Raw genomic sequence first — 54725 nt, forward strand, 5'->3', positions numbered from 1 at the left:
CGCCTGGACGAGGCGTTCGAGATCGCCAATCAGGCGCTGCGCCAGGCGCGGTTCACCGGCGACCGGCAGGACTTCGTGCTGTGCCGCATCCGCCGAGCCCAGGTCATGCAGTTTCAGGGCAAACTCGACGAGGCCGCCGCGGAACTGACCCAGTGCGTGCTCGAGTCCGAGACCCACGAATGGAACCTCACCGCCGCGTTCGCGCGGGAGACCCGCGGCAAGGTGCAGTTCGAGCAGGACGAGCTCGACGGCGCCCTGGCCGATTTCACGGCCGCGGTGTTCCTGCGGGACAAGGCCGGGGCATCCCCCGACGAGCTGGAGAGCGCACTGATCGCCGTCGCGGTCGTCGAGTCGTTCATCGGCGAGCGCCACGTCGGACGCTGACCGCTCCCCCAGCGCCCGTCGCGAGTGCGTAACTCCTGCTCGATTCCCCAAATAGCCCGAATCAGGCCGTTTTTGACACTTGTGTGGCATTCTGCAGGAGTTATGCATCGAAGACGGATGTGGAGCGGCCTGGCCGCCGCGGGCATGGTGGTGGTGCTCTGCGCCTGCTCGGCGAGCGCACCCCAGCCGATCGCCAGCACGACCACCCCCGCGCAGCCGACGCCCGAGGCCACGGTGGCTCCCCCGGATGCGGCGCCCACGCCGGTGCATCCGGTGGGTGAGCCCGTGGTGATCGCGTCCGGCCTCGACGTCCCCTGGTCGATCCTGAGGTTGCCCAACGGGTCCACGCTGATCAGCGAACGCGACACGGCCCTGATCCACGAGCTCTTACCGGACGGCAGCCTGCGCGACGCCGCACAGGTCGCCGACGTGCAGCCGAACGGTGAGGGCGGCCTGCTCGGCCTGGCGTACCTGCCGCCGACCGACGCCGGCAGCGGCTGGGTCTACGCGTATTTCACCGCCGCATCCGACAACCGCATCGTGCGGATGCCGCTCACCGGCACCGCGGGCGGCCTCGGCCTCGGCGAGCCGGAGACCGTGCTCACCGGCATCCCCGCGGCCGGCAACCACAACGGCGGACGGATCGCCTTCGGCCCCGACGGCCAGCTCTACGCCACGGCCGGTGATGCCGGCGACTCCGCCAACGCGCAGGACCTCGGCTCGCTGGGGGGCAAGATCTTGCGCATGACATCCGTCGGCGACATTCCGGCGGACAACCCGTTCGGCACTCTCGTCTACTCCTACGGGCACCGCAACCCGCAGGGCATCGCCTGGGATTCCACCGGCCGGCTGTGGGCGAGCGAGTTCGGCCAGAACACCTGGGATGAGTTGAACCTGATCTCCGCCGGCGGCAACTACGGCTGGCCGGAGGTGGAGGGCGCCGGCGGTTCGGCGCCGTTCATCGACCCCGTGCAGCAGTGGCCCACCGACGAGGCCAGCCCGAGCGGTCTCGCCATCGTGGCCGACACCCTGTTCCTGGCGGGTCTGCGCGGCGAGCGGATGTGGCGGGTCGATCCCTCCACAGGCACGGTGGACAACTGGTTTGTCCACAGCTTCGGCCGGCTGCGCGATGTGGTGTCCGGCCCGGATGGCACACTGTGGTTCGTGAGCAATAACACGGATGGCCGCGGCACCCCCGCCCCCGGCGACGACCGCCTCTACCAGGTGCAGGTGGGGCCCTGATGGCCGACCTCGCGCGTGTGCGCCACTGGGCCGACGCCCTCATCACCCTGCACCTCGATGCGACCTGGACCTTCGACTTCGACAACGCCAAAAAGCGGGCCGGGTTGTGCAACTTCACGACGAAGACGATCACGGTGTCCCGGTACCTCGCCGCCCGGTACGGCGACGACGAGATCCACCAGATCCTGCTGCACGAGGTGGCGCACGCCCTCGCCGGCTCGAGGGCAGGCCACGGTCCGGTCTGGCGCGGGGTGGCCGCCGGCCTCGGCTACGACGGCAAGCGCACCCACGACGGCGAGATCGCCGACGACCTCGCCCCCTGGGTGGGCCGGTGCGCGGCCGGGCACACCCACTACCGGTACCGGCAGCCCACCCGGCCGCTGGCCTGCGGACTGTGCGGGCGCGGCTTCACGGCCGCGCACGTCATCACTTGGACCCGGCGCGAGATCACCGCCGCCGCCCGCCGCCGGGCCGCTGCGGCTGCCCGCTGACCCAACTGTTACCGAAGCGGACAATTGTGGCCGGCGCACCGGGCGCATTTGTCCGCATCGGCACCAGTTGCCGGCGGGCTGGGCGGGACGCGGGCCCAGGCTCGGAGAGGGCTACTCGACGACCTGGAGGTCTTTCCAGAACGCGACGTAGCCGCTGTAGTCCTGGCCGACGCGGTCGAAGGAGCTCGGGGTGGGCGCCGGGTAGCTGAACGCGCCGTCGGTGACGCTGGAGGTGCCGTCGTCCACGGTGAAGTACTGGCATTCGCCCTTCCACGAGCACGTGTACGGCGTGTCGGTGGGAGTGAGCAGGCCCGCGGTGATGCTCGCCGGCGGGAAGTACCAGTTGCCCTCGATCTTGATCAGGTCTTCCAGGGGCGCTTCGGCCACAATCGTGCCGTTGAGTACTGCCTTCATAGCGGGCTCCTTCAGTGAGATGGTGCGGGGCCGCGCCGAGACGCACGCGTGCACACTGCAACGCCGGCACCCGACCCGGCATTCCCGCTCACGCCGGTGCCCCGCATCCGCGCGGCATGAACCACTGAGGCGGCTCAGGCGGGGAAGACGAAATCGCTGACGACAGCGAGCCCCGCGTCCAGGGGCGCGGGCGCGACAGACCCGGCCGGGGCCTGTCCGGCGAGCGCCTGGCCGGTTTCGGAAGCCGTGACGAGGTGCTTCACGGCGCGCTTGAGGCCGACGTAGCTCGCGGCAGCGGCGGCGGCCTCCGGCGAGCAGTGGTCGATTCCCCGCTCGGCGAGAGCGTCGATCACGGCGCCGGCGGCGAGCTGGTCTTCCATTGCGAAGCGGATGCTGCCGTCGGCGCGGCGCTCCCCCACCGCGATGACCGCCACGGAGAACCTGTCGCCCTTCTCGGTCTGCCTGGCCAGCGCCCAGTCGGCGATGAGGGCGCTCGTGGCGAGGTTCGCGACGATCACGGTGTGCGCGGCGACCGAGGTGGGCACGCCCTTTGCGGCATCCGGCGCGGGGAGTTCGTCGGCGAGCACGATGACGTCGGCATCGGCGGCGAGGGCCTGGAAGCCGGCGAGACCCCAGTCGAATCGGACCTGGTACTTGATCTGGGGCTGCGCGTCGCTCACCCGTTCAGAATACCCGGCGGCGTACGCCAACGGCCGGGACTGTCGTCACCCGAGGACACACGGGCAGCACCGGAAACCCGACGGGGACCGGTGTCGGGCGGCACTCTCAGGGGGCGTCGTAGTGGGCGAGGGCGTCGGCGTCCGTGGCGTGGGTCATGGCCCGGCGGGCGGCGTCGAGCGCGGTCACCGGGTCGGCCTCGGCCTCGGCGAGGGAGAGTTGGCGTTCGGCCTCGGCCAGGCGGGTGCGGGCGTCGGCGCCGACCCGGCCGCGGTTGGCGGTGATGAAGTCGCGGGTGATGCCGATCTGGCTGCGGGCGGCCAGACGGGCGCCCACGTAGGCCTCGCGGGCGTTGTCCCGGCGCAGCTGCCGATTGCGGGCCTCCGAGCGGGTGACGTCGAGGCCGTCGAGGGCCTCCCGCAGCCGGGCGAGGTCGGCCGCCGGGTCGCTCACCCGGCCGGGGCGGCGCAGCTCCGCCACGACGGCATCCGCGGCGGCGATCACCCGGTTGAGGTCGGCGCTGGCGTCGGACTCCTCGTGCCGGTCGCGCAGGGAGCGCGCCTCGGCGAGTTCGGTCTCGGCCGCGCTCAGGGCCGTGCCGAGGCTGGCGAAACCCACATGCAGTTGGTCCTCGCCGGTTTCGATGGCGTCGAGCAGCGTGGTCGCGGTGAAGAGGGCGTGTTCGGCGGCGCTGATCTGGTCGCCGACGGGGTCGGTGGCGCCGGACGCCAACCGCGCAGCGGCGGCATCCGCAGCCTGCCTGCCGGTGTCGATGGCGGCCCTGGCCCGCTCGACGTTCCCGCTGATGGGTGCGAGCGCGGCGGCCGAGTATGCCGTGGCGAGGCGGTCGAGGGTGGAGGCGCCGCCGGCCAACCTGTCGGTGGCCCGGTCGAGGCGGCGGCGCAGCTGGTCGAGCTGGATCGGGGCGTTCTGCTCGACCACCCGTTTGGTGTCGAAGTCGCGGGTCTGCGCGTCGAGCCTGGCGGTGGCCTCGTCGGCGAGCCGGGTGATCTGCTCCGTCCACTGCCGGATCTGGCTGTCGGTGTCCGGCACGCCGTCGTCGAGCTTCTGTTGCAGCGAGAACGCCTCCCGCAGCTGGCGCTTGGACACCTCGAGCGCGGCGGCGAAGTCGGCCGTGGCTCGCTCGCCGAACTGGGCCTCTGCGAAGCCGAGCTCGTCGGTCGCGGCCTCGATGAGGTCATCCGCCCGCACCAGGCTGATCGCCGCGGTGCGCGCCCGCTCGGTCACCTCCGCGCTCTCGGCCGCCCGGATGCCGCGCGCCTTGCGCCGGGACAGCGACACCAACAGCGCGATCACGCCGACAACGATGCCGAGGACCACGACGGAAGGAAGCCACCACAAAGCATCGGTCATGCCGCCATCCTATAAACCGAAGCTGGCGAAACCCCCGGTGGCAAGCCGGTACTCAGGACACAATCCCGCGCACGCCCCCGGAGGACAGTCCCGCCGAGACTGGCCCGGTTTTGCTAGTGTGCGGGCGCCCCGAACTAGCAGAAATGGGCCACCCATAGGAGGGCCCGGCCGTAGACGGCGGGACGGCGTGTCACCGACGGCGGCGGTCGTCGGCGCTGGGCCGGCGCATCTGCGCGCGGATGAGCTCGAAGTCGTGCCGGCTGATCTCCAGCAGGCCGCGGCGCAGTTGCAGGCCCCAGTCGGGGTTGTCCCGGGTGAGGTCGAGCACCTTGAGCAGTGGCCGGATCGACGCGGCCTCGGCATCCGGGTCGTACTGCACCCGGCGCCGCCAGGGCCGGTACTCGCTGCCGGAGACGCCCACCTGCACCACCGAGTTGTCGCTCACGTACCCGATCGCGGTGAACTGGCGCAACCGCTCGCCCTCGAACTCGGTCTTGGGCGAGTAGTAGACCAGACCGTCGGACTCGTTCATGCTCTCGAGCAGCTCGCGGGCGGCGAAGTTCACCTGCGCCAGGCCCATGGCGACGCTCCGCAGCACATACTCCTGCTGCACCACCCCGAGCCAGTACCGAATCGCCACGTTCTAGTTGTAGTGCATCGCCCCGACAGCACAGACTGGGTGAATGCGCGTACTTCTGAAAGAGATCCTCGACTGCACCCCGGATGCCGCCTGGCGTGCCCTGGCCAGCCCGGCCGTTTTCCGTGAGGTGAGCGGTCCGCTGATGAGCGTCGAGTCGCTCGAAGCGGAGGGGTTCCCCACCACCTGGTCGCCCGGCGAGCACCCGGTGAGCATGAGCGGGCTGGGGCTGGTGCCGCTGGGCGAGCAGATGATCCGACTGAGTATGCGCACCACCACAAACGGTGTGCGCATCGTGCACGACACCGGCAACGGCGTCTCCGGCGCCATGAAAGCCGTCACGCACTGGGACCACAGCATGGCCATCGCCCCCGACCCGGCCGGCACCGGCAAGACCCTGTACCGCGACCAGCTGATCTTCTCGGCCGGTCCGGCGACCCTGGCCGTCTGGCCGGGCCTGTGGGCGTTCTGGCAGCTGCGGATGCTGCGCCTCAAGGCCCTGGCGCCCACCTGGCGGTACGACCTCGGCGCCGACGACCCCGCCTTCGTGGCCGCCGGTGCGGCCGAGCCGTCCGGCGAGGGCGACGGGTTAGCCTGAGCACATGAGTTCAACCATCGGAGCCCTGCAGATCGCCGACTGGCGCCGCCGCGTGTTCGGGCTCTACGGCGGGGTGCGCCAGCTGAGCGCGCGCACGCCGTCCGCCGGCCACGAGCTGTGGCGCTCCGGGCGCGACGAGCTGTTCGCCGGGCATCCGGCCTCGCCGTTGCTGCCGGATGACCGGGCCGCGTTCACCGGCCTCACCATCGCCGCGTACGACCCGGACTGGCGCTTCGAGGTGGAGGTGCACCGCACCCCCGAGCCCCACCGCATCACGGTGGAGACCGGCACCGACGGCGTCGTGCCGTTCGACCTGATCGGCACCGTGCGACTGCCCTACATCGGCTCGCTCGACGTCTGGCGGCTCGCCAGCTACGGCGGCGGCCTGTTCCTGCCCCTCAAAGACGGTCTCGCCGGCAAGTCCGGCGGCACCTACGGCGGCGGCCGCTACCTGCTGGACACCATCAAGGGCGCCGACCTCGGCCCGGGCGTCGGCGATGACAGCCTGATCCTCGACTTCAACTTCGCCTACAACCCGTCCTGCGCGTACGACCCGATGTGGGCCTGCCCGCTGCCGCAAGCCGGCAACATCGTCACGGTCGAGATTCCGGTCGGCGAGTTCTACACTCCACACGACTGAGGCGAAAGAGCCGGTCAAAGTCGTTTTACCCGGCGACACTTTCGGGCTGCTTGACAGCATCCGCTAGAGTAGGACTACTTGTGAGTTCGTAGTTGCGCTCACTGCGTCGTAGAACGCCCTCTTCTTATCGATGGCCGCACCAGCACGAGTACGACTCGTTGCCGGCGACCCGCTCGATTTCCGAATGAAACTTTCTTACGGCGAACGGATGTGCCCATCGGCACCTTCGCCATGTGAATCCTCCTGGCTCCGGCCGTCGCTTCCGCGATACCGGTTCGAGCGAGGAGACTGATGCCCGAAAGGCACCACTTTGTCTGAAACCTCCTTTGGCGCGCTTGGCGTGCCCGCTCCCCTCGTTGCCGTGCTCACCCAGCAGGGCATCGACAGCCCGTTCCCGATCCAGGTCGACACGCTGCCCGACACGCTCAAGGGCCGCGACGTCCTCGGCCGCGGTAAGACCGGCTCCGGCAAGACCCTCGCGTTCTCGCTGCCCATGGTCGCTCGCCTCGGCGGCAAGCTCGCCGGCGGCAAGCGTCGCCCGGGCCGCCCGCTCGGCCTGATCCTTGCGCCGACCCGCGAGCTGGCCACCCAGATCACCGCGGCGCTCACCCCGCTCGCCGAGGCCTACGGCCTGAACACCACCACCATCTTCGGCGGCGTCTCGCAGAACCGTCAAGTCTCCGCCCTCAAGGCCGGCGTCGACATCGTCGTGGCCTGCCCCGGCCGCCTCGAAGACCTCATGAAGCAGGGCTTCGTCAACCTCGACTCCGTCGAGATCACCGTGCTCGACGAGGCCGACCACATGGCCGACCTGGGCTTCCTGCCCGTCGTCACGCGCATCCTGGACAAGACCCCGTCCAGCGGCCAGCGCCTGCTGTTCTCGGCCACGCTCGACAACGGCGTGGACAAGATCGTGCGCCGGTTCCTGCACAACGAGGTTCTGCACTCGGTCGACGAGGCCACCAGCCACGTCTCCGCCATGACCCACCACGTGTTCGAGGTCGACACCGCCGAGTCGAAGAAGGAGCTCATCGAGAAGCTCGCTTCGGGCAGCGGCCGCCGCATCCTCTTCATGCGCACCAAGCACCACGCCAAGAAGCTGGCCAAGGCGCTCACCGACGCGGGCATCCCCTCCGTCGACCTGCACGGCAACCTGTCGCAGGTGGCCCGTGACCGCAACCTCGCCGCGTTCAGCGCCGGCGACGTGAAGGTGCTCGTCGCCACCGACGTCGCCGCCCGCGGCGTGCACGTGGACGACATCGAACTCGTCATCCACGTCGACCCGCCCGCAGAGCACAAGGCGTACCTGCACCGCTCGGGCCGCACCGCCCGCGCCGGCAGCGCCGGTGACGTCGTCACCATCGTGCTGCCCGCACAGAAGCGCGACACCGACCAGCTGCTGCGCAAGGCCGCCATCTCGGTGACCCCGCAGCGCGTGAACGCCAACTCGCCGGCCGTGATCGCCCTCACCGGCGACGTGGCCGCGTACGTCAAGCCGGTTCCCCGCGTCGAGCAGCCGCAGGGCCAGTCGCAGGGTGGCCGCTCGCAGGGCGCCAACGCCCAGCGCAAGCGCGTCAACCGTGACGACCGCGACAACGGCGGCCGCGGTTCGCGCGACTCCGGTGGCCGCGGTGGCCGCAGCGGCGATGCCGTTGCTGCCGGCGGTGGCGCCCGTCGCGACCGCACCGAGCGTCCGGCCACCTCCGGCCGCAGCCACGCACCCCGTAACTCGGGTTCGGGTTCGGGCACCGGCGGCTCCGGCCGTTCCGGCGGCCTCCAGGTCGGCGGCCTCGTTCGCGGCTCCGGCTCCACCGGCGGCGGCGCCCGCCGTTCGGCTCCCCGCCGCGCGCAGGGCTAACCGCTCCGCGGCATCCGCTCTGTAACACCAGCACCACCGCACGGGCCGGTTCCTCCAGGAGCCGGCCCGTTTCGGTGTCTTGAGGGCGCCGAGCGGCCAATGCGCGGGTCAGGCCCGACAGTGGTCGGGCAAGGTCGGCGGGCGGGCTTAGGGTCGAAGTATGAACACCACCGTTGTTGTTCGGCCCGTCACCGAGACGGATGCCGACAGCCTGGGCCGCGTCCACGCGGCTTGCTGGCACGAAACCTATGACCACCTCCTCAGCCGGGCCGCGCTCGCCCAGCTGCACCCCGAACGCTTCACCGCCATGTGGCGCCGGTTCACCGTGCAGGGTCCCGACTTCCGCCAGGTGGTCGCCGAGGTCGACGGTGAGATCGTCGGCTTCGCCGGCAGCGGTCCCGGCCGCGACGAGGGCAAGCCCACGCCGCATCAGCTGTACTTCATCTACCTGCTCGACGCCTTCCACGGCACCGGCATCGGCCAGCAGCTCTTCGACGCGGTCGTCGATCCCGGACCCACCTACCTGTGGGTCGCCGCCGACAACCCCCGCGCCCACCGCTTCTACACCCGCAACGGCTACCTGCCCGACGGCGTGGAGAAGACCGAGGAGATCCTCGGCGAGCCGGTGCACGAGGTGCGCCTGGTCCGCGAGTAGCAGGCCACACTCCGGCCCATAAAATGGGCGGATGCCTACGATTCCTGTCATTCTCGACGTCGACACCGGCGTTGATGACGCCCTCGCCATCCTGTTCGCCATCGCCCACCCCGACATCGAGGTGCTCGGCATCAGCTGCGTGGCCGGGAACGCGTCACTGGAGCGCGTGGTGGAGAACACCCTGCGCATCCTCGACGTCGCCGGCGCGCCCGACATCCCCGTGGCCGCCGGCGCCCGCCGCCCGCTGATCTCCCCGGCCCGCAGCGCATCACACGTGCACGGCGAGGGCGGCCTGGGCACCGTGCACCTGCCGCTCGGCGACCGCACTCCGGAGCCGGTGAACGCCATCGAGCTGATGCGCCGGCTCATCACCGACAGCCCGCGCCCGGTCACTCTCGTGGCCCTGGCGCCGCAGACCAACCTGGCGCTGTTGCTGCGCCAGTACCCCGACCTGGCCGACAACATCGAGCGCATCGTGTTCATGGGCGGCTCGGCGAGCGTGGGCAACGCCACCGCCGTGGCCGAGTTCAACGTGTGGCACGATCCAGAGGCGGCGGCGATCGTGCTGGATGCGGGCATCCCCGCCTTCATGTACGGGCTGGACGTCTTCAACCAGGTGGCCGTCGACCGCGAGGTGGCCACAGCGCTCGAACAGGGCGAGTCGCACTACGCCCGGGTGGTGGGCGCGCTGCTGGCCAATCGCGTGGCCCGCAGCGAGAACAGCGTGGCGGAGTACACCGGGCTGATCGGCGACGCCGGGGCGCTCTGCGCGCTGGTGGACCCCGACGCACTCCAGACCCGGCTGCTGCCCGTGCGGGTCGAGCTCACCGGGTACGGTCGCGGCCAGACCATAGTGGACCAGCGCCGCCGAGTGGGCGAGGACATCGTGCACGGCACGGCCGGCAGCTGGGAGGTCGTCGAGGTGGCCCTGGACGTGGACGCGCCGCGCTACGCCCGCCTGTTCCTCAACACCCTGGGCCTCTAACCGCCCGCGAGCCGTGAGTTAAGCACGCAAATCGGGCCCCGGAAGGGTCCCAACTCACGGCTCGTGGATGTCGGCTAGCGCAGGGCGCCGACCGAGGCCAGGGCCATGCGCAGCAGGCCGCCGCGGCCGCCTTCCATCTCCGCGGAGACGGCGTCGGTTGCGGCCTCCTCCGGGGTCATCCAGGTGAGTTCGAGGGCGTCCTGGCGCGGGTCGCAGGTGCCGGTGACGGGCACGACGTAGGCCAGCGACACGGCGTGCTGGCGGTCATCCGTGAACGCGGTGATGCCGGGCATCGGAAAGTACTCTGCGACCGAGTACGGCACCGGGCTCGGCGGCAGCTGCGGGAACGCCATCGGGCCGAGGTCCTTCTCGAGGTGCCGGAACAGGGCGTCGCGCAGGGTTTCGCCGTAGAGCACCCGGCCGGAGACGAGGGTGCGGGTCATCTTGCCCTCCGGGGTGGCGCGGAGCAGCACTCCGACCTCGACCACCTGACCCAGCCCGTCGACCCGGACGGGCACCGCTTCGACGTACAGCAACGGCAGTCGCTGGCGGATCTCGGCCAGCTCGACATCGGTCAGCCAGCCCGGATTGGTGCTGGGCGGCGGCGCGTCATCCCCGCCGTTCGTCCAGTCCGGATCGGGGTCGGGGGTGCGCACGCTCATACGTTCATTCTCACTCACGCGGCCCCCAGATGCATCCCCACGGCCCGCCCGCGCCCCGCGAGCCGTGAGAAAGGCCCCAATTCTGGCGCGTTTTTGGGGCTTAAGTCACGGTTCGCGGGAGACTGGACGGGTACCCGAAGCGTGAGGACCACCATGGAGCAGAGCATCACCCCCGAACCGATCGACCCCGCAGCGGTGCTGTGGTCGGCGGCCGCCGCCGACAGGGTGGGACGGCCGCTCCTGTTGGTGCTGCACGGCTACGGCTCGAGCGAGGGCGACCTGTTCTCGCTCGCCCCGCACCTGCCGTTGGAGCCGACCATCGCGGCACTCCGGGCCCCGTTGCCGGTGGGTCAGGGCTGGTCCTGGTTTCCCATCGGCGTGCCGGGCGACCCGGTCGGCGACGCGCTCGACGCGGCAGCGCTGGGCATCCTGGACTGGCTCGACGCCCTGCCGGAGCAGCCGACGTCGATCGGCCTGCTCGGGTTCTCGCAGGGCGGCGCCATGACCCTGCAGCTGATGCGGCACGCGCCGGAGCGGTTCGCCTTCGCGGTACAGCTGTCTGGATTCATCGCCAGCAGCACGCATCCGGGCGACGCCCGACTGGCCTCGCGCCGGCCGCCGGTGTTCTGGGGCCGCGGCACGCTCGACCCGGTGATCCCCGAGGCGGCGGTCGCCCGCACCCAGGCCTGGCTGCCCGGCCACTCCACGCTCACCGAGGGCATCTACGAGGGCCTCGGCCACTCGATCTCGCAGGCCGAACTGGGTGAGGTCGTCACGTTCCTGCGCGCGCAGTACCCGGCACCGGCGGTGCGCACGGCCTGATCCGGGTGCGCCAGGGCCCGGGCTCAGCGCCGAGTTGCCCCCGAACGCACGAGTTGCCCCGCTGAACCGGAGCAACTCGTCCGGGGCGGGGCAACTCGATGAAGAAACGGCGAGCTAGGAGCGCTTGCGCGCGGCCTGCTCGTTCTGGGCGGCGAAGCGTTCGGCGTGCGCCTTCTTGCGGGCACGCTCGGCGTCGCGGTCCTTCACGCGGATCTGCTCCTCGCGCACCTCGAACTGGGTGGCGCGCTCGGTGACCAGCCAGGCCGGCGGCTGCTGCAGCAGCGCGAGGATCTCGGCGCTGGTGAGCGGCTCGGTCACCTCGCCCCGGGCCAGGCCCGAGATCGAGACGCCGAGCTTGGCGGCGACAACCTGCTTGGGGTGCGGACCGTTGGCGCGCAGCTCGGTGAGCCATTCCGGCGGGGTAGCCTCGAGGGCGGCCAGCTCGGTGCGGGACACCGGGGTGGACTGGAACTCCTCGGGTGCTGCTTCGAGCAGAATCCCGAGCTTCTGGGCAGCCGTGGCCGGCTTCATGGTCTGGGGCTTCTTCTCGCTCATAGTTCCAGCGTATAGCCTGAGAGCACTAAGGTTTCGGGCCCTTCGCCCTGACGCCACCGAAACGGCCCGGCGCCTGCCCAGTGCACGCAGCCGCGCGGCCATCACCACACACTGACACACGCACTACGAGAGGATGCCGGTGACCTTTTCCATTGCCTTCGTCGCCGGGGTCACCCCCACCAAGTGGACCCGCATCTGGGCCGAGCGCCGCCCGGAGGTGGACCTCGAGGTCTTCCGCACCGACGCGTCCGAGCAGGAGGCCGTGCTGCGTGACGGCCGTGCCGACGTGAGCCTGGTGCGCATGCCGATCGACGAAGAGGGCCTGAGCCTGATCAACCTGTACAACGAGATCCCCGTGGTGGTCGTGGCCAAGGATCACTTCCTGGCCGACGCCGACAGCGTGGTGGTGGCCGACCTGGTCGAGGAGCACCTGCTGCAGGACCCCGCCGAGGTGCCGGAGTGGCGCGCCGTGGCCCTGGAGGTGCGCGACGGCAGCCGCCGTGCCCTGCCGCCGATGCGCGACATGGACGAGACCATGGAACTGGTCGCCGCCGGGGTGGGCATCGTCATCGTGCCGCATTCGGTGGCCCGGCTGCACAGCCGCAAGGATGTCGTCTCCCGCCCGGTGGAGGACACCGCGGAGAGCCGCATCGCGCTGGCCTGGCGCACCGTGGACACCACGCCGGACGTGGAGGAGTTCATCGGCATCGTGCGCGGCCGCACCAGGGACAGCTCACGCACCAACGCCGTCGCGGCTGGCGACGAGCCGGTGAAGAAGGAAAAGAAGACCGCGAAGGCCAAGGCCGCCGCGAAGGCCGTGCGTGCCGCCGCTGCCGCCGCCAAGCCGGCCACCCCGCGCAAAACGCAGAGCGCCGGGCGCACCCGTAACTCCCCCAGCCCGCAGGCCGGCAAGCGCCGCGGCGGTCGCTGACCCGAGTACCGCGGAGTCAGGCCGGCGAGACCGGTTGGCGCAGCACGGTCTTGAGTTTCTCCGGCGCGGCCCGGCGGGGGTCGCCGAGGTACACCTCGTGGTGCCGGCCTCGTTCGTGCAGTCCCGCAGCGGGCAGCACCTCGCCGTGCAACCTGGCGAGCGCCGGCGCCTCGTCGTCGTAGGAGCCCACGTGCAGCAGCTGCGCGCAGAGGCCCTCGTCGAGCCGCTCGATGCGCACCCTCTCAAGTGCCGGCAGCGGCTTCTGGGTGGTGGCGGCCTTGGCACCCGCCGCCGCGATCGCCTCCTGGATCTCTGCATCATTCACCCAATCCGGCTGGCCGATCAGCATGGTCCAGCTCCAGGCATCCTTGTCGCGGGCGCTGAACACGGCCGCGTCGTCGGCGTACCAGAGCCCCTCCAACGGGGCCACCACCAGGTCGCGGCCGGCGTGCTTTTTCGCGAACTTCACGGTGTACGCCACGACGTAGAGCGCCTCGACCGCCTGAGTGTGGGCCGGGGCGGTGTTCGGGTCGCCGTGCCCGTCGACGGCGAGGAATCGTTGCGGCGGCACCACCAGCGTCTGCCAGTCCCGGTTCGTGGGGCCGTACAGAGCCCGCAACTCGCGCTTCACGTCGTAGGGAAGACCCACCACCGCGACCACGGCCGGCTCAGTTCTGCAGCACGGAGAGAATATTGCCTGCCGGGTCGGTGAACCAGGCGATCCTCGGGTCGCCGTTGGCGATACCGCGATCGTCCTGCTCGAAGCCGTCGACGTCGTAGTGCAGGAACTCCACACCGCGTTCGGCGAGAACGTCGACGGTCTGGTTGATGTCGGCCACCGCCAGGTTGAGGATCGTGAACCCCGCCGGCACGTGGTCGGGCTTGGGGTAGATGATCACGTCGGCCCCGCCGGGCAGGATCAGCCGCAACAGGCCCATGCCGCCGTCGGTCACCTCGAGCCCGAGAACGTCGCGGTAGAAGGCGCGGGCGGCCTCGATGTCGGGCACGGCGAAGCCGCTGAAGCCGTGCAGGTAGTCCAGATCGATCGTCGGCATGAGGGTCCCCTCGTCGTGGTGCGCGAGCCCGGTCAGCGGGAGCTGATCAAGGCGAACTTGCGGATACAGAGTGGCACGAATACCACCAGCAGCACAGCGACACCGATCAGCACTGTGGCCACCGGGTTCTGCAGCGTCCAGACATCCGGTACCGGCGCACTGCCCTCGTTGCCGAACAGCTCCCTGGCGGCCTGCACGAGCGCGGACACCGGGTTGAGCTCGGCGAAGATCCGCAGCGGCGTTGGCAGGGTCTCGATCGGCACGAACGCGTTGGAGATGAACGTGATCGGGAACAGGATGATGAACGACGCGTTGTTGATCACCTCAGGCGAGCGCACGCTCATGCCCAGCAGTGCCATCACCCAACTGAACGCGTAGCTGAACAGCAGCAGCAGGCCCAGGCCGGCGAAGAACTCACCCACCGACGAGTTGACCCGCCAGCCCACCAGGAAACCGGTGGCCATCATGATGATCATCGAGATCGTGTTGAGCACCAGGTCGCCGTTGGTGCGGCCGACGAGCACGGCGGATGAACTCATCGGCAGGCTGCGGAACCTGTCGATGATGCCGTCCTTGAGGTCTTGCGCCATGGCCGACCCCGAGAAGGTGGAACCGAACACCACGGTCTGGGCGAAGATGCCGGCCATCAGGAACTGCACGTAATCGGTGCCCTGCACCGCGATGGCGCCGGCATACACCTGGCTGAACAGGAGCACGAACATGATCGGCTGGATGACGGCGAAGACGAGCATGTCCGGCGTGCGCTTGATCTTGATGAGGTTGCGCTTGGTCGTCGTCCACCCGTCAGAGGACCACAGGGACAGCGGGTTCCAGGTGGGTGTCGGGGCGGGCCGGGTGGCGGTGGCGGTCATTTCACCAACTCCTGCTTCTCGTCTTCGTTCTCGCCGGCCGCCAGTTCGGCCTTGTGCCCGGTGAGCTTGAGGAAGACGTCGTCGAGGGTGGGCCGGCGCATCCCGGCGTCGTGCAGTTGGATGCCGGCGGCGCGCAGGTCGGCGAGCACGTGTTGCAGCGCCGGCGGCCCATCGGTGACGGCCACGTCGACGCCGCGGCCGTCGCTGGACACCTGCGGTTCGTCGGCGCCGTACCGCGCGAGGACCTGGCGAGCGGCGTCGGCATCGGCCGCGTCGACGAGCGCGATCACCACCCGATGGCCGCCGATCTGCGCCTTGAGCTCGTCTGAGGTGCCCTCGGCGATGACCCGGCCGTCGTCGATGACCGCGATGCTGTCCGCCAGCTGATCGGCCTCCTCGAGGTACTGGGTGGTGAGCAGCACCGTGGTGCCGTCGTCGACGAGCTTGTTGATCACACCCCACAGCGCCATCCGGCTGCGCGGGTCGAGCCCCGTGGTCGGTTCGTCGAGGAAGAGGATCTTGGGGTTGAAGACCAGGGCGCCGGCCAGGTCGATGCGTCGGCGCATGCCGCCGGAGAAGCCCTTCACCGGCCGGTTGCCCGCCGCGGTGAGTTCGAACAGGTCGATCAGCTCCTGCGCGCGACGCCGGGAGGCGGCACCACCGAGGTGATAGAGCCGGCCGACCATCTCGAGGTTCTCGAAGCCGGTGAGGTTTTCGTCGACGGCGGCATATTGGCCGGACACCCCGATGATGCTGCGCACCGCTTTCGGGTCGTCCAGCACATTGATGCCGTCCACGATCGCGGTGCCGGCATCCGGCCGGATGAGGGTGGTGAGGATCTTGACCACAGTGGTCTTGCCGGCGCCGTTCGGGCCGAGAATCGCCTTCACCGTGCCACGCGGCACGACCAGGTCGAGCCCGGCGAGCGCGTGCACCGGCCCGGTCTTGGATTTGTAGGTCTTGGTGAGCCCGGAGGCTTCGATGATTGCCATGTCATGCCCCTGCCGATTCGGTGGGTATGCTGCTATGTGGACGTTGTAAACATGTGAGCTTTTATCGTAACGAAACGGATGCGTCATGACAACGGGTTTCGGCGAATCCCCGGTGCGATCTTCGTACCGGCACGGCGATCTGCGTCGCGCCCTCATCGAGGCCGGCGTCGACCTCGCCGGAGAGGGTGGCCCTGCCGCGGTGGTGTTGCGTGAGGCGACCCGGCGTGCCGGCGTCACGCCCAACGCCGCGTACCGGCATTTCGCCGACCGTCAGGCCCTGTTGGAGGCGGTCTGCTCGAGCTGCCAGGCCCTGGTCGCTCGGGCCATCGAGGCCGACCAGGCCGCCGTCACGGCGCCGGATGCCGGCGAGCGCGCCCGGCTGCGGTTCCGCGCCGTGGGAACCGGCTACCTGCGTTTCGCCCTCGAGCAGCCCGGCCAGTTCCAGACCGCCTTCTCGGCCTCCTCCGACCTGGACAGCGCCACCAGCTCCGCCCGTGCGGGCGAGCAGGGCCTCACGCCGTTCCAACTGCTCACCGTCGCGCTCGACGACCTCGTGACCGCAGGGCTGCTCCCGGCCCAGCGCCGGCCGGCGGCCGAGTTCCTGGCCTGGTCGGCCGTGCACGGCCTCGCCGAACTGTTCATCGACGGGCCGCTGCGCGCCCTGCCCGACGCGGTGAAGCAGGCTCTCATCACCCGGGTGATCGACATGGTGGAGCAGGGCCTGTAGCACCGCGGATGCACCGCCCCCTGCTCCCCGGCGCGGTCGCGCCCGCTCAGGGGATGCTCACCGGGCGTCCGGCGCCCCGCGTCTCGACCGTGGAATCACTCCGCCAGGCGACCGTGACGTCGAGCACTATGCCCGCGGTTCCGTCGGGCACGCCAGGGTGCAGGTCGGTGCTCTGCCAGGACAGGCGCAGCCCGGCGGAGGGGTAGGCCGATTCGGGAGCGCAAGTGGACAGGTAGCCGCTGCCCTCCGGCACCACCACGAGACAGATCATGTCGGAGTTGCTCCTCGCCGCGTAGTACGGCGAATCGGTCACCCCGTCGCCGTCGGCGTCCGTCCACCCGGCCGACCCCAGGTAGCGGAAGGATGTGGCTGCGAAGGCCTCCGGCATCGCCACGAGCGGCACGTCCTTGGCGGTCTGCAGCCGGGTGAAGACCTGTGCGGCCGGCACGGGCTCGCCGGCTGCCGCGGTGGCGGCGTCGGTGGGCGCGGGCGGCGTGGGACGGATGGCCATGCTGACGGTGCCGCCCAGCAAGGCCCCGAGCGCCACTGCCCCGGCCAGACCCGCGCCCAGCAGCACCCGTCGGCGCGGGGGCGGGCCGGGCTCCCCTGCGGCTGACTCCGTGGCAGGGTCGGTGGAGGAATCGGGAGCGAGACCGACGGCAGGATCGGCGGGATCGGCGGCGCGGCCCGGCTCGGGGCCAACCGCGTCGCTCACGGCCGGCTGTTCCGCCGCGAGCTCGGCCTGCAGCTCGAGCATCGCCCTCACCACGGCCGCGTCGCCGGCGGCGTCACCATCCGCGGCGTAGACCCGGCGCTGCAGGGCGCGCAGCCGCTCGTGCGGATCACCGTCACGCCCGTCCTGTGTCACGACTCTCCCGTCGTTGCTGCGCACATCCTGCCACGGAGACGATCAGCCAGGGGCGTGCCGTGGTGGCCATTGGCTGGGCGGCGTGCCGGTGGCAGGATGCCCGCATGACGGCGACCGACGGCCAGACGGATCCGTGGGGTGGAACGCGCCAAGCCCGCTGGCAGCAGGCCGTGGACTGGCCGCTGACGGGCGCGGCCATCCTCTTCCTGCTGGCCTACTCGATCACCGTGATCGCCGACGTCGACGTCGCGACCGCCGGAGTCCTGCGGGTCGTGATCGTGGTCAGCTGGGCGGTCTTCCCGGTGAGTTACGTCGTGGAGATCATGCTCGCCCGGCACCCGTGGCAGTGGGCGGTACGCCATCCGTTGAGCCTGGTGTTTGTGCTGCTGCCGCTGCTTCGCCCGCTTCGGCTGCTGCGGGTCGTCGCGCACAGCACCGTGTTCCAGCATTCCGCGGGCACGGCCTTCCGCGCCAGGGTCCTGGTCTACCTCACTGGTGCGGCAACCCTGGTCACCTATATCGCCGCTCTCGCGGTTTTCGAAGCGGAACGAACGGCGCCGAACGCCAACATCGTCTCGTTCGGCGACTCGTTCTGGTGGGCCGCGGTGACCATCACCACCGTGGGCTACGGCGATTTCACGCCGGTCACCCTGCGCGGGCGCGGAATCGCCACCGCCCTGATGCTCGGCGGGGTGGGGGTCGTGGGCGTTCTCACGGCCACGCTGTCGTCCTGGATCGTGCAGCGAGTATCGGAGCTCGAGGAGCGCAACGAGGTGCCGAAGACGGTCAAGCGACCCGAATAGGGCCAGCGAGGCGGAAATGATACACTCTCCGAATACCCTTAACGAACCGCTGTGCCATTTTCAGTCGCGTGTTGTACCCAGTGACCTGCCCTGGGTATCTCGAATCGGCTGTCACAGCACCGCGGAGGAGCACGTCTGCGCGCAGCGCCGGCGTCCGGGTGATACGTCAACCACGCTCAACGAATTATGAGGCTGCATCAGATGATTTTCGAAGTCGGCGAGACCGTCGTCTATCCCCACCACGGCGCAGCAACGATCACCGCGGTCGAGACCCGCACGATCAAGGGTGTCGAAAAGCGTTACATCACGCTCACCGTGCACCAGAGTGACCTGGCCATCAACCTGCCCATCGACAACGCCGAGCTCGTCGGCGTGCGCGATGTCATCGACGCCGCGGGTGTCGAGGCTGTCTTCGACGTGCTCCGCAGCGATGTCGAAGAAGAACCCAGCAACTGGTCGCGCCGTTACAAGGCCAACACCGAGAAGATGGGCAGCGGCAGCGTCTACCGCGTCAGCGAGGTCGTTCGCGACCTGTGGCGCCGCGACCGCATCTCCGGCGTCTCCGCCGGCGAGAAGCGGATGCTCATCAAGGCCCGCCAGGTTCTCGTCTCCGAGCTCGCGCTCGCGCAGAAGTCCACCGAAGAAGAGGCCTTCGTGACCCTCGACGACGTGCTGAATGCCAGCGTCGCCGAAGTCGCCTAGTCCCCACCTCTCACCCCGTCGCCGGATGAGCAACCGCCTGGTTGCCGTCCGGCGACGCGTGTATGCGGGCACCGTGCTGCTGACCATCGGGCTCGGCGGCTGCGCGGTTTCCGCGCCCGAGACATCCGGGCCGGCCATCGAGCTGCCGCCAGTGGGCGGAGGCCTGGACTACCAGCTCGGCGGCGCCTATGACCCGCCGGCCGGCGTGGCCATCGTCGCGCGCGACAGCACGGAGACCCCGGCCGCCGGCCTGTATTCGATCTGCTACGTCAACGGTTTCCAGACCCAGCCGGCCGACACCGAGCGCCTGCTCGCCGACTCCCCCGAGCTGATCCTCACCGCGGACGGCGCCCCGGTCCGGGACGCGAACTGGCCGGACGAGCTACTCTTCGACACCGGCAGCGCCGAGACGCGCGCCGGCATCGCCGCGCTGCTGCTGCCCCAGATCAGCGGATGCGCCGATGACGGCTTCGACGCCGTGGAGATCGACAACCTCGACTCCTACACCCGCTCCGCCGGCCTGCTCACCGCCGCCGACAACATCGCGCTGGCACGCCTGCTCGTGGCCGGCGCCCACTCCGCGGAGCTGGCCATCGGCCAGAAGAACGCCGCCGACCTGGCCGGCAGCCTGTCCGGCCTGTTCGACTTCGCGGTCGCCGAGGAGTGCGACCGGTGGGAGGAGTGCGGGCTGTACACCGCCGCATACGGCGATCAGGTGCTGGCGATCGAGTATGCCGACGACCTGCGCGACGACTTCGCGGCGGCCTGCGCGGTGCCGGGCCGGCCGCTGTCGATGATCCTGCGCGACCGGGACCTCGTGACGCCGGCCTCGGCCGAGTACGTCTACGAGCGCTGCTGACCCGGACCGATCGGGCCAGACCAATCCGTCTGCACGAGGGTGGCGAACCAGTGTCGTGAGGCGATCCGGCCTCCGGTCAACCACCAGGAGCTCCCCATGCGATTCATCCCCACCAAGGTCCACGCCGTTCTCGACTATGTCGTCGCGATCGCGCTCATCCTCGCCCCCACCATCTTCATGTTCGAGGAGGTCGGCGGCGCCGCCGTCATCATCCCGCGCATCCTCGGCATCGGCCTGATCCTCTACAGCCTGTTCACGCGCTACGAACTGGGCCTGGTCAAGGTCATCGGCATGCCGATCCACCTCATCTTCGACGTGGTCGCGTCGGTCTTCCTGATCGCGTCGCCGTTCCTGTTCGGCTTCGTCAACGAGGCCCCGAACGCCTGGCTGCCGCACATCGCGGTCGGCGTTGCCGTGATCCTCGTCGTGCTCTGCTCGAAGAGCCAGCCCGGCGCGAGCGTCACCGGCACCAAGGCCCACGCCACCAGCGTCGCCTGATTCACCCGCGCTGCCACACTGCGGCAAGCGTCCCCGGCACTGGGGGCGCTTGCCGCTTTTGTGTGCCCGCGGTTCAGCCCCCGCGACTTCGGGCAAAGTGCCCCTTCAACGCATCCGAAGGGGCACTTTGGCAGAAGTCGACGGCGGGTGCGCTCGCGACTTCGGGCGAAGTGCCCCTTCAACGCATCCGAAGGGGCGCTTTGCGGCAAGTCGGGGGGGGATGGCGCTACCGGGTGGCCGGGCGCAGCATCCGCCAGAGGACGGCGCGCTCGGTGACGCCCCACACCGCGCTCACCGTGAGGTAGATCGCCGCGGCCAACGGCACGAAGGCCGCGAACACCACGCTGATCAGGGGCAGCCAGCTGAGCACACCGGTCATGGTCGCCTGGGCGGCCGGCGAGAGCGCACCTGGGAGCGTCGGGGCGGCCGGTGCGGCGAGGCCCGCGGATGCCGCGCCCTGGGCGAGCAGCAACCGCCGGCTGAGCAGCTGCGCCACGAGCAGCACCCCGAGCAGCACGCCGCCTACCACGAGCCCTGCCGGAGTGGGCTGCGCGCCCCAGCCGGCGAGGATGCTGCTGCCCAGCGGGCTGCCGAACAGTCCACCGGCCAGGAGAGCATTGTCGTGCCCGTTGATCGTGTGGAGCACGAACAGGCCGTAGACGACGGACAGGATCGGCGCCTGCACCAGCAGCGGCAGGCATCCGGCCAGTGGAGAGGCATTCTCGGCGGCATACAGCGCGGCCGTTTCCCGCTGCAGGCGTTCGGGGTTGCCGCCGTGCAGGCGGCGCAACTCGGCCAGGCGCGGGGCGAGGCGTTGGCGCACCCGCTGGGCTCGCGCCTGCGAGACCCCGACGGGGATGAGCGCCAGGCGCAGCACGAGGGTGAGCACGATCACGGCGAGCGCCGCCGCGTTCGCCGCGGTGAGTGGGGTGAGGAACAGGGTGAGGGTGTGCAGAACGGCGTAGGCCGCGTCGAGAACGGCCGCGATGGGGCCGAAGGCATAGAGGTTCATTGGATGACTCCCGGTCGGAATACGGAAAATGGGGAACCGTATGGTCGCGACGGGAGCGCCGGCACCCGGTGGGGTGTGGCGCGAGAAAAGCTCCCTAGGCGACCGGGAGGGAGCGTCCGGGGGCGCGGGGTTGGGGCTTGCCGGGCGCGTCAGGAACGCTCTGGCCGACCTGCGAGGCCAGTTCTGGATAGGGCCGGGCGACCGGAGTGGGCGCACCGGTGAGCACCATGACGAGCATGGCGAGCACCTGTTGGGCAGCTCCGGTGACGGCCACGGCCGAGGCGCACAGGGTGAAGAGGGCCGCAAGGGCGAGTACCTCGCCGAAGCCACGGCCGCCGATGTTGAGGGCGCCGACGAACAGCGCACCCAGACCGGTGCCCAGGCCCAGACCGAGGGCGGCCGACCAGCGAGCGGTCACGGGCGCGGGCGCGGACGTCAGCGGCAGCATCCGTGCAGACATCCGGTCACCTCCTGGTCGGTCGATCCGGCCAGCCTAGTCGTGCTCGGTGCGTTGTGTTCTGGCGGCCGGTCAGAGCGCACGCATGGAGTTGTTTCGCTTGTCGTGCGTGAGTTCGGCCAGGCCGAGGTGCTCGAGCAGCGGCGGCAGGTACATGCCGAACCGACCACGGTAGCCCTTGCGCAGGCCGTACCAGCCGCCGACGGGATTGTCGTCGGCCCGGCCCCACCCCTCGACGCTGCCCTCTGCGGCGGGCTTCTGCTCGTCGCTGGCGCCCAGCGGCACCCAGTCTCCCTGCCCGACCAGCCAAGCGTGCAGATCGTCGATGGCCCTGGCCTGGTATTTCAGGGTGGTGGACCCGACCTGGCAGACCAGTTCGTCGCCGTCGCGGTACATCGAATACGTCGACGTGCCCGGCGCAGTGGTGAGCTGCCAGGGCTCGGCTGCCGTTCCTTCGGTCATGGTGTCTCCAGTTCCTGAGCCGGCCGGGAGCCGGCGGGCATCCGTTGTCGCCAGCCTAGGCACCGGGGGTGCAAAACTCTACGGCGGCTGGGCCGTCACCGAGTACGCTGAGCGCACCTGAATACCCGGGAAGGACCGTCATGGCGAAGAAGGCCTCAGCCGCCGCACCCCGCATGAACAAGAAGCTCTACGAGAACGAGTTGCGCCGGTTGCAGGCCGACCTCGTCACCATGCAGGAGTGGGTGCGGGAGTCCGGCGCCCGCATCGTGGTGATCTTCGAGGGCCGCGACGCCGCGGGCAAGGGGTCGGCGATCAAGCGGGTCACCGAGTACCTCAACCCGCGCATCGCCCGGATCGTGGCACTGCCGGTGCCCACCGATCGCCAGCGCGGCCAGTGGTACTTCCAGCGCTACATCGAGCACTTGCCCACGAGCGGCGAGATCGTGCTGATGGACCGGTCCTGGTACAACCGCGCCGGCGTCGAGAAGGTGATGGGCTACTGCACCCCCGACGAGTACCGCCGGTTCCTGCACCAGGCTCCCCTGTTCGAGCGGATGCTGGTGGAGGACGGCATCATCCTGCTCAAGTACTGGTTCTCGGTGTCGGACACCGAGCAGGAACTGCGCTTCCGGTCGAGGCTGAAAGACCCGATGCGGCGGTGGAAGCTCTCGGAGACCGATGTGCTCTCGATCACCAAGTGGGTGGACTACTCCAAGGCCAAGGATGAGATGTTCGTGCACACCGATATCGCCGAGGCGCCCTGGTGGGTGGTCGAGAGCGAGGACAAGCGGGCCGCGCGCCTCAACATGATCAGCCACTTCCTGTCGATGGTGCCGTACGAGCACATGGAGCCGCCGCTCGTGCGCATCCCGCATCGGCCGCCGGCGTCGGACTACGAACGCCCGCCGCGCGAACTCAACCGCCCGGTGCCCGACCACGCGGCGCGCGTGGCGGAGCTGGCCGCCGAGGCGAAGGGGAAGGCCAAGAAGGGCTGAGCCGTCAGTGCGGCTGGATGTGCGCGGGGCCGTGACCGGTGGATTGCCGCAGTCGCGCCTTCGCACCGTGTTCGATCAGCACCGGCACGTAGTCGCGGATCGGCTTGCCCTCGAGCTGATGGCGTTCGTCGAGCACGACGTCCTCGATGAACGAACGCGGGCGGTCGGGAAACCTCTCGGCGAGGCGGTCGATGACCTGGGAAACTGCCTGGTCCTCATGGTGTTGACGTTCTTCGGTGTCCACGGAATCAGTCTGCGACCCCGGGCCGACACGGTCAACTCCGGCGTCACGCCGGGTCGCCGAATCCTGCACGGACGTGCAGCCCGCCGCCGGTCGCGGGGAACAGGTCAGGGCTGGATGCGGGGGGCCGTGCCGAGCATCAGCTCGAGGGCGGCGTCGAAGATACCGCTCATGTCCACCGTTTTGTCGTGCAGCCACTGCAGTTGCAGGCCGTCGCTGAGGGCCGTCGCGGCGCGCGCCACCACCATCGGGTCCAGGTCGGCGCGCACCGAGCCATCCCGCTGGCGTGCCCGCACGCTGTCCGCCAGGCTGTTCACGATCAGGTCGTAGCGTTCGCGCACGTAGTCGTGCGCCGGATGTTCGGGGGCCTCCGCCTCGGCCACGAGCCTGGAGTACAGCTGAACGAGCCCCGGCACCGTGCCGTTGTGCTCGATGGTGCGGCTGAGCAGCCCGAGCAGGTCCGGCTCGAGTCCGGCGAAGCTGTCCCGGTCGTGCGCGTCCCGCTCGCTGACCACCTCGGCCATGAGCTCCTCACGCGAGGTGAAGTAGTGCAGCACGCCGGCCTTGGTGAGGCCAACGGCATCCGCGATCTCCTGCAGCGAGGAGTTGCGGTAACCCTGCGTCGCCACGACAGCGAGGGCAGCGTCGAGGATCTCGCGACGCTTGGCCGCGCCTTTGGCATACCGTCGTGCCGGGGCGTCGATGCTCATGCCGTCACCCTACCGCCGGCACCCCTCCCCGGAAACCTACCGATGGTCGGTTTTAACTGCTAGGCTCCCTGCATCGTCGCCGCCACCGGGCGACACCGCTGGCGCGCACCGATGCTCGCCGAAAGGACAGGCACCATGACGTACACCTCCGCGGCCGACACGGCCCGCTTCGCCGCCCTGATCGACCAGCTCACCCTCGAGGAGAAGGTGCAGCTGCTGACCGGCCGCGATTTCTGGACCACCTGGCCGATCGAGAAGATCGGGCTGCGGCGCCTGCTCGTCTCCGACGGCCCCAGCGGCGTGCGCGGCGAGGTGTGGGACGAACGCTCCCCCTCGCTCAACCTGCCCTCCGGCACCGCCCTGGCCTCCAGCTGGGACGGCGAGATGGCCGCCAGGTACGGCGCCATGTCGGCCGTCGAGGCCCGCCGCAAGGGCGTGGACGTGGTGCTCGGCCCGACCATCAACCTGCACCGCTCGCCGCTCGGCGGCCGGCACTTCGAGGCGTTCAGCGAAGACCCCGTGCTCACCGCCGAGATGGCCGCCGCCTACGTGGCCGGCGTACAGGACAACGGTGTCGGCGCCACTCCCAAGCACTACATCGCCAACGACTATGAGACCGAGCGCTTCACCGCCAGCACCGAGGTGAGCGACCGGGCCCTGCGCGAGCTCTACCTGCTCGCCTTCGAGAAGGCCGTCACCGAATCGCACGCCTGGCTCGTGATGAGCTCCTACAACTCCATCAACGGCGTCACAGCCACCGAGAACGACCTGCTCGAGACCCCGCTCAACTCCGAGTGGGGCTTCGACGGCGTGGTGGTCAGCGACTGGACCGGCGTGCGCAGCGCGGCAGCGGCCCGCGCCTCTCAGGACCTCGAGATGCCCGGCCCGGACGGCTTCTGGGGCGCCGCCCTGGTGACCGCGGTCGAGGCCGGCGAGGTGGCCGTGGCCGACATCGACCGCAAGGTGCTGCGCATCCTGCGCCTGGCCGCCCGGGTGGGCGCCCTCGACGGTTTCGACGCCGTGCAGCCCGTGCCCGTGACCGTCGAAGACGGCATCGAGTTCGCCCGCGAGGCCGCATCGGCCGGCAGCGTGCTGCTGCAGAATCAGAGCCGCACCCTGCCGCTGGCGGCGGACACACTCAACAGCGTCGCTGTGATCGGCCATAACGCCCTGCACGCCCGCACGCAGGGCGGCGGAAGCGCCACCGTGCTGCCGGAGAAGATCGTCACCCCGCTGGACGGCATCCGCGCCGCCCTGCCGCACGCCGAGGTGAGCTACTCGGTGGGCGCCGTGGTGCAGAAGGGCATCGCCGAGCTGCCGCTGCAGAGCATCGTCAACCCGGCCACCGGCACTCCCGGCATGCTCGTGCGGTTCCTGGCCGCGGATGGCTCGGTTCTGTTCACCGAGGACCGGCTCGCCACCGCGCTCACCTACTTCGGCGGTGACGCCCCGATCGAGTCCGCGGATCGGATCGAGCTGTCGATGGCGTGGACCCCGGCCGAGTCCGCCACAGTGCCGTTCGGCTTCGCCGCCGTGGGCCGCGGCCGCATCTCCGTCGGCGGAACCGTGGCACACGAGGGCGAGGGGTTGTCGGTGGGCGGCACCCTCGGCGCAAACATGATGGCGCCGCCGTCGGTGGTGACAACGATCACCGTGACGGCCGGTGAGCCGGTCGACCTCATCGTCGAGTTCGACCTGACCACCCGCGACATGGACCTGCCCGGGGTCTTCGGCATCACGGCCGGCCTCGAGGCCGACGACTCCGACCCCGCCGGGCTGCTCGCCGAGGCCGTGGCCGCGGCCGGCGCCGCCGATGTCGCCATCGTGGTGGTCGGCACGAACGCGCAGGTGGAATCCGAAGGATTCGACCGCAGCGACCTCGACCTGCCCGGCCGCCAGGACGAACTCGTGCGCGCCGTGGTCGCCGCGAACCCACGCACCATCGTGGTGGTCAACTCCGGGTCGCCGGTGCTGCTGCCGTGGCGGGACGAGGTGCAGGCCATCCTGCTCACCTACTTCGGCGGCCAGGAATATGGCAACGCCCTGGCCGACATGCTCTTCGGCCACGCCGAGCCGGGCGGCCGCCTGCCCACGACCTGGCCGAAGGAACTGACCGACGTTCCGGTGCTCGATGTCACCCCGGAGGACGGGATCTTGCGGTACGACGAGGGCATCCACATCGGCTACCGCGCCTGGCTGAAGGCCGGCACCGAGCCGGCCTACGAGTTCGGCTTCGGCCTCGGCTACACCGACTGGGAGCTCGGTGATCTCGCGGTCTCGCCGAGCGTGTCGGCCGACACCGACGGATGGCTGAGCCTGACGGTCTCGAACACCGGCGACCGGGCCGGCAAGCAGGTGGTGCAGGTGTACCTGAGCCGCGCCGACAGCGCGATCGACCGGCCGGTGCGCTGGCTGGCCGGTTTCGCCGCCGTCTCGCTCGAGGCCGGCGCAACGGCGCTGGTCGAGCTGGCCCTGCCCGCCCGCGCGTTCGCCGACTGGAACAACGGCTGGCAGTACGAAACCGGCGCCTTCGCCGTGCACGTGGGTACCTCGGTGACCGACACCCCGCTCGCCGGCACCGTGGAGCTCGTCGCCGCCACGTAACCGCAACCCCGCTCTCGCGAGCGAATCACCTCGCGAGAGCGGCCGTGTGGTCGCTTCAGAGCGCTGAGGTGACCGCTTTCCCGCTCTCGCGAGTTTCCTCGGGGGCGGCAGCCGGGGTGGGCGGGGCGGCCTCGGCGAGCAGGCTGCGGGCGGCAAGGCCGATGATGGCGCTGTAGGTGGGGTAGGCGAACCGCACGTGGGCGAGGGTGGCCACGTCGACGCCGGCGGCGATGGCGGTGGTCACCGACTGCACCACTTCGATCGCGTTCTCGCCCACGGCGTGCGCGCCGAGGATCAGTTCCCGGCGCCGGTCGGAGATGAGCATCAGGAACCCCCGCTCGCGGTCGTCGATCACGGCCCGGTCCAGGTTCGCGTACGGCACCGTCGCGACCACGCAGAGGGGGTCCCTGGCGCGCGCCTCGGCCTCGGTGAGCCCGACGCCGGCGTAGTCGGGGTCGGTGAACCCACCGGCCGGCAACAGGTGGTGCGGCGTGCGGCGGTTGGTGCCGAGCACGGCGTTCTCGGCAGCCGCCTCGCCCTCGAACTGAGCGGCCTGCACGAGCATGTCGCGGCCGTTGGCGTCGCCGACGGCGAAGATGTGCGACACCTCGCTGCGGAAGTACTCGTCGACGGGGATGGCCGAGCGCACCGTGGCGACGCCGGCGGCAGCAAGGCCGAGGTCATCGACATCCGCCGGCCAGCCGGTGGCCATGATGACGGCGTCGAAGACGTCGGACACGGCGTCGCCGGCCAGGCGCCAGGTGAGCACGATGGAGCCGTCCGGCTGCCGCACCAGCGATTCGACGGTGTCGATGCCGGTCTGCACCCGGGTACCCTGCTCACGGAACGCCGTGGCCACGGCATCGGACACGGCGGCGTCGGAGGCCATCAGGATGCGCGGCGCCACGTCGAGTAGCGTCACCCGCGAGCCGAACGAGCTGAAGATGGTGACTAGCTGGGCGCCCGTGTTGCCGCCGCCGATCACCGCGAGGCGTTCGGGCAGGGCGGGCAGCGTGAGCACGTGCTCCGGCACCGTGGCGAGTTCGGCGCCGGGGATGGGCAGACGACGTGAGTGCCCGCCGACGCAGACCAGGATGTTGTCGGCGCCGATGCGGCGGCCGCTCTCCAGCACAACGGTGTGCGAGTCGACGAACCTGGCCCGCCCCTCGAGGACCAGGTCGATGCCGGCGTCGCTGAAGCGTTCGGCTTCCCGCTTGATCGCCCGCACCCGGTCCACGGATTCGGTGACCCTGGCGGCCGCGGTGTTCCAGTCGAAGGTCAGGCTCGCGGCCTCGATGCCGTAGACGCGGGCCGTGCGCACCTCGCGCATGAGCCTGGCGGCCTTGGCGAGCGCCCGGGTGGGCACGCAGCCGGTGTTCACGCAGGTGCCGCCGGTGCGGCCGGACTCGACGACGACGACACTCGCGCCCAATTCGGCCGCGCGCAGGGCCGCGGCGGTGCCGGCCGGGCCGGCGCCGATCACGAGAACGTCGTAGTGCGCGCGTGCGGCGGCGGAGGCCGGAGCACTGCTCTCGGTGGGGACGGTGGGGGCAGCGGGCATGGAAACCTCCTGGCAGCGAACGGAGAATCGACTGTGCCACGGTGTGCTGGGAAATGCCCCTGACCGGGCGACTCGGCAGAGTCAGGGCTCGGTCGGGGCGGCCTTCGACCCCTTGGCCGCCCGGCCGGCCTTGCGCAGGGCGCGGTTGCGGGCATCCTCGGTCTTCATCAACGTGCGGGTCTCGTCGAGGTCGCCGATCAGGGGCCGCCACCACGCCGCGGCGGGGTCGGCATCCACCAGGATCGTGCGGATCAACAGGGTGAGCGGGATGGCCAGGATCGCCCCGATGGCGCCGAGCACGATCGCCCAGAACAGCACAGACGCGAAGGTGAGCGACTGGCTGAGCGCCACGGCATTGCCCACCACCCTGGGCTGCACGATGGACTGCACGACGGCGTTGATGATGGCGTAGATCACGATCACGGGAAGGGCGAGTTCCCAGCCGCCGACGAGGAACGCGAAAACCGTGGGCGGGATGATGGCGATGAAGTAGCCGACGTTGGGGATGAAGCTGCACAGGAACGACAGCAGCCCCCAGAGGAATGCTCCAGGCACGCCGAGCAGGATCAGGGCGAGGGCGTTGAGCACCCCCTGGGCGATGCCGAGGAGCGTGGTCGCCACCATGTATCGGCGCACGCTGGAGGCGAAGTTCGTCAGTGCCTCCACCAGGGTCGGCCGGGACGGCCGCAGCTGGGTGAGCAGGGTGGGCAGGTAGCCGGCATCCGCGGCCATCAGGATCAGCATGGTGAGCACGATCACGAGCGCCACCGTGATGTTCGTGATGCTGCCGAAGAGTCCGGAGACCACCGGCACGAGATTGCTCGGATCGAAGCTCGACTCGATGGCCTGCACCTGCGTCGTGCCGAAGCCGATGCTCGCCAGCCACCCCGACACCGTGCTGCCGATGTCGCTGAGCTGGCTGGCGAACTGCGGCAACAGGGCGGCGAACTGGCCCAGGGCCAAGCCGAGCGCGGCCACGAAGGCGGCCAGGACCACGAAGACCGTTGCGACGACCGACCCGGTGGCCAGACCCCGCGGCACACCGCGCCGCTCGAGACCCCGTCGCACCGGATGGGCGCAGATGGTGAGCACCAGCGCGAGCAGGATCGGTGCCGCGATGCCCGCGATGGCGGCCAGGCCGAACACCGTGACCGTGGCACCGCCCAGCCCGATGAGGATCGAGGCGTTGCGGTGCGAGACCACAGGTGGAACGGCCATCGCCGCGGCGTTCCCCGTGCTCGTGCCGGACGCGGCCGGCTGCGCGCCGTCCGTACCGTGCCGGGTCCTGGATCGGCGTCGCCACATGGGGTCCCTCCGCATCAGTCAGCGTCAGGCACAGTGTCCTCCCCCGGGCCTTGCCGCGGCTTCACCCGTTCCGGGTGAGCCGGGCGGTGGGGTGACCTCAGAGTCCGGGCAAGTGCCGGATGTTGGAGCGCGCCATCTGCACGGCCTCGCCGACCCCGCCGTTCAGCACGGTCTTGGACAGCGCCAGGGCGAACCCCTTCACCTGCTTGGCGGTCACGGTCGGCGGCAGGGAGAGGGCGAGGGGGTCGGTGACGATATCGACGAGGGCGGGGCCGTCGTGCGCGAAAGCATCCGTGAGCGCGGCCCGCAGCTCTCCCGGGTCTTCGACCCGCACCGCGAAGAAGCCCAGGGCACTCGCGACGGCGGCGTAGTCCACGGCGGGCACGTCCACACCGAAGTCGGGATAGCCGTCGACGAACATCTCCAGCTTCACCAGGCCCAGGGTGGAATTGTTGAACACCACGACCTTCACGGGTAGTTTCTGCGCGGCGATGGTGATGAGCTCCCCGAGCAGCATGGCCAGCCCGCCGTCGCCGCTGATGGTGACGACCTGGCGATCGGGGTAGGCGCTCTGGGCACCGATGGCCTGTGGCACCGCATTGGCCATCGACCCGTGCAGGTACGACCCGATCAGCCGACGCCGCCCGTTGGGGGTGAGATACCGGGCCTGCCAGACGTTCCCCATGCCGGTGTCCGCGGTCACGATCGCATCGTCGGCCACGAGTTCGTCGAGCATCGCGGCGGCGAACTCCGGGTGGATCGGCCGGCCGTGGTCGACATCCGTGTAGGTGCCGACGACGGAGCTGAGCAGTTTGTCGTGCTTCGCCAGCGTGCGTTCGAGAAAGCGCCGGTCGGGTTTCGGTCGCACCAGGGCGGCGAGCGCGGCGAGCGTGGCCGTCACGTCACCGTGCACCGGATGCGTGACGCTGGCTCGCCGGCCCAGGTGCGAGGGGTCGGTGTCGACCTGCGCGATGACCACGGTGTTGCCGTCGGGCATGAACTGTTCGTAGGGGAAGTCGGTGCCGAGCAGGAGAACCAGGTCGGCGTCGTGGATGCCGGCGTGCGCGGCCCCGTAGCCGAGCAGCCCGGTCATGCCCACGTCGAACGGGTTGTCGTACTGGATCCATTGTTTGCCGCGCAGGCTGTGCCCGACCGGCGCCGCGACGAGGTCGGCGAACGCGATGACAGCATCGTGGGCGCCCTCGACGCCCGCTCCCGCGAAGATCGCGACGGTCTTCGCCGCGTTGATGGCGTCGGCCAGGGCGAGCACGTCGGCGGCGGCCGGCACCACGGCGGGGCGTCCCGGCAGCACGAGCCGGGGGACGACGCCGGCGGCGTCGAGTTCGGCGACATCACCGGGCAGCGTGACCACCGAGACGCCGCCCAGAGCGATCGCGTGCCGCATGGCCGCGTTGACGACCTTCGGGGACTGTTCGGCGGAGGAGATCAGTTCGCGGTAGTGCGAGCACTCCACGAACAGGCGGTCGGGATGCGTCTCCTGGAAGAAGCTGCTCCCGATCTGCCCGGTCGGAATGTGGCTGGCGATGGCCAGCACCGGCGCGCCGCTGCGGTGCGCGTCGTAGAGCCCGTTGATCAGGTGCAGGTTCCCTGGTCCGCAACTGCCGGCGCACACCGCGAGGCGCCCGGTGAGCTGGGCCTCCGCTCCGGCGGCGAAGGCCGCGGCCTCCTCGTTGCGCACGTGCACCCAGTCGATGCCGCCCTTCGCGGCTCCTCCCGTGCGGCGAACGGCGTCGACGACGGGATTGAGGCTGTCCCCGACGATGCCGTAGATGCGGCGCACCCCAGCGTCGATGAGTTGGGCGATGAGCTGGTCTGCGACAGTCTGAGCCATCGGTCCAGTTAACCCCCGCCGCCGGCCACACCAGAGCGTGCCAGCGCGAAGTCAGCGAACTCCCAGGCGCTTGTAACCCGGTGTTCGCCTGGCGCCCGCGCGCATCCCTACACTCGGAGGATGAGCCTTCGCGACATCCCCCTGACCACCGCCGCCGGGCACACCGTGACCCTCGCGGATTACGCCGACCAGGTTGTGCTCGTCGTCAACGTGGCCTCCAAGTGCGGGTTGACCGTTCAGTACGGGGCGCTCGAAGAACTGCAGAAGACCTACGGCGACCGCGGCTTCACCGTGCTCGGGTTCCCATGCAACCAGTTCAAGGGCCAGGAACCGGGCAGCATGGAGGCCATCCTGGAATTCTGCTCGACGACCTACGGCGTCACCTTCCCCCTGTTCGACAAGGTGGAGGTCAACGGACCGGACCGCCACCCGCTCTACGCCGAGCTGACCCGGACCGCGGATGCCGACGGGGTCGCGGGCGACGTCGGCTGGAACTTCGAGAAGTTCCTGGTCACTCCCACTGGTGCCGTGCACAGGTTCCGCCCGGCCACGGTTCCGGATGCGCCGGAGATCATTAGCGCCATCGAGTCCGGGCTGCCCGTTCCGGCCTGACCCCCGCCAGGTCGAGGCCGAAGCGCGGGAGCGCAAGACCCGCGTCAGTCGCCCTGGTACACCACGCGGTCGCGGCCGTCCCTCTTGGCCACATACATCCGCACGTCTGCGGCGCGCACGAGCGCCGAGCTGGTGTCGGCATCCGCAGGGGCGAAGGCGACGCCGAGGCTCGCGGTGACGTGCAGGCCGTCGGTGATCGCCGACCAGTCGTGTCCGGAGACGGCGGCCCGCACCTCCTCGCAGAGCACACACATCAGCTCAGCGGCGACACCGGGGATGACCAACAGGAACTCCTCACCGCCCAGTCTGGCCACGATGCCGCCCGGCACGCGGGTCACGGCGTCGGAGAGGATGCGCGCGAGAACCCGCAACACCTGATCGCCCACGTCATGGGTGAGGTCGTCGTTGATGCGCTTGAAGTGGTCGACGTCGAGCATCGCGATCGCCAGCGGCGTGCCGCCCTCCCGCACCTCCGTGAGCAGGGTGGTGAGGTGTTCGTCGGCGAAGCGGCGATTGTGCAGCCCGGTGAGCGGGTCGCGCTCCGCCATCTCCCGGTACCGCTCGCTCTCCCGCCGGGATTCGGCGGTCTGGAACATGGCCTCGAGGATGCTGCCGCGTGACTCGTTCTCGCCGGCGCTCAGGGCGACGGACTGTGCGTGGTAGCTGCGGTAGGCCTCGAACGCCGCCTTGAAGTCATCCCGCGCGGCGAAGATCTCGGCCTGTTCCCTGGTGACCTCCGTGGCCCAGCGGGCCAACCCGTGCTCGGTGGTGAGCGTGAGGCACTGGTCGACGACGGCCTGCGCCTTGTCGAGGCAACCCTGCCTGCGGTAGGTCTCGACGAGGGTGACCTGTGCCATGGCGATGCTGTCGGGGAGGAAGTCGACGGGCTTGGCCTCCATGGCGGCCAGCAGGGTGGCCTCGGCGTCGTCCAGCCGGCCGGCCGTGAGGTAGACCCTGGCGATGGTGTCGCGGGCGTACATCCCGATCGGGCGGTCGTGCAGCGACGAGAGCGCGATGAGATTCTCGACCGCCGCGAGGGCGGCCTCCTGGTTGTCCGCGAGGTATTCGGTGTAGGCGAGATTGTTCAGGATCGTGTAGCGGATGCCGGTCTCGGGGTCGTCGATCACCAGGCGCAACGCCTCGCCATAGCGCCGCCGGGCCTCGTCGAACGAACCGGCCGAGCCCAGGGCATCGGCGAGCGTCAGCCGGGCCGCGGCGCGCATCAGCGGACTTTCCGCCTCGTCGAGCAGGTCGTTGGTGGCCACGGCGTGCTCGAGGGCCAGGGCACGGTCGCCGACCAGCTCGAAGATCGAGCCGAGCACCTCGTGACAGCGGGACTGCAGGGTGCGGTCGCCGTGCCGCTCCGCCCAGTCGAGGATGCGCTGCACCGTGACGGCGCCCTGGCGGGGGTCGCCCCTGCGGGTCATGATCGACGCCCTCTGCACCTCGAGGCGCCGGCGCAGGGCACGATCCTCCCCCGGGTTCAGGGTCGCCAACCAGGCTTCGGCCGCAACGAGCGCGGCGTCCTGGTCGATCCAGAATTGGCGCTCCACCCAGGCCAGACGCTCTTCGTCCGACCCGTGTTCGACCGCCACCACCATCAGAACCCGCTCCCCCACAGCCTGCATGTCGACGATCGAGCTTTCAGGAGGGGCATCTCCGAGGGAACTGACGCACTGTTTCGATCAGCCTAGTCGCCCGGCCGGCCGGCCGGCTCAGAGCGCGGCGGCCGGCGAACTGACGCAGCCGGGTGATCCGGATGATGATGGTCGAAGGGCATGATGACCCGGTTCGGCAACTCGAGGGTGCCGATGAGCGAAGGAGCTGTGTGGTGACCACGCTGTCGTTCGGCACCCTGGCTCTGATCGGCCTCGTCGCCCTGCTCGGTCCGCTGCTGGCCGCGCCCCGCCGCTGGCGCCTGCCGGTCGTGCTCGGCGAGATCCTCGGCGGCATCCTGCTCGGCTCCTCCGGCCTGGGCCTGCTCCAGGCCGACGACCCTGCATTCGCCTTCCTCGCGTCGATGGGCTTCGCCCTCACGATGTTCGTGGCCGGCAGCCACATCCCGATCCGGAACGCCAGCCTGCGCCCCGCGCTCATCCGGGGTGTCCTGCGGGCGATCCTGGTGGGCGCCGTCGCCGCCCTTCTCGGTGTCGGCATCGCCGCCCTCGCCGGCACGGACAACGCGGCGCTCTATGCGGTGCTGATGGCGTCGTCCTCGGCCGCGCTCGTCGTGCCGACGTTCGCCGAGCTGGGACTCGACGGACCGATGGTGCTCACCACACTCGCCCAGGTGGCCATCGCCGACACCGCCTGCATCGTGGCGCTTCCTCTCGTGCTCCGGCCCAAAGATGCGCCCGGCGCGATGCTCGGCGCCGTCGTGATCATCGGGTGCGCCGGTGTCATCTACCTCGGTCTGCTGATCCTCGACCGGCGCGGCCTGTGGCAACGCTTCCGCCGACTGAGCCACGACAGGTACCTGGCGCTGGAGCTGCGGATCAGCCTCATCGTGCTGTTCAGCCTGGCCGCCGTCGCCGTGGGGTCGCGCGGCTCGGTCATGCTCGCGGGTTTCGCGTTCGGAGTTGCCGTCGCGGCCGTCGGCGAGCCCCGCCGTCTCGCCCGTCAGCTTTTCGCCCTCAACGACGGCTTCCTCGGTCCGCTGTTCTTCGTCTGGCTGGGGGCGTCACTCACCCTGGGTGATCTGGCCGGCCACCCGCAATTCCTGCTGCTCGGGCCACTGCTCGGGGCGGGGGCCGTGCTCGCCCACCTGAGCATGCGACTCACCGGCCAGCCGCCCTCCCTCGGTGTGATGTCGGCCGCGCAGCTGGGCGTCCCGGTCGCCGCGGTCGCGATCGGGGGCGGCGTCCTCGCGCCCGGAGAGTCCACGGCGCTGCTCATCGGGGCCCTGGTCACCGTCGTGGCGCTGGCCGTGGCTGCCGCCGGAGCGGCCAGGCGGGCCGCCGCGGCACCGGGTGGAGCCCCCTGAGCGGCTCGTTTCTCACCCGTTCTCACCCGGTCCGGGTGATCCAGAACGGGAGGGTGTGATTAGCGTGAATGTCAGCCAAGGACTGTGACACGCTGCCCCACTGCGGCGGCAGGGCCTCGGCCAGAACGTTACAGAGAAAGGTGCCATCATGAGTTTCTGGTCCAGTTTCTGGGATTTCATCGGATTCTTCTTTTGGACATTCGTCTTCGTGTCCTACCTGTTCGCACTCTTCGCTGTAATCATCGACATCTTCCGGGATCGCACACTGAACGGCTGGCTGAAGGCCGTGTGGTTGCTCTTCCTGGTCTTCGTGCCGATCGTGACGGTCCTCGTCTACGTGATCGCGCGTGGTCGCAGTATGGCCGAGCGCCAGGCGAACGCCGGTATGCAGGAGAAGCGGAGCACCGATGAGTACATCCGCACTGTCGCCGGTAGCAATCCGGCGCAGGACATCGCCCAGGCCAAGCAACTCCTGGACTCCGGCGCGATCTCGCAGGGTGAATACGCGGTCCTGAAGGATCGCGCTCTGGGCAACACCCAGGCCCGCTCCGACGTCGTCTAGCGTCGGGCCTCATCCTCCGCCACTCGACGAGCGTCGAGCCAGACGTCGAGTTCGGCGGCGGGGATGGGGCGCGACATGAAGAACCCTTGGGCGTGGTCGCGTACTTGGCGAGTTCGTCGTAGGCGGCACCCGTCTCCACGCCTTCCGCCACCATCCGCAGGCCGAGGCTGTGCGCGAGGTCGATGGTGGAGGCCACGAGGGAAGCCGCCCTGGCGTCGTCGTTCATCGGCAGCACGAAGGAGCGGTCCAGTTTGAGTTCGTCGATGGGCAGGTCGCGCAGGTAGGAGAGCGAGCTGTAGCCGGTGCCGAAATCGTCGACGGCGATCTGGATGCCGGCGTCCCGCAGCCGGGTCAGCACCGCGCGGGCGCGCTCCCTGTCGCTCATCAGGAAATCCTCGGTGATTTCCAGCATCAGCGCTGAGGCCGGCAGCCCGCGGTCTGCGACCATACGCACGATCTGTTCGGGCAGCTCGACGTTGACGAGCGAGCTGGCCGACATGTTGACGGCGATCGTGAGGGCGTGGCCGCTGGCCTGCCACACCGCGGCCTGGTCGAGGGCTTTGGCCAGCACGATCCGGGTGAGCTCGTGGATGAGGCCGGACTCCTCGACGAGGTCGAGGAAGTGCTCGGGCAGCAGGAGTCCCCTGTCGGGGTGGGACCACCGCACCAGCGCTTCGACACCGGTCACCGCGCCGGTGTCGAGACTCACCTTGGGCTGGTAGTAGACGAGGAGTTGGTCGTCGGCGAGGGCCAGGCGCAGTTCCTGCAGGGTGCGCAGCCGGGTGTCGCCGTGGCTGTCGTCCTCCGACCGGTAGATGTGCGCTCCGACCCGGGTGGCCTTGGCCCGGTACATCGCCATGTCGGCGCGCCGCAGCAGGTCGCTCAGATCGTGGCCCTGCTCGGGGAAGAGCGCGATGCCGATGCTGGCTCGGGTTTCGACGGCGAGCCCCTCGAGCTCGAAGGGTCGGGACAGGCAGTCCCGCAAGGCGAGCGCGAAGGTCATGGCCTCCGGTTCGCCGGCCTCGCCGACGAGGACGGCGAATTCGTCGCCGCCCAGGCGGGCGAGCATGGCGTCAGCGGGCAGGGCGGCGGACAACCGCGCGCTCACCTGCATGAGCAGCTGGTCTCCCACGTCGTGTCCGAGGCTGTCGTTGACCTCCTTGAACCTGTCGAGGTCGAGCAGGAGCAACGCACTGTGCCGCTGGCGGGCGGCGACCCGGCTGAGCGAGAGCCGCGCCGGCGCATCCGCGTACAACGCCCGCCGGTTGGGCAGGCCGGTGAGGTCGTCGGTGCGGGCCTGCCGGCGCAGCATCCGTTGCCGGAACACGAGCGGGATGGCGGCCAGCGACACCGTCAGGCTGGCCAGGACCACCGCGACGACGGGCTGGGCGATCTGCGTGCCGAGCACGAGCACAACCAGGCCGGCCGCGACGGCCACAGCGGGAACGAAGAGGGCCGGGGTCTTCCTGTCGCCGAACCGCGGGCCGCGGTGCGGGCGCCCGGCGGCATCGACCCACACGGCCATGAGCGCCAGGCCGAGCGCCCAGGCGGCGTCGAGGGGGACGCCGACGATGTACGTGCCGCTGACCTCCAGGAGGGCGTAGACGACATCGGCGGCGGCGAAGACGATCAGGCCCCCGACCAGGTAGGCCCAGCGCGCGCCAATGCGCAGGCCGGGTGCGGCCGCGATACCGGCGATCGCGGCGACCAGGAGCAGGTCGAAGACCGGGTAGGCCACCGCGACGACGGTGGCGAGGATCGCGGACTCGTCGACGGCCGAGGCGAGCACGGGGTCGAGGAGGACGGCGAGGACGGCGGCGGCGCCGAGCGCCCCGACGGCGCTGTCCAGCAGCACCGACCAGGCCAGGCCGCGCATCTGTCGGCGCACGAGGGCGATCAGGGCCGCGAGCATCAGCGGATAGAACAGCAGGTAGCCAATGTCGGCCGGCGACGGGAACGGCAGTTCGCCCGCCGCATCCATGGCCGTCACGTAGTAGGTGTCGGCGGCGGCGTTGAACGTCACCGCGAGGGTGGCGAACAGCACGTCGCCGCGGGCGAAGCCGGTGCGCACGGTGGCGAGCCAGAAGACCGCAACCGGAACCCACTGGGTCAGCTCGCCCAGCCCGATGTCGACGAGCGGGTTCGGGCCGTCGCCGTGCAGCAGCAAGCCGGCCGTGTACACGGCCACGAGCGCCAGGACGGCCCAGATCAGCCAGCGGTCGCCGAGGCGGCCAGGGCTGCTGTCACGCCAGTTCTGCCACACGTGACTCCCCCTCAACTCTCGGCTCAGCCTACCAATCGGCGAACGGTGACTATGGTCCTGAACCAGGGAACGGGCCCCGCTCGACCGGGTGGTCGAGCGGGGCCCGTGTCGAGCCTGGGGCCTAGCGGGCGCCGGCGATCAGTGCGCGCACCAGGTCGAGCTGGGCGTCGTCGGCGAAGGCGCCGGACAGGCCGACTACGCTCGTGCCGGCGGCCAGGAACTCGGGGGCGTTGAGGGCGGTGACGCCACCGGTGGCGATGAAGTTCGTCTCCGGGTACGGACCCTTCTGGGCCTTGACCCAGGCCGCGCCGAGCAACGACGCGGGGAACGCCTTGACCCAGGTGAGGCCGAGCGCACGGGCCTGCAGGATCTCGGTAGCCGTGGCGATGCCCGGCAGGTGCGGGATGCCGCGGCGCACGCTCTCGGCCACGATGGCCGGGTCGAGGCCGGGTGAGACCGTGAACGCGACGCCGACGTTGGTCGCGGCGTCGAGCTGTTCCATCGTGGTGACGGTGCCGGCACCGATGACGAGGCCGCGCTCTGCGGCGGCGTCGGCGACGGCCTGCAGCACGGGGACGGCGTCGATGGTCTGGATCGGGATCTCGACGTGCTCGACGCCGGCGTCCCAGGCGCGCACCGACAGGCGCACGGCCTCGGCGGCCGAGAGGCCGCGGAAGACGGCGATCACGGGAACCCTGAAGAAGACCCCGGGGAACCACTGTGCGGCGCCGAGCGGCTGGATGGTGCTGGTGGGTGTGGTCATGCGGGTTAGCTCCTGAGTTCGAAAGCACGCTCGTGTTCACGAGCGGGGTCGGTGGGTTCGTCGGCCGACATGCGCTGGCCGAGTCCTGGACGGAAGTCCTCGCGGCTGCCCAGCGCCCACGCGGCGCGGGAGTGGCCGCGTTCGAGGCGTTCGGCGGAGGAGGCGTCGACGATGAGGCTGGACAGGTACCCGGCGGCGAAGGCGTCTCCGGCGCCGACGGGTTCGACGACGACGACCTTGCGGGCCGGCACGGTCGTGACGGTCTCGGTCCCGTCGACCGCGCGCATGAACTCCGTCGCGTCGATCGATGAGTCCTTGACCACCAGGTACGGCAGGTCGGGCAGCAGCGCGCGCACGTCGGCCGCGGTGACGCAGCCCCAGAGCACGGCGGCTTCGTCGAGGCCGACGAGCACGACGGTGGCCTTGCGGGCCAGGGCGAGCAGCCGCGGTGCGGCTTCCTGCACTGTCCAGATGCCCGGCCGGAAGTTGATGTCGAAGGACACCGAGGCGCCCCACTCCGCGGCGTGGTCGAGCACGTGCTCCACCAGGGCGGAACACGTCGCCGACAGCGCGGGAGTGATCCCGGTGGTGTGGATCCACCGGGCGCCGGCCAGCGGCCAGCCGGCGGCATCCGCGATCTTCAGCGTGGATGCCGCCGAGCCGTTGCGGTAGTAGAACACGTGTGCTCCGCTGCCGGTGTCGGGCTCCTTGAGGTAGAGCCCTGTCGGTGCGTCGGTCGTGCGGCCGACCCACCGGGTGTCGACGCCGGCGTTGCCGAGGGCGTCGATGATCTTGGTGCCGACGGGGTCGGCTCCCACGGCGCTGGCCCAGGCCACCTGGTGGCCGAGTTCGGCGAGGTGCATCGCCACGTTCGACTCCGCCCCTCCCGTTCCCAGGGTGAAGGCCTGAGCAGAGTCCAGCGGCACAGAGCTGGTGGGCGTGAACATGCCCATCGTCTCGCCGAAGCACACCACGGTGGGCTGGTCGGTGGTGGTGGTGGTGGCTGTCATCAGGTCACGGCCCCGATGTGCCACGGCACGAATTCTTCCTGGCCCACGTTGAATTCTTCGCTCACGGTCTGCTTGCCGCTGGCGACGGCGATGATCATGTCGAGGATCTCGGCGCCGATCTCGTCGACGGTGGCTTTGCCGTCGGCGATCCGGCCGGCATCGATGTCGATGTCGTCGCCCTGACGCACGAAGAGCTCGGTGTTGGTGCCGACCTTGATGCTCGGGGTGGGCTTGCAGCCGAAGACCGAGCCGCGGCCGGTGGTGAAGACCACCACGGTGGCGCCGCCGGCGACGAGGCCGGTGACCGAGACCGGGTCGTAGCCGGGGGTGTCCATGAAGCCCAGGCCCCGGGTGTCGATCGGTTCCGCGTACTCGTACACGGCGGCGAGGTCGGCGTGGCCGGCCTTGGCCACTGCACCCAGCGACTTCTCCAGGATGGTGCTGATGCCGCCGGCCTTGTTTCCAGGGGAGGGGTTGTTGTCCATGGTTCCGCCGTTGGCGTGAATGTAGGTTTCCCACCAGTCGATGCGTTCGATCAGCTTGTGGCCGACGGCAGGGGTGGTGGCGCGGGCGGTGAGCAGGTGCTCGGCGCCGTAGATCTCGGGGGTCTCGGCGAGGACGGATGTTCCGCCGTGTGCCACGAGCACATCCGAGGCCCAGCCCAGGGCCGGGTTGGCCGTGATGCCGGAGTAGCCGTCTGAGCCGCCGCAGTTCAGGCCGAGAACGAGCTCGGAGATGTCGATGGGCTCGCGGTGGCGGGTGTTGATCTGTTCGGCCAGTGCGAGGATCTTCTCGACTCCGGCGGCGACGGTGTTGCGCATGCCGCCGGTCTCCTGAATGGACAGGCTCTCCACGACGGTGTCGCTGGGCAGGGTGCCCTCGGCCAGCACCAGGCTGGTCGGGGTCATCTCGCAGCCGAGGCTGAGCATCAGCACGCCGGCGATGTTGGGGTGGCGGGCGTAGCCGTTGAGGGTGCGCAACAGCACCTGGGCGCCTTCGCTCTCCAGCACCAGGCCGCAGCCGCTCTGGTGGGTGAGGGCGATCACGCCGTCGACGTTCTCGAACTTGTCGAGCGCGTCGCCGCGGAACCTGTCGGCGATGAGCTTCGCGGTAGTGCCGGAGCAGTTCACGGTGGTGAGGATCGCGATGTAGTTGCGCGTGCCGGCCCGGCCGTCGGCCCGGCGGAAGCCGTCGAAGAATCGACGCTCCGCCGGTGCCGGCAGCTCGGTGTGCACGGTGCCGAACTCGTGGGTACGAGCGGCGAGGTCCATGCCGATGTTCTGGCTGTGCACCTGCTCTCCGCGGTGGATCGGCGCCGTGGCGACGCCGATCGACTGGCCGTACTTGTGCACGGTCGCGCCGACGCTCATATCGGTGAGGGCGATCTTGTGGCCGCTGGGGACCAGCGTGGTGACGGTGAGGATCCCGTCGCCGACCGGGAGGGACTCCCCCGGCTGGAGGTCCCGGAGGGCGACGGCTACGTCGTCGCCCTCGGCCATGACCAGCACGGAGGTGCCGGTGGCGATGCTTTCTATGTGTGACATGAGAATCGTTTCGTTAGGTGCTGCTCGTACTCGTATGGGCGGCCGGGCTTACGCCTGGCCGATGACGCCGTTCTTCCAGCGACCGGCTTCGAGGTCGCCCACGATGCTCAGGTACTTGTCGTCGGACAGGTTGTAGAGGAAGTAGACGATGACGGCGGCCAGGGCCAGGGCAATGGCCGGGTACAGGGTCATCACGGCCTTGATGCCGAAGAGCGTCTCCTCGGACTGGCTGGCGCCCTGGGCGACGTAGCCGGTGACGGCGAGCATCCCGGCGCCCACGAGGGCGGCGATGGACTGGGCGATCTTGCGGGAGAAGTTGAAGGCGGCGTAGGTCATGGTCTCCTTGCGCACCCCGCTGTTCCATTCGCCGTAGTCGATGGTGTCGGAGACGAAGGCCCAGGTGACGGCGTTCGGGATGGCCAGGGCCATGTAGCCGATGGTCACCAGGAGCATGAACGTCCACAGGTTGGTGGGGATGATGAAGTTGAGGCCGTTGGCGATGACGCCGATGACGAATCCGCCCATGGCGGTGCGCTTCTTGCCGAACCGGCCGACCAGGCGGGGCACGAACATGATGCCCACGATGGAGGCGCCGATCATGACGAGGTTGAGGATCGGCTGCAGGGCGATATTGCCGAGGTTGTACTCGGCGAAGAAGATCATCATCATGTTGTTCACGTTCATGGCGGAGATCGTGAAGAGGGTCATCAGCACCAGGCCGAGCAGGGGACGGTTGGTGAAGATCGCCCTGGCATAGTCCTTCATGCTGTTCTGGGCGAAGCCGACCTCGCGGTTGACGTAGACGCGTTCCTTGGTGCCGCGGTAGCAGACGTAGAACGAGGCGACGCCGATGATGGCGAACACGGCGGATGCCCACATGTAGTTGGTGCCGGTCATGCCGCCGAACATCATCATGATCGGGATGAAGGCGAAACCGCAGATCCACTGTGCACCGAGCGAGCCGGTCTGGCGGGAGGTGGCCAGTTGGGCGCGGTCCTTGATGTTGCGGGTCATCACCGAGGCGAGCGACCCGTACGGGTCGTTGGTGAAGGAGTAGATGAGGCCCCAGATGGCGTAGCTGCCGGCCGCGAAGGCGATCTTCCAGCCCATGGTGACATCGGGCATGGTGAAGGTCACCACGGTCATCACGCCGAGGAGGATCGAGGAGATCATCATCACGGGGCGGAACTTTCCGCGCTTGCCGAACTTGCGGCTGTCGATGTAGGCGGCGGCGATCGGATCCATGAACGCGTCGAAGATCTTGGCGAGGGAGAAAATCAGGGCGACGACGCCGGCGGCGATGCCGCAGGTGTCGATCCAGAACTTGGTCAGGTAGGACTGGCCGAGGTCGAACATGAAGCCGTTACCGAAGTCACCGAACCCGTACGAGACCTTTTCCTTGGTGGAAATTCGCTCGATGGCGGGGGTGGCGGTAGTAGCACCGGGCTGGCCGGCAGGCGCGGCGACTGCGCCGACGTCAACACCATTATCAATAGCCATGACTCACATACACTCTTTCAATTCTCGATATTCAGGCGGAACGACCGCATCCGTGCGTGTCGTCGTCGTGCAGATAGTGCGGGGTGGTGCGAGGGTGGTGCGGGACGCGGCCGGGTTTAGAGGCCGAAGTAGTTGTGCGCGTTGTTGTAGCAAATGTCTTCGACCATGCGGCCGAGAATGGCCTCATCGTCGGGAACCTCGCCGAGTTCGACCCATTCGCCGATGAGCTCGCAGAGGATGCGGCGGAAGTACTCGTGCCGCGGGTAGGAGAGGAAGCTGCGGGAGTCGGTGAGCATGCCCACGAAGTTGGAGAGCAGGCTCTCGTCGGCGAAGGTCTGCAGCTGCAGGCGCATGCCGGTGCGGGTGTCGTTGTGCCACCAGGCGCTGCCGAGCTGCATCTTCTGGACGGTGTCCTTCTGGTAGGAGCCCATCAGGGTCGCCAGCGGCATGTAGTCGTTCGCGTTCAGCGAGTAGAGCATGGTGCGGGGAACGGAGTCTTCGAGTTCCATCGAGTCGAAGAGCGCGGCGAGCGGTTCGGCAACCGGGCGGTCGTTCATACCGTCGTAACCGGTGTCAGGGCCGAGGATGTCGAGCATGCGCCGGTTGGTGTTGCGCAAGGCGTGCAGGTGAAGCTGCATGGTCCAGTTCTTGACCGTGTACATGCGCATGAGCGCCTTGAGGATCGCGGTGCGGTACTGGGCGATCTGGGTGCTGCTCAGGCTGTCGCCGGCGAGGGCCGCGCTGACGATGGTGTTGAGCTCGGCCTCGGTGGACTCCGCGTAGACCACCGTGTCGAGGGCGTGGTCGGAGAGCCGGCCGCCCATCGAGTGGAAGAAGTCGACCCGAGCACTCAAAGCGGCGACGATGTCGGCGAAGGCGCCGATCTTGACGCCGGCGGAGGTGCCGAGGGTGACCAGGTAGTCGGCGAAGCCGGCGGCGTGGATGTTGATGGCCTTGTCGGGGCGGAACGCCGGGACGACGGTGAAGGCCTTCTCGCTCTTGAGCAGTTCGTGGAAGTGCAGGTCGTCCGCCGGGTCATCCGTGGTGCAGATGGCGGTGACGTTGCTGGAGCGGATCAGGCTGCGGCGGGAGAACCCGGCGGTGGCCAGCAGGGCGTTGGCGCGGTCGTAGACCTCGCGGGCGGTCTCGCGACTGAGCACCAGGTCGATATTGAAGAAGCGCTTGAGTTCGAGGTGCGTCCAGACGTAGAGCGGGTTGCCGAGCGCCTTCTCGACGGTGCCTGCCCAGGCGTAGAACTTGTCGAAGTCGTCGCCGTCGCCGGTGATGAGGTTCTCCGGCACGCCGTTGGCGCGCATCAGGCGCCACTTGTAGTGGTCGCCCTTGAGCCACACCTCGGTGATGCTGGCGAAGTTCAAGTCTTCGTAGATCTCCTGGGGGTTCAGGTGACAGTGGAAGTCGATGATGGGCATGTTCTTGGCGTGGTTGTGAAACAGCTTCTTCGCCATGTCGGTGCCGAGCAGGAAGTCGTCGTTCAGGAGCATGATCTGCGGTCCTTTTATCGAGGGTGGGAGTCTGCGTTACGCGAGGATGGTGAGGTCGGCGAGGGTGGCGCGCACGCCACGGTCACGCAGGCTGTTCAGGCCGGCGGTCACCTGCTCGACCAGACCGTCGATCGCGCTGAGGTCGGTGCCCCAGAGGGTGGTGTCGGAGAGGATCGCGGCGACGTAGCCATCCGCTGCATAGGCCGCGTGGAAGGCCGCGATGGTCTCCGCGCTGTCGACCGGGGTGACGGTGACGGCCGGGTCGCCGCTGTAGGTGAGCAGGATCGCGGAGAGCGCGAGGGTGATGCGGGTGGGGAATGAGCCGTTCTTGGCGTGGAAGTTCAGCAGGATCGGCAGCAGCCGGCTCTTGAACTTGGAGGCGCTGTTGAGGGCGATCGCGGCGAGTTCGTGGTGCATGAACGGGTTCTCGAAGCGTTCCTTGACCGACTCCGCGTATGCGGCGAGTTCGTCGTGGGAGAGGTCGAGCACGGGCATGATCTCCTCGTACATGACCTTGTCCACGAGCGGGCCGAAGTCGGCGTCGAGCATGACGTCGCGCACGGTCTCGACGCCGGCGAGGCGGGCGAGGGAGGCCATGGTGGTGTGCGGGGCGTTGAGCAGGAAGACCTTGCGTTCGCGGTAGGGGGTCATGTCGTCGGTGACGGTGACATTGAGGCCGGCCTTGGCCAGCGGCAGGGTCTCGGTGAGTGTCTGGGGGCCCTCGATGACCCAGAGCAGGAACGGCTCGGCCTTGACGATGAGGCGGTCTTCGAAGCCGAACTCTGCGCACAGTTCCTCTGCGCGGTCCTTCGGGTAGCCGGGGACGATCCGGTCGACGAGGCTGGAGTAGAAGGTGTTGTCGGTGTTGACCCAGGCCACGAAGGCGTCGCCGAGCTCCCAGTTGGCGGCGGTGGCGAGCACGGTTTCCTTGAGCTTGTCGCCGTTGTGCTCGATGAGTTCACACGGGATGAGCTGGAAGCCTTTCTTGCCGAGTTCGAAGCGCCGGTAGAGCAGCGCGGTGAGCTTGCCGGGGAAGCTGGCGTGCGGGGCGTCGGCGCGCAGGTCGTCGGCGCTGTAGACGATGCCGGACTCCGTGGTGTTGGAGAAGATGAACTCGATGTCGTCGTCGTTCGCGAGGTCGAGGTAGGCCTGGTAGTCGGTGTACGGGTTGATGGTGCCGTTGACCAGGGTGATGACCTCATGGGTCTGCACCTCTTCGCCGTCCTGCTTACCTTCCAGAAGCACCGTGTACAGGCCGTCCTGCTCGTCGAGCATGGCCGCGAGGCCGCCGGCGAGGGGCTGCACGATCTTCACTCCGCCGTTGAACAGACCCTGCGTGTTCATCTGCTGAAGCTGCCAGTCGACGAACGCACGGAGGAAGTTGCCCTCGCCGAACTGGATGGCCCGGGTGGGCAGGGCCGTGCGCGGGTGGGTGGCGTTGCTGAGTCGTTCCATGACGGTCGGTTCCTCTGTCTTCTGGTCGTGCTGGGCCTTGTCGTGCTGGCTGCGCTCGGTGAGCGGCGTGTTCGTGGTGGGCGGGGCGATCGTGATCGTGACGCCCATGTGGTGGCTGCCGGCCGGGACGAGCACGATGGCCTGGTCCCGCACGTTGCACGCCTCGACGCAGACGGTCTCGGTCCACTCGTCGTCGCCGTAGTCAGCCATGGCGGCCGCCTTGGCGCTGCCCGGGTTCCACACCACGGTCTGGGCCGCATCCGTGTGGCCGACCTGGATGGTGCGACGGTTCTGCACGTCGTCGATGGTGACGATGCGGGGCATCGGGTAGACCCTGTCGATCTCGGCACCGATGATGGCGACGGGCAGGGCCGAACTGGCCGTGGCCGGCGGGGTGAGGGTGCGGTCGAGGTACGGCAGGTCCGCGAGGCCCAGGAGCTGGGTGTCGCGCGCGTCGCCCACCGCGAAGTAGGTGTGGAAGGCCGTTTCCACCGAGAGGGGGCTGTCGCCGTCGTTCTGCGCGATCAGGTCGAGCGTGAGGGTTGCGCCGATGGTGACCGTGTAACGCAGCGAGACGGGCTGGGCAGTGCCGGCCGCGTCGCGGTGGGCGCCGGCCAGTTCGAAGGTGAGAACGGCGTCCGGGCCGACGAGCGCGGCGGCGGTGAGGCTCCACGGCGAGATGCGCGCCCACCCGTGGTTGGGGGCGGTGGCGTCGGTGAGGTTCGGTCCGAACCAGGGGAAGCAGACCGGGATGCCGCCGCGGAGTGCGGCGGTCGGGCTGAAGGCGCCGTGTTCGCTCATCCACAGCACGGGCTTCTGCCCGGTGGGGGTCCACTGGGCGACGTGTGCGCCGTGCAGGTAGACCAGGGCTGTCGCACTGGCGATCGCCACCTCGACGGCCGGAAGCGCGCCCTCTCCAGTCACCAAACGGATGCCGGTCGGCAGGGTGAGGGTGCCCGCTGGCACCGCACCTACTTCGTCCGCAGTTTTCTGCATTACTTCCTCCTCGTTGAGAATCAGCTCGATGTTTCTTCTGCTGTTCCGCCTGGCAGAACACAAGTCCGCCACATAGACTCACCATAACCTCGCGTAGAAGACTTTGGCAACTTGTCGTGCTATGGATTTAGCCCTGAGCCCCGCACTGGGGGCGTTCTCCGGACGATTCGCGGTTTGTCAAGAGTCCGACGACATTGAATGCCGGGACCGCGGTCCCGTCGCGGTATAGAAATTCCACAATCATGGTTAACTGTCCATAAGACAGAACTTCGTTCACAGGTGGGATTCATGGCACAAACGGCAGTAGACGAGATGGAGAGCACCGGCACGCGGGAGGCTTCGGCCAAGGACAACGCGGCCCAGAAGCTACTGCGGGTGCTCGAGGCGGTGTCGAATCCGGGGGATGCCCACAGGCTCAGCGATCTCGTCAAGGAGACCGGCCTGGCGAAGACCAGCGTGTTCAGGCTGCTGTCCGAACTCATCGACAGCGGCTACGTCAGCCGCAGGGACGACGGCACCTACGCACCGGGACGGGCACTTCGGCTGCTCGCTCTCAAGCTCACCGCGGCGCACAACGAGGCCGACCCCGTCGGCGATCGGCTGCGCCGGCTGCAGGTCGACGTGCACAGCACCATCCACTTCGCCCTACGCACCGGGGACACGGCAACCTACGTGGAGAAGATCGAGGACACCGCTCAGCCGATCCAAATCGCATCCAGGGTGGGCGGGCAGATCCCGCTGCACTCCACCGCGATCGGCAAGTCGATCCTCGCCCACCTCAGCGAGAGCGAGGTGCGCAGCTACGCCGCGCGCACCGGGCTGCATACCCGCACCGAATACACCATCACCGACGTCGCGAGCCTGCTCGCCGACGGGGCCCTGGTGCGCAACCGTGGTTTCTCCATCGACGATCAGGAGAACGAGGAGCACATCCGTTGCATGGCCGTTCCCGTGTTCGATGCCCAGCAGCACCTCATCGGCGGCATCGGGATCACGACCATCGCCCCGCTGGTGCCCAGGGAGAAGCTCGAGTCCTACGCTCCGCTGCTGATGACCGCGGCCCGCGACGTGATGACCCTGCTCTAGTCGCGCTGCTCTGACCGGTTAACGAGGAATGACCCCGGCACATGCCGGGGTCATTCTCTTTGGGCTGGAAATGCCAGCTTGGCTCGCGGGGGACTAACCCTGGCGAGCCTTGAATCGGGGGTTCGTCTTATTGATGACGAACGTGCGCCCGTGGCGCCGTACCGTCTGCGAACCCTGCATCTTCTTCATCGAACCCAGTGAGTTGCGTACTTTCATCCTGGCTCCCTTCCCTGTGTTGATCGGGTCAACACCGGGCGGCCGGAATTATTCCGGACCGGCGGACTTCGGCCGCATCTCTACTCGCATGCGACCCTGTCGTGGTCGCGGTCGAGCCCCGCAATGTCGCCGTAGGTCGGGTACCAGTAGTTGAACCATTCCTGGGCTGCGGCATGCGAGCCGAAATCGCCGCAATCAACGTCAGCCGGGCGCTCAGGCGCCGCGGGGCTCGGCGCGCCCGTATTCGCACTCGGTCGCACGGTCGGGGCGGGGTAGCCGGCGGCTGCCCACTCTGCGTAGCTGACGGCCCGGTTCACGAGTGGTCCCGCGTAGTACACCGTGGAGTTCCCCGCGTACGTGTAGAACTGGTCGCCGGGGAACCGGCGCACTTGCTGGGGCGAGGGCAGCTGCTCGGCGCGCCAGCCGGCGTAGGTGAGCGCAGCTCCCTTGCCGCCGGCGATGTCGCTCATCTTGCCGATTTCGGCCGACCAGGTCAGCTTCTGGAATCCGGTGTTCGTGCGCACCGAGGGAGAGCGGAAGCCCGATGCGGCCCATTCGCCATAGCTGAGCTTGTGAACTATTCCGTCGCTGCCCTTCACGTACAACTCGCTCGACGTCGCCCACCGGTAGTAACTGCTGCCGACGATCCAGCCGGCGTTACGCACACCCGGGTAGCCGGCTGTCTTGTACTGGGCGAAGGTGAGCTTGTCCCACTGCCAGCTGGCCTCGTTCTTCTGCCAGAAGGTGACTCCATACACCGTCGACGACCACGGGTACTTGACGTACGACGTGGCGGCCACGCGCACCCTTGCGAAGTGGTACACGTCTCGGTACCGGTCGAAACTGATTCGCGTGGGGGTCACGCCGTCGACGAGTTCGTAGATCGTGTCGAGGTAGGCGATCTTGTAGAGCGGCCAGGTCTGCGGCGCGGTGGGGGTGGGCGTCGGTGTCGGTGTGAGTGTCGGTGTCGGGGTCGGGGTGGGTGTTGCTGTCGGTGTCGGGGTGGGAGTCGGAGTCGCCACCTTCGTCGGCGCAGGAGTCGCCACCTTCGTCGGCGCAGGAGTCGCCACCTTCGTCGGCGCAGGGGTCGCCACCTTCGTGGGCGCCGGAGTCGACACCGTGGCGGGCACCGGGACCGGTGTGGGTGTGAGAGTCGCTATCGGGGTAGCGACAGCGGGCAGTGTGCCGCCAGCGGACGCGAGCGCCGGCTGCGGGGCCATGAGACAGACCAAGGTGATGAAGGCGACGGCGACAGTGCCGCGTATGGTTCGTGTGTGCACGAGTGGTTCCCCCCTAGAGATATCTCAGGGTATCGCCGGCCACATCGGGGAATTGTCGCTTCGTGCCCCCACTTGTGGGTCTCCAGAGCTAGGGCTCGAGCACCCGGCGCGGGCCGGCACCATCGGTGCGCAGGCGGTCCTCGGAGTTCACCACGGCACAGCGGGTCTGGGACAGGCAGCCACAGCCGATGCAGCCGGTGAGCTCGGCCTGCATCCGCTCGAGCACGGCTTGCTGGCGCGCGAGGTGCTCGCCCCAGGTGGCGGAAATGGTGCTCCACTCGGCCCGGCTGGGCGGACGGTTGTCTGGCAGGTCCTTGAGCATCTCGGCGACCTCGGCGAGCGAGATGCCGTATCGCACGGACACCTGGATCAGGGCGATGCGCCGCAGCACATGACGAGGGAAGAGGCGCGCGTTGCCATCGGACCGCAGAGCGGGAATCAGGCCGAGCGTCTCGTAGTACCGCACCGTCGAGACCGGCACGCCGGCACGGGCGGCCACCTGGCCGATGGGCAGGAGATCGTTGCTGGACAAGTGCTCTGACACTGGGCCTTCTCCTTGATCTCAAGTGCACTTGAGACGATATCGTAAACAAATGACCGCATACACGCTGCCCCCGCTGACCTATGACTACGCCGCCCTCGAGCCCGCCATCAGCGGGCGCATTATGGAACTGCACCACAGCAAGCACCACCAGGCCTACGTGACCGGCGCCAACGCCGCACTCGACCAGCTCGCTGACGCCCGCGAGTCCGGCAACCTCACCTTCGTCAACAAGCTGCAGAAGGACCTCGCGTTCAACCTCGGCGGCCACGTCAACCACTCCATCTTCTGGACGAACATGTCCCCGAACGGTGGCGACAAGCCCACCGGCGAGCTCGCCGCCGCGATCGACGACACCTTCGGCTCGTTCGAGAAGTTCCAGGCGCACTTCACCGCCGTGGCGATGGGCGTTCAGGGCTCCGGCTGGTCAATCCTCGCCTGGGACACACTGGGCCAGCAGCCCATCATCGTGCAGCTGTACGACCAGCAGGGCAACCTCCCCGCCGGCATCGTTCCGCTGCTCATGCTCGACGTCTGGGAGCACGCCTACTACCTCGACTACCAGAACGTGCGCGCCGACTACGTGAAGGCGTTCTGGACGGTCACTGACTGGGAGAACGTCTCGGCACGCTTCGAGAAGGCACGCACCACGACCTCCGGTCTGATCACGCTCTAACGTCGCCTGTAGCCCCGCGCGCCATGCGCAGGACTGCCCCAGGTGCCCCGGTTTCGGCCGGGGCACTTTTTTTGCGTCTGAGCCGGGTGAAGGGCGTGCGTTGTTGGATCGGGCAGCCCTGGAGCTCAGAAAGGCGGCGATTCGTCGGCCGGTTGAGCGGGGTGCGCGGGGAGTGGGCCGATCGGTGGTTTCGGCGGGGCTCCGATGCGGGTGTCGGGTGTGTTGCTGTATTTCTTGCCGCCGGGGCTGGTCCAGGTCAGGGCACCGCCCGGCCCTTGCCGGGTGCTGAAGCTGGATTGGTGTTTGAGTCGGTGGCAGGCTTTGCAGAGGCAGATGAGGTTGTCGACGTGGGTCTTGCCGCCGGCGTTCCACGCCTGGGTGTGGTCGATCTCGCTGAGCGTGGCCCGGCGGTTACAGCCGACGCCCTGGCAGGTTTCGTCGCGGATCTGCACGTATCGGCGCATGTCCGCCGGCGGTGCGTACTGCTCGTGGCTGACACTGAGCCGGGCCCCGGTCTCGGGGTGGGTGAGGATGCGAGTCCAACTCGTCGCCGTGCTGGCGATCCGGCCGGCCGTCTCCGGGTCGATCGGCCCGTACCCTTCCAGGATCGCGGGTTCGTCGCTGCGGCCCAGCAACGTCAACGCCGGGACGGTGATGTGGACGGTGCCGCGGATGCCGTGCCCGAGGCCGCCCGGTCCGACCCCGTCCAGCAGCAGGTCCCGGTATGCGTCGGCTCGACGCTGGTCCTTGGTCCGGTGCTGCTCCGGCTCGGCCGCCCCGCCCTCGACCGCAGCGGGTGCAGCGTTGGCCGCGTTGTCGTCCTTGTCGAGGTCGGCGGCGATGCGGCTGAGCCGGTCATACGCCGCCTGCGCCTCGTCGGCCTTCAGGTAGGCGTTGAGCCACGCCATCCCGTCAGCGTCGGGCCGGAACACCACCCGTCGGGCCGCGAAGCCCGCGTCGGCGCGTTCCTGCAGCGTGGTCGGGTGCATCCGCTCCCGCACCGTGACGGCGACCTTCGCGAACTGGGTCGAGGTGCGGGTCTCCGCCGCTCCCAGCACCGCCGCTTCGAACCGGGGCAGGACGTCCTCGGGCAGGTTCACCGTGAGTTCCAGCATCTTCAGTGCGTGCCCCCAGGTGATCCGTCCCGCCGTCAACGACTCGTGGAAGGCGGGCAGGTCGCCGGCCAGCCGGGTGGCGTCGAAGATCATGCTCCCGGCGGTGTTCGCCCGCACCCGCAACACCATTGCCGCCTCGGCGGCCATCGTGCGGCGGGCGAGCTCCTCGTCGTCCCAGGCCGGACCATGCGCGGCCGTGTCGGGGTCGTTGTGGCCGGACTCGATCGGGTCACCCCGCAGCCCGGCCAGGATGCGCGGCTCGTGGCCGAGCCGGTCCAGTTCGGCGAGCAGGCGGATCCGTTCGGCGTAGCAGCCGGCGAGGGCCTTTTCGTTTTGGATCAGCGGGTCGATGACCGCGCTGATCGCTTGCGCGACCGGATCCCCGGCGGCATCGGGGGCGTCGTTGGGGGTGTCGTTGGGGGTGTATTCGGGTGTGGCATCTGAGGTGGCCATACGCCTATAGAACCATCGACCACTGACACTCCCGATCCCAATGAATCACTGGTGGAGAACCCGAAAAGCACCCACCTGTGGAGGAACGGCAATCCACCCAAAAGGCTCGATCACGGCGCCAGAGGACCTATCCGGGCAGGTTGTCGTAGCGGTGGCGAATGTGGTGCCGGTCGGCGCTGGCCTGCCAGAATTCGACCTCGGTCGGGCGCACCGCGTAGAGCTGCCAGGCCGGGTTGGCGGCGTCGTCGGCGGCCGGACGCTCGGCCCAGTCCCTGGCCGATGCCTCCGCCGAGAGTTCCACGACGGAGCCGACGACTCGCACCTGCCGCCCGAGTTCAGACCAGTAGAAGTTCAGTGCCGCGCGCGGATTCTCGGCCAGCTCCCGGCCCTTCCGTGACGTACGGGCGGTGGCGAACTGCCAGCCATCCGCGTCGAGGTCCTTGAGAATCAGCATCCGCGATGACGGCACGCCGCCAGTGTTGACCGTGGCGAGGCTGAAGGCGTGCGGCTGCCGCACCCCCGCGGCGAGCGCCTCCTCAAGCCAGGCCAGGAAGAGCTCAGCGGGATCGGCGGGCGCGGAGGCCGGGTCGAAGCCGGGCAGGTCATTAGGAAAATCGGCCAGTGCCCGCAGCCGGCTTCTCAAGGTACTCACGTTTTCGAGCCTACCCATGACTCGCGAGCCGTGAGTTGAGCCCCGAAAACCCGAGGTTTTTGGGGCTCAACTCACGGCTCGCGGATCCAGGTGCCTTGCTGCAGGACACCCTGCACGTGCAGGGTGGGGGTAAGGATCACCAGGTCGGCACGTTGGCCAGGGTGGATGCGGCCACGGTCTGTGATCGACAGCAGGTCGGCGGGGTTCTGGCTGGCGGCGCGCACGGCGTGGGCCAGCGGCACCCCGGCAGTGAGCACGGCGTAGCGCACCGCATCGCTGAGGGTGAGCAGGCTGCCTGCGATCGTGCCGTCACTGAGCCGGGCCTGACCGTCGGCCACGCGAACATCGAGGGCGCCCAGTTTGTACTCGCCCTCCCCCGCTCCCGCTGCGGCCATGGCATCAGTCACGAAAACCGGGCGCGCGCGGCTCTCGGTGATGAGGCGCACGACGGCCGGATGCAGGTGCACGCCGTCCGCGATCAGTTCGGCGAACACTGCCGGGTCTTCGAGCAGCGCGAGGGCCGCACCCGGTTCGCGGTGGTGCACCGGCCGCATGGCGTTGAATACGTGGGTGCCCACCGTCGCCCCGGCCGCGATCGCCGCCCGGGTGAGCTCGTAGTCGGCGTCGGTGTGGCCGACGGCGGCCACGGCGCCGTATCCGACGATGCGGGCCACGGCGGCGAGCCCGCCCTCCAGCTCGGGCGCGATGGTCACCATCCGGACCGCACCGGCACCGGCCCGCATCAACCGGTCGACACTGTCCGCATCCGGCAGCCGCAACAGCTCCTCGCCATGGGCGCCGCGGTGCGACGGGCTCAGCCAGGGGCCTTCCAGGTGGATGCCGGCCAGCAGGCCGGCCCGCACCAGCTCGGCGAGCGCGCCCACCAGCCGCTCCATCTCGTCGAGGGGCGCAGTGACCAGGCTGGCCATCATGGTGGTGGTGCCGTGGACGCGATGCAGCCGCACGATACGCTCGGCCGCGGCCCGAGTGTCGACGTCGTTGAAGCTGGCCCCACCGCCGCCGTGGTTGTGGGCATCCACGAAGCCCGGCGCCAGCACGGCGTCGGGGAAGTGGGCATCCGCGGCTCCCGGCGGCTCACCCTCTCCGGCGGCGGTGATCAGGCCATCGCGCAGCTCGACCCACCCGGGCGCGAGTTCCCGGTCGGGCAGGATCACCGTTCCGGCCGCGATGAGCAACGGTGTGCCGGTGCCCGGCCCGGCGTCACGCGGCAGCGCTGGTGCGCTCTGGTGCTGCCGGGCGACGGAGGGGGTGAGGGGCGGTGTCATGGCAGGTCTCCTGGCGAGTCAAGGATGCGGATGCTCGAACGAGCGCGGGCACCGTCAGCGGTTCACGGTGAGGAAGGCGTCCCCCGGCGCAAGCTGAAGACCGGCCGCGACGGCATCGGACAGGCTGATGTCCTCACCCTGGCGCTCGAGGACGATGACCGGCACGATCGGGTCGCGCCCTCCCGCCACGATGGCCGGCACGTCGTAGCTCACGATGGGGTCGCCCGCGGTGACGGTGTCACCCTGCTGGGCGAGCAGGGTGAAGCCCTCGCCCTTGAGTTGCACCGTGTCGATTCCGAGATGCACGAGCACCCCGCGGCCGTCCGCCGCCACGACCACAAAGGCGTGCGGGAAGACCTTGAGCAGTTTTCCGCTGATCGGCGCGACCACGTCGAGAACAGCCCGCAGCGGTTCGATTGCGGCGCCGGGCCCCACGATCGCCTGGGCGAAAGTGGGGTCTGACACAGTGTCGAGGCCGACGGCCCGGCCGGGCAGGGGCGCGAGCACCAGGAGGCCGGCTGCCATCAGCGCAGATCTTCGATGTCGTCGGCCAGGTTGTCTGCCTCAGGGCCGACCACAACCTGCACGATGGTGCCGGAGCGGAGCACACCATGCGCGCCGGCCGCCTTGAGGATGCCCTCGTCGACCAGCGACGGGTCCGCCACCTCGGTGCGCAGGCGGGTGATGCATGCCTCGATGTCCACGATGTTGGCCGAGCCACCGAGGCCC

At 69.3% G+C, this 54725-nt stretch carries 56 protein-coding genes and 1 pseudogene (2 of these 57 cut by a window edge); 22 read left to right on the top strand and 35 right to left on the bottom strand.

The window, feature by feature from the left end; genetic code table 11:
- The 3 genes from BJQ94_RS15785 to BJQ94_RS15795 form a co-directional block, all read left to right on the top strand.
- Window positions 1-384 carry the 3' portion of a hypothetical protein gene (locus BJQ94_RS15785; protein WP_265400097.1) on the top strand. The gene continues 333 nt to the left of window position 1, outside the view, so the window shows 384 of its 717 coding nt (coding positions 334-717); its start codon lies beyond the left edge, outside the window; it ends in the stop codon at window positions 382-384.
- Between the two features lie 102 nt (window positions 385-486).
- Window positions 487-1626, top strand: a complete 1140-nt coding sequence (locus BJQ94_RS15790) for a PQQ-dependent sugar dehydrogenase (protein ID WP_265400096.1) — start codon at window positions 487-489, stop codon at window positions 1624-1626.
- A complete protein-coding gene (locus tag BJQ94_RS15795; RefSeq protein ID WP_265400095.1) occupies window positions 1626-2117 on the top strand; it encodes a SprT-like domain-containing protein in 492 nt (163 codons plus the stop codon). The genes BJQ94_RS15790 and BJQ94_RS15795 overlap by 1 nt, the downstream gene beginning before the upstream one ends.
- A 111-nt stretch (window positions 2118-2228) precedes the next feature.
- On the opposite strand, the gene BJQ94_RS15800 is transcribed toward BJQ94_RS15795, so the two are convergent.
- From BJQ94_RS15800 to BJQ94_RS15815, 4 genes are all read right to left on the bottom strand, one after another.
- Window positions 2229-2531 (bottom strand): DUF427 domain-containing protein, encoded by a 303-nt coding sequence (locus BJQ94_RS15800; RefSeq protein ID WP_265400094.1) that lies wholly within the window; start codon window positions 2529-2531, stop codon window positions 2229-2231.
- 134 nt (window positions 2532-2665) lie between these two features.
- Window positions 2666-3211: a hypothetical protein gene (locus tag BJQ94_RS15805; RefSeq protein ID WP_265400093.1), complete on the bottom strand. Its 546-nt coding sequence runs from the start codon at window positions 3209-3211 to the stop codon at window positions 2666-2668.
- A 106-nt stretch (window positions 3212-3317) separates the two neighbouring features.
- Window positions 3318-4583: a hypothetical protein gene (locus tag BJQ94_RS15810; RefSeq protein WP_265400092.1), complete on the bottom strand. Its 1266-nt coding sequence runs from the start codon at window positions 4581-4583 to the stop codon at window positions 3318-3320.
- A gap of 190 nt (window positions 4584-4773) precedes the next feature.
- Window positions 4774-5223 carry an EVE domain-containing protein gene (locus tag BJQ94_RS15815; RefSeq protein WP_265400091.1) on the bottom strand — a complete coding sequence of 150 codons (450 nt, stop codon included), beginning with the start codon at window positions 5221-5223 and terminating at the stop codon, window positions 4774-4776.
- A gap of 43 nt (window positions 5224-5266) precedes the next feature.
- Between BJQ94_RS15815 and BJQ94_RS15820 the strand changes: the two genes are divergently transcribed.
- The 5 genes from BJQ94_RS15820 (at window position 5267) to BJQ94_RS15840 (ending at window position 9956) form a co-directional block, all read left to right on the top strand.
- Window positions 5267-5818: a hypothetical protein gene (locus BJQ94_RS15820; RefSeq protein WP_265400090.1), complete on the top strand. Its 552-nt coding sequence runs from the start codon at window positions 5267-5269 to the stop codon at window positions 5816-5818.
- Window positions 5819-5822: 4 nt separating this feature from the next.
- Window positions 5823-6458 carry a DUF1684 domain-containing protein gene (locus tag BJQ94_RS15825; protein WP_265400089.1) on the top strand — a complete coding sequence of 212 codons (636 nt, stop codon included), beginning with the start codon at window positions 5823-5825 and terminating at the stop codon, window positions 6456-6458.
- A 310-nt stretch (window positions 6459-6768) separates the two neighbouring features.
- Entirely contained in the window at window positions 6769-8316 is a 1548-nt protein-coding gene (locus BJQ94_RS15830; protein WP_265400088.1) for a DEAD/DEAH box helicase, read from the top strand.
- Window positions 8317-8476: 160 nt separating this feature from the next.
- Window positions 8477-8971, top strand: a complete 495-nt coding sequence (locus tag BJQ94_RS15835) for a GNAT family N-acetyltransferase (RefSeq protein WP_265400087.1) — start codon at window positions 8477-8479, stop codon at window positions 8969-8971.
- Between the two features lie 31 nt (window positions 8972-9002).
- A complete protein-coding gene (locus BJQ94_RS15840) occupies window positions 9003-9956 on the top strand; it encodes a nucleoside hydrolase (RefSeq protein ID WP_265400086.1) in 954 nt (317 codons plus the stop codon).
- A 74-nt stretch (window positions 9957-10030) separates the two neighbouring features.
- On the opposite strand, the gene BJQ94_RS15845 is transcribed toward BJQ94_RS15840, so the two are convergent.
- Window positions 10031-10618: an NUDIX hydrolase family protein gene (locus BJQ94_RS15845; protein WP_265400085.1), complete on the bottom strand. Its 588-nt coding sequence runs from the start codon at window positions 10616-10618 to the stop codon at window positions 10031-10033.
- Window positions 10619-10771: 153 nt separating this feature from the next.
- On the opposite strand from BJQ94_RS15845, the gene BJQ94_RS15850 reads away from it, so the two are divergent.
- Window positions 10772-11440, top strand: coding sequence for an alpha/beta hydrolase-fold protein (locus BJQ94_RS15850; protein WP_265400084.1), 669 nt, complete (start codon window positions 10772-10774; stop codon window positions 11438-11440).
- A gap of 114 nt (window positions 11441-11554) precedes the next feature.
- On the opposite strand, the gene BJQ94_RS15855 is transcribed toward BJQ94_RS15850, so the two are convergent.
- Window positions 11555-11995 carry a DUF5997 family protein gene (locus BJQ94_RS15855; RefSeq protein ID WP_265400083.1) on the bottom strand — a complete coding sequence of 147 codons (441 nt, stop codon included), beginning with the start codon at window positions 11993-11995 and terminating at the stop codon, window positions 11555-11557.
- Window positions 11996-12134: 139 nt separating this feature from the next.
- On the opposite strand from BJQ94_RS15855, the gene BJQ94_RS15860 reads away from it, so the two are divergent.
- Complete coding sequence (locus BJQ94_RS15860) at window positions 12135-12926, top strand: LysR family substrate-binding domain-containing protein (RefSeq protein ID WP_265400082.1); 792 nt, start codon at window positions 12135-12137, stop codon at window positions 12924-12926.
- Window positions 12927-12942: 16 nt separating this feature from the next.
- Here the strand turns inward: BJQ94_RS15860 and BJQ94_RS15865 are convergent, their stop codons facing one another.
- The 4 genes from BJQ94_RS15865 to BJQ94_RS15880 are packed head-to-tail and all read right to left on the bottom strand — an operon-like array spanning window position 12943 to window position 15845.
- Complete coding sequence (locus BJQ94_RS15865; protein WP_265400081.1) at window positions 12943-13587, bottom strand: GyrI-like domain-containing protein; 645 nt, start codon at window positions 13585-13587, stop codon at window positions 12943-12945.
- 7 nt (window positions 13588-13594) lie between these two features.
- A complete protein-coding gene (locus BJQ94_RS15870) occupies window positions 13595-13981 on the bottom strand; it encodes a VOC family protein (protein WP_265400080.1) in 387 nt (128 codons plus the stop codon).
- Window positions 13982-14013: 32 nt separating this feature from the next.
- Window positions 14014-14853, bottom strand: a complete 840-nt coding sequence (locus BJQ94_RS15875) for an ABC transporter permease (RefSeq protein WP_265400079.1) — start codon at window positions 14851-14853, stop codon at window positions 14014-14016.
- Window positions 14850-15845: an ATP-binding cassette domain-containing protein gene (locus BJQ94_RS15880; protein ID WP_265400078.1), complete on the bottom strand. Its 996-nt coding sequence runs from the start codon at window positions 15843-15845 to the stop codon at window positions 14850-14852. Before BJQ94_RS15880 ends, BJQ94_RS15875 begins: the two co-directional genes overlap by 4 nt.
- An 85-nt stretch (window positions 15846-15930) precedes the next feature.
- Here BJQ94_RS15880 and BJQ94_RS15885 point away from each other — a divergent pair, with 85 nt between their 5' ends.
- Window positions 15931-16572, top strand: a complete 642-nt coding sequence (locus BJQ94_RS15885; protein WP_265400077.1) for a TetR/AcrR family transcriptional regulator — start codon at window positions 15931-15933, stop codon at window positions 16570-16572.
- 46 nt (window positions 16573-16618) lie between these two features.
- Here the strand turns inward: BJQ94_RS15885 and BJQ94_RS15890 are convergent, their stop codons facing one another.
- Entirely contained in the window at window positions 16619-17440 is an 822-nt protein-coding gene (locus tag BJQ94_RS15890) for a hypothetical protein (RefSeq protein WP_265400076.1), read from the bottom strand.
- 104 nt (window positions 17441-17544) lie between these two features.
- Here BJQ94_RS15890 and BJQ94_RS15895 point away from each other — a divergent pair, with 104 nt between their 5' ends.
- The 4 genes from BJQ94_RS15895 to BJQ94_RS15910 all read left to right on the top strand — a co-directional run bounded on the left by BJQ94_RS15895 (window position 17545) and on the right by BJQ94_RS15910 (window position 20302).
- The gene (locus tag BJQ94_RS15895; protein ID WP_265400075.1) at window positions 17545-18243 is read left to right on the top strand and encodes a potassium channel family protein; all 699 of its coding nucleotides are present in this window, start codon (window positions 17545-17547) and stop codon (window positions 18241-18243) included.
- Window positions 18244-18444: 201 nt separating this feature from the next.
- Window positions 18445-18945, top strand: a complete 501-nt coding sequence (locus BJQ94_RS15900) for a CarD family transcriptional regulator (RefSeq protein WP_066597804.1) — start codon at window positions 18445-18447, stop codon at window positions 18943-18945.
- Between the two features lie 25 nt (window positions 18946-18970).
- The gene (locus tag BJQ94_RS15905; RefSeq protein ID WP_265400074.1) at window positions 18971-19804 is read left to right on the top strand and encodes an endo alpha-1,4 polygalactosaminidase; all 834 of its coding nucleotides are present in this window, start codon (window positions 18971-18973) and stop codon (window positions 19802-19804) included.
- Between the two features lie 96 nt (window positions 19805-19900).
- On the top strand, window positions 19901-20302 hold the full coding sequence (locus BJQ94_RS15910; RefSeq protein ID WP_265400073.1) for a hypothetical protein: 402 nt from the start codon (window positions 19901-19903) through the stop codon (window positions 20300-20302).
- A 226-nt stretch (window positions 20303-20528) separates the two neighbouring features.
- Here BJQ94_RS15910 and yidC read toward each other — a convergent pair whose 3' ends face one another.
- The 3 genes from yidC to BJQ94_RS15925 all read right to left on the bottom strand — a co-directional run bounded on the left by yidC (window position 20529) and on the right by BJQ94_RS15925 (window position 22233).
- Window positions 20529-21314 carry a membrane protein insertase YidC gene (yidC, locus tag BJQ94_RS15915; RefSeq protein ID WP_265400072.1) on the bottom strand — a complete coding sequence of 262 codons (786 nt, stop codon included), beginning with the start codon at window positions 21312-21314 and terminating at the stop codon, window positions 20529-20531.
- Window positions 21315-21408: 94 nt separating this feature from the next.
- On the bottom strand, window positions 21409-21774 hold the full coding sequence (locus tag BJQ94_RS15920; protein ID WP_265400071.1) for a DUF6412 domain-containing protein: 366 nt from the start codon (window positions 21772-21774) through the stop codon (window positions 21409-21411).
- Window positions 21775-21843: 69 nt separating this feature from the next.
- On the bottom strand, window positions 21844-22233 hold the full coding sequence (locus BJQ94_RS15925) for a DUF6855 family protein (protein ID WP_265400070.1): 390 nt from the start codon (window positions 22231-22233) through the stop codon (window positions 21844-21846).
- Between the two features lie 140 nt (window positions 22234-22373).
- On the opposite strand from BJQ94_RS15925, the gene ppk2 reads away from it, so the two are divergent.
- Window positions 22374-23228: a polyphosphate kinase 2 gene (ppk2, locus tag BJQ94_RS15930; RefSeq protein WP_265400069.1), complete on the top strand. Its 855-nt coding sequence runs from the start codon at window positions 22374-22376 to the stop codon at window positions 23226-23228.
- 4 nt (window positions 23229-23232) lie between these two features.
- Here the strand turns inward: ppk2 and BJQ94_RS15935 are convergent, their stop codons facing one another.
- On the bottom strand, window positions 23233-23472 hold the full coding sequence (locus BJQ94_RS15935) for a hypothetical protein (protein WP_265400068.1): 240 nt from the start codon (window positions 23470-23472) through the stop codon (window positions 23233-23235).
- Between the two features lie 104 nt (window positions 23473-23576).
- Window positions 23577-24179 carry a TetR/AcrR family transcriptional regulator gene (locus BJQ94_RS15940; RefSeq protein WP_265400067.1) on the bottom strand — a complete coding sequence of 201 codons (603 nt, stop codon included), beginning with the start codon at window positions 24177-24179 and terminating at the stop codon, window positions 23577-23579.
- Between the two features lie 135 nt (window positions 24180-24314).
- On the opposite strand from BJQ94_RS15940, the gene BJQ94_RS15945 reads away from it, so the two are divergent.
- On the top strand, window positions 24315-26783 hold the full coding sequence (locus BJQ94_RS15945) for a glycoside hydrolase family 3 C-terminal domain-containing protein (protein WP_265400066.1): 2469 nt from the start codon (window positions 24315-24317) through the stop codon (window positions 26781-26783).
- A gap of 55 nt (window positions 26784-26838) precedes the next feature.
- Here the strand turns inward: BJQ94_RS15945 and BJQ94_RS15950 are convergent, their stop codons facing one another.
- From BJQ94_RS15950 to BJQ94_RS15960, 3 genes are all read right to left on the bottom strand, one after another.
- Window positions 26839-28344, bottom strand: coding sequence for an NAD(P)/FAD-dependent oxidoreductase (locus BJQ94_RS15950; protein ID WP_265400065.1), 1506 nt, complete (start codon window positions 28342-28344; stop codon window positions 26839-26841).
- An 81-nt stretch (window positions 28345-28425) separates the two neighbouring features.
- Window positions 28426-29562, bottom strand: a complete 1137-nt coding sequence (locus BJQ94_RS15955) for an AI-2E family transporter (protein WP_265400064.1) — start codon at window positions 29560-29562, stop codon at window positions 28426-28428.
- Window positions 29563-29746: 184 nt separating this feature from the next.
- On the bottom strand, window positions 29747-31501 hold the full coding sequence (locus BJQ94_RS15960) for a pyruvate dehydrogenase (protein WP_265400063.1): 1755 nt from the start codon (window positions 31499-31501) through the stop codon (window positions 29747-29749).
- A gap of 120 nt (window positions 31502-31621) precedes the next feature.
- Here BJQ94_RS15960 and BJQ94_RS15965 point away from each other — a divergent pair, with 120 nt between their 5' ends.
- Window positions 31622-32113 (top strand): glutathione peroxidase, encoded by a 492-nt coding sequence (locus tag BJQ94_RS15965; protein WP_265400062.1) that lies wholly within the window; start codon window positions 31622-31624, stop codon window positions 32111-32113.
- A 44-nt stretch (window positions 32114-32157) separates the two neighbouring features.
- On the opposite strand, the gene BJQ94_RS15970 is transcribed toward BJQ94_RS15965, so the two are convergent.
- Window positions 32158-33741 (bottom strand): diguanylate cyclase, encoded by a 1584-nt coding sequence (locus BJQ94_RS15970; RefSeq protein WP_275875512.1) that lies wholly within the window; start codon window positions 33739-33741, stop codon window positions 32158-32160.
- A 203-nt stretch (window positions 33742-33944) separates the two neighbouring features.
- Here BJQ94_RS15970 and BJQ94_RS15975 point away from each other — a divergent pair, with 203 nt between their 5' ends.
- Together BJQ94_RS15975 and BJQ94_RS15980 are read left to right on the top strand one after the other, a co-directional pair.
- Window positions 33945-35096 (top strand): cation:proton antiporter, encoded by a 1152-nt coding sequence (locus BJQ94_RS15975; RefSeq protein WP_345893451.1) that lies wholly within the window; start codon window positions 33945-33947, stop codon window positions 35094-35096.
- A 148-nt stretch (window positions 35097-35244) separates the two neighbouring features.
- Window positions 35245-35658 carry an SHOCT domain-containing protein gene (locus BJQ94_RS15980; RefSeq protein WP_265400060.1) on the top strand — a complete coding sequence of 138 codons (414 nt, stop codon included), beginning with the start codon at window positions 35245-35247 and terminating at the stop codon, window positions 35656-35658.
- A gap of 112 nt (window positions 35659-35770) precedes the next feature.
- Here BJQ94_RS15980 and BJQ94_RS19415 read toward each other — a convergent pair.
- From BJQ94_RS19415 to BJQ94_RS16015, 7 genes and pseudogenes are all read right to left on the bottom strand, one after another.
- A pseudogene (locus tag BJQ94_RS19415) lies at window positions 35771-37639 on the bottom strand (EAL domain-containing protein); the annotation flags it as partial.
- A gap of 403 nt (window positions 37640-38042) precedes the next feature.
- Window positions 38043-38684, bottom strand: a complete 642-nt coding sequence (locus BJQ94_RS15990) for a bifunctional 4-hydroxy-2-oxoglutarate aldolase/2-dehydro-3-deoxy-phosphogluconate aldolase (RefSeq protein ID WP_265400059.1) — start codon at window positions 38682-38684, stop codon at window positions 38043-38045.
- Between the two features lie 5 nt (window positions 38685-38689).
- The gene (locus tag BJQ94_RS15995; RefSeq protein WP_265400058.1) at window positions 38690-39718 is read right to left on the bottom strand and encodes a sugar kinase; all 1029 of its coding nucleotides are present in this window, start codon (window positions 39716-39718) and stop codon (window positions 38690-38692) included.
- On the bottom strand, window positions 39694-41238 hold the full coding sequence (locus tag BJQ94_RS16000; protein WP_265400057.1) for an altronate dehydratase family protein: 1545 nt from the start codon (window positions 41236-41238) through the stop codon (window positions 39694-39696). The genes BJQ94_RS15995 and BJQ94_RS16000 overlap by 25 nt, the downstream gene beginning before the upstream one ends.
- Window positions 41239-41286: 48 nt before the next feature.
- Window positions 41287-42738 (bottom strand): glycoside-pentoside-hexuronide (GPH):cation symporter, encoded by a 1452-nt coding sequence (locus BJQ94_RS16005; protein ID WP_265400056.1) that lies wholly within the window; start codon window positions 42736-42738, stop codon window positions 41287-41289.
- Between the two features lie 116 nt (window positions 42739-42854).
- The gene (gene uxaC / locus BJQ94_RS16010) at window positions 42855-44240 is read right to left on the bottom strand and encodes a glucuronate isomerase (RefSeq protein WP_265400055.1); all 1386 of its coding nucleotides are present in this window, start codon (window positions 44238-44240) and stop codon (window positions 42855-42857) included.
- Between the two features lie 36 nt (window positions 44241-44276).
- Window positions 44277-46691 carry a tagaturonate reductase gene (locus tag BJQ94_RS16015; RefSeq protein ID WP_265400054.1) on the bottom strand — a complete coding sequence of 805 codons (2415 nt, stop codon included), beginning with the start codon at window positions 46689-46691 and terminating at the stop codon, window positions 44277-44279.
- A gap of 288 nt (window positions 46692-46979) precedes the next feature.
- On the opposite strand from BJQ94_RS16015, the gene BJQ94_RS16020 reads away from it, so the two are divergent.
- Entirely contained in the window at window positions 46980-47777 is a 798-nt protein-coding gene (locus tag BJQ94_RS16020; protein WP_265400053.1) for an IclR family transcriptional regulator, read from the top strand.
- Window positions 47778-47870: 93 nt separating this feature from the next.
- Here the strand turns inward: BJQ94_RS16020 and ykgO are convergent, their stop codons facing one another.
- The 3 genes from ykgO to soxR all read right to left on the bottom strand — a co-directional run bounded on the left by ykgO (window position 47871) and on the right by soxR (window position 49817).
- Window positions 47871-47993, bottom strand: a complete 123-nt coding sequence (ykgO, locus tag BJQ94_RS16025) for a type B 50S ribosomal protein L36 (protein WP_265400052.1) — start codon at window positions 47991-47993, stop codon at window positions 47871-47873.
- A gap of 80 nt (window positions 47994-48073) precedes the next feature.
- Window positions 48074-49273 carry a hypothetical protein gene (locus tag BJQ94_RS16030; protein ID WP_275875513.1) on the bottom strand — a complete coding sequence of 400 codons (1200 nt, stop codon included), beginning with the start codon at window positions 49271-49273 and terminating at the stop codon, window positions 48074-48076.
- An 88-nt stretch (window positions 49274-49361) separates the two neighbouring features.
- Window positions 49362-49817, bottom strand: coding sequence for a redox-sensitive transcriptional activator SoxR (gene soxR, locus BJQ94_RS16035; RefSeq protein WP_265397904.1), 456 nt, complete (start codon window positions 49815-49817; stop codon window positions 49362-49364).
- A 49-nt stretch (window positions 49818-49866) separates the two neighbouring features.
- Here soxR and BJQ94_RS16040 point away from each other — a divergent pair, with 49 nt between their 5' ends.
- A complete protein-coding gene (locus BJQ94_RS16040) occupies window positions 49867-50490 on the top strand; it encodes a superoxide dismutase (protein WP_265397903.1) in 624 nt (207 codons plus the stop codon).
- A gap of 125 nt (window positions 50491-50615) precedes the next feature.
- On the opposite strand, the gene BJQ94_RS16045 is transcribed toward BJQ94_RS16040, so the two are convergent.
- The 5 genes from BJQ94_RS16045 to BJQ94_RS16065 form a co-directional block, all read right to left on the bottom strand.
- Window positions 50616-52058, bottom strand: a complete 1443-nt coding sequence (locus BJQ94_RS16045; protein WP_265397902.1) for an HNH endonuclease signature motif containing protein — start codon at window positions 52056-52058, stop codon at window positions 50616-50618.
- 127 nt (window positions 52059-52185) lie between these two features.
- The gene (locus BJQ94_RS16050) at window positions 52186-52710 is read right to left on the bottom strand and encodes a pyridoxamine 5'-phosphate oxidase family protein (protein ID WP_265397901.1); all 525 of its coding nucleotides are present in this window, start codon (window positions 52708-52710) and stop codon (window positions 52186-52188) included.
- Between the two features lie 71 nt (window positions 52711-52781).
- Complete coding sequence (gene nagA, locus BJQ94_RS16055; protein ID WP_265397900.1) at window positions 52782-53996, bottom strand: N-acetylglucosamine-6-phosphate deacetylase; 1215 nt, start codon at window positions 53994-53996, stop codon at window positions 52782-52784.
- A 54-nt stretch (window positions 53997-54050) separates the two neighbouring features.
- Complete coding sequence (locus BJQ94_RS16060) at window positions 54051-54521, bottom strand: PTS glucose transporter subunit IIA (RefSeq protein WP_265397899.1); 471 nt, start codon at window positions 54519-54521, stop codon at window positions 54051-54053.
- A protein-coding gene (locus BJQ94_RS16065) for a PTS glucose/sucrose transporter subunit IIB (RefSeq protein WP_345893452.1) crosses the window boundary here: on the bottom strand, window positions 54521-54725 show its end. 362 nt of this gene lie beyond the right edge of the window; only the last 205 of its 567 coding nucleotides appear in the window; its start codon lies beyond the right edge, outside the window; its stop codon occupies window positions 54521-54523. Before BJQ94_RS16065 ends, BJQ94_RS16060 begins: the two co-directional genes overlap by 1 nt.

It is taken from the genome of Cryobacterium sp. SO2 (assembly GCF_026151165.2).
Lineage (GTDB): Bacteria > Actinomycetota > Actinomycetes > Actinomycetales > Microbacteriaceae > Cryobacterium.

What these genes read in the sequence shown, in the direction of transcription:
- BJQ94_RS15790 (WP_265400096.1), top strand. Translation starts at nt 487, where the DNA reads ATGCATCGAAGACGGATGTGGAGCGGCCTGGCCGCCGCGGGCATGGTG.
- BJQ94_RS15795 (WP_265400095.1), top strand. Translation starts at nt 1,626, where the DNA reads ATGGCCGACCTCGCGCGTGTGCGCCACTGGGCCGACGCCCTCATCACC.
- BJQ94_RS15800 (WP_265400094.1), bottom strand. Translation starts at nt 2,531, where the DNA reads ATGAAGGCAGTACTCAACGGCACGATTGTGGCCGAAGCGCCCCTGGAA.
- BJQ94_RS15810 (WP_265400092.1), bottom strand. Translation starts at nt 4,583, where the DNA reads ATGACCGATGCTTTGTGGTGGCTTCCTTCCGTCGTGGTCCTCGGCATC.
- BJQ94_RS15820 (WP_265400090.1), top strand. Translation starts at nt 5,267, where the DNA reads ATGCGCGTACTTCTGAAAGAGATCCTCGACTGCACCCCGGATGCCGCC.
- BJQ94_RS15825 (WP_265400089.1), top strand. Translation starts at nt 5,823, where the DNA reads ATGAGTTCAACCATCGGAGCCCTGCAGATCGCCGACTGGCGCCGCCGC.
- BJQ94_RS15835 (WP_265400087.1), top strand. Translation starts at nt 8,477, where the DNA reads ATGAACACCACCGTTGTTGTTCGGCCCGTCACCGAGACGGATGCCGAC.
- BJQ94_RS15840 (WP_265400086.1), top strand. Translation starts at nt 9,003, where the DNA reads ATGCCTACGATTCCTGTCATTCTCGACGTCGACACCGGCGTTGATGAC.
- BJQ94_RS15845 (WP_265400085.1), bottom strand. Translation starts at nt 10,618, where the DNA reads ATGAGCGTGCGCACCCCCGACCCCGATCCGGACTGGACGAACGGCGGG.
- BJQ94_RS15850 (WP_265400084.1), top strand. Translation starts at nt 10,772, where the DNA reads ATGGAGCAGAGCATCACCCCCGAACCGATCGACCCCGCAGCGGTGCTG.
- BJQ94_RS15855 (WP_265400083.1), bottom strand. Translation starts at nt 11,995, where the DNA reads ATGAGCGAGAAGAAGCCCCAGACCATGAAGCCGGCCACGGCTGCCCAG.
- BJQ94_RS15870 (WP_265400080.1), bottom strand. Translation starts at nt 13,981, where the DNA reads ATGCCGACGATCGATCTGGACTACCTGCACGGCTTCAGCGGCTTCGCC.
- BJQ94_RS15875 (WP_265400079.1), bottom strand. Translation starts at nt 14,853, where the DNA reads ATGACCGCCACCGCCACCCGGCCCGCCCCGACACCCACCTGGAACCCG.
- BJQ94_RS15880 (WP_265400078.1), bottom strand. Translation starts at nt 15,845, where the DNA reads ATGGCAATCATCGAAGCCTCCGGGCTCACCAAGACCTACAAATCCAAG.
- BJQ94_RS15885 (WP_265400077.1), top strand. Translation starts at nt 15,931, where the DNA reads ATGACAACGGGTTTCGGCGAATCCCCGGTGCGATCTTCGTACCGGCAC.
- BJQ94_RS15895 (WP_265400075.1), top strand. Translation starts at nt 17,545, where the DNA reads ATGACGGCGACCGACGGCCAGACGGATCCGTGGGGTGGAACGCGCCAA.
- BJQ94_RS15900 (WP_066597804.1), top strand. Translation starts at nt 18,445, where the DNA reads ATGATTTTCGAAGTCGGCGAGACCGTCGTCTATCCCCACCACGGCGCA.
- BJQ94_RS15905 (WP_265400074.1), top strand. Translation starts at nt 18,971, where the DNA reads ATGAGCAACCGCCTGGTTGCCGTCCGGCGACGCGTGTATGCGGGCACC.
- BJQ94_RS15910 (WP_265400073.1), top strand. Translation starts at nt 19,901, where the DNA reads ATGCGATTCATCCCCACCAAGGTCCACGCCGTTCTCGACTATGTCGTC.
- yidC (WP_265400072.1), bottom strand. Translation starts at nt 21,314, where the DNA reads ATGAACCTCTATGCCTTCGGCCCCATCGCGGCCGTTCTCGACGCGGCC.
- BJQ94_RS15920 (WP_265400071.1), bottom strand. Translation starts at nt 21,774, where the DNA reads ATGTCTGCACGGATGCTGCCGCTGACGTCCGCGCCCGCGCCCGTGACC.
- BJQ94_RS15925 (WP_265400070.1), bottom strand. Translation starts at nt 22,233, where the DNA reads ATGACCGAAGGAACGGCAGCCGAGCCCTGGCAGCTCACCACTGCGCCG.
- ppk2 (WP_265400069.1), top strand. Translation starts at nt 22,374, where the DNA reads ATGGCGAAGAAGGCCTCAGCCGCCGCACCCCGCATGAACAAGAAGCTC.
- BJQ94_RS15940 (WP_265400067.1), bottom strand. Translation starts at nt 24,179, where the DNA reads ATGAGCATCGACGCCCCGGCACGACGGTATGCCAAAGGCGCGGCCAAG.
- BJQ94_RS15945 (WP_265400066.1), top strand. Translation starts at nt 24,315, where the DNA reads ATGACGTACACCTCCGCGGCCGACACGGCCCGCTTCGCCGCCCTGATC.
- BJQ94_RS15950 (WP_265400065.1), bottom strand. Translation starts at nt 28,344, where the DNA reads ATGCCCGCTGCCCCCACCGTCCCCACCGAGAGCAGTGCTCCGGCCTCC.
- BJQ94_RS15955 (WP_265400064.1), bottom strand. Translation starts at nt 29,562, where the DNA reads ATGGCCGTTCCACCTGTGGTCTCGCACCGCAACGCCTCGATCCTCATC.
- BJQ94_RS15960 (WP_265400063.1), bottom strand. Translation starts at nt 31,501, where the DNA reads ATGGCTCAGACTGTCGCAGACCAGCTCATCGCCCAACTCATCGACGCT.
- BJQ94_RS15965 (WP_265400062.1), top strand. Translation starts at nt 31,622, where the DNA reads ATGAGCCTTCGCGACATCCCCCTGACCACCGCCGCCGGGCACACCGTG.
- BJQ94_RS15970 (WP_275875512.1), bottom strand. Translation starts at nt 33,741, where the DNA reads ATGCAGGCTGTGGGGGAGCGGGTTCTGATGGTGGTGGCGGTCGAACAC.
- BJQ94_RS15980 (WP_265400060.1), top strand. Translation starts at nt 35,245, where the DNA reads ATGAGTTTCTGGTCCAGTTTCTGGGATTTCATCGGATTCTTCTTTTGG.
- BJQ94_RS15990 (WP_265400059.1), bottom strand. Translation starts at nt 38,684, where the DNA reads ATGACCACACCCACCAGCACCATCCAGCCGCTCGGCGCCGCACAGTGG.
- BJQ94_RS16000 (WP_265400057.1), bottom strand. Translation starts at nt 41,238, where the DNA reads ATGTCACACATAGAAAGCATCGCCACCGGCACCTCCGTGCTGGTCATG.
- BJQ94_RS16005 (WP_265400056.1), bottom strand. Translation starts at nt 42,738, where the DNA reads ATGGCTATTGATAATGGTGTTGACGTCGGCGCAGTCGCCGCGCCTGCC.
- uxaC (WP_265400055.1), bottom strand. Translation starts at nt 44,240, where the DNA reads ATGCTCCTGAACGACGACTTCCTGCTCGGCACCGACATGGCGAAGAAG.
- BJQ94_RS16015 (WP_265400054.1), bottom strand. Translation starts at nt 46,691, where the DNA reads ATGCAGAAAACTGCGGACGAAGTAGGTGCGGTGCCAGCGGGCACCCTC.
- BJQ94_RS16020 (WP_265400053.1), top strand. Translation starts at nt 46,980, where the DNA reads ATGGCACAAACGGCAGTAGACGAGATGGAGAGCACCGGCACGCGGGAG.
- ykgO (WP_265400052.1), bottom strand. Translation starts at nt 47,993, where the DNA reads ATGAAAGTACGCAACTCACTGGGTTCGATGAAGAAGATGCAGGGTTCG.
- BJQ94_RS16040 (WP_265397903.1), top strand. Translation starts at nt 49,867, where the DNA reads ATGACCGCATACACGCTGCCCCCGCTGACCTATGACTACGCCGCCCTC.
- BJQ94_RS16045 (WP_265397902.1), bottom strand. Translation starts at nt 52,058, where the DNA reads ATGGCCACCTCAGATGCCACACCCGAATACACCCCCAACGACACCCCC.
- nagA (WP_265397900.1), bottom strand. Translation starts at nt 53,996, where the DNA reads ATGACACCGCCCCTCACCCCCTCCGTCGCCCGGCAGCACCAGAGCGCA.
- BJQ94_RS16060 (WP_265397899.1), bottom strand. Translation starts at nt 54,521, where the DNA reads ATGGCAGCCGGCCTCCTGGTGCTCGCGCCCCTGCCCGGCCGGGCCGTC.